We start from the raw sequence: 57,671 nt of genomic DNA, 5'->3' as shown, positions 1-57,671 counted from the left end.
TTACGTTACATTGATAATGAAAATTCTTTGCGTCAGGAAATTGCAAAATATTATATTCAAAATATAAAAAACGAATTAATTATCCTGCCTAAAAATGATTTATTAAATGAACATGTATGGCATCTTTTTGTTATTCGAACTACACAACGTGAAAAACTGCAAAAATTTCTACTTGAGAAAGGAATACAAACGTTAATCCATTATCCAATCCCATTACATAAACAACAATGTTATTCCAAAATATTTGATAACCTAACATTACCAATCACAGAATTAATTCATGAAGAAGTTTTGAGCTTGCCAATAAGCCCGGTAATAAGTAAAGAAGACATTGTTTATATCTGTGAAACTCTAAATGATTTCAATATTTAATGTCTGAAAAAAATTCTTATAAGGAAATTATTAAAGCTACATCTATTTTTGGTGGAACTCAGTTTATTGGTATACTAGTTAGCATTGTGCGTTCAAAATTAGTAGCTATCTTTTTAGGTCCTGCAGGAATGGGTATTGTCGGGTTATTAACTTCTACCACTGATTTAATAGGTAGTTTAACAAATTTCGGTTTAAGGACAAGTGCTGTTAAAAATATTGCAGCGTCATATAGTTTAGGAAATGAACAGCAAATTGCGGTTGAGGTTACTATTTTGAAGCGGTTAGTTTGGATTACTGGACTACTTGGAATGATAATTACTTTCTTGCTAGCACCATGGTTAAGCCAAATAACGTTTGGGAATAGTGAATATACCAACGGTTTCAGATGGATCTGTGTAATTTTACTATTTAATCAATTAACTGCAGGCCAAGATGCTGTTTTGCAAGGTATGCGTAAATTGAAGTACTTATCATTATCATCAATTTATGGGTCTGTTTTAGGTTTATTTCTTGTTGTACCGATTTATTATTTTTTTGGAGTTAAAGGAGTTGTACCTGTAATTATTATATCATCTCTTGTGTTAATGTTGTTAACATGGTATTTTGTTGATAAGATTAAAATAGCTAAAGTGTCAATAAGCAAGGAGAAAACATGGCAGAGTGGAAAAATCATGCTAAAAATGGGTTTTTTACTAAGTTTAAGCGCTTTGCTGACCACAGGAGGATCTTATTTGTTGCGAATATACATAAGTAATACAGGAACTGTAGTTGATGTAGGTCTTTATAATGCGGGTTTTGCTATTATAGGAACTTATGTTGGTATGATTTTCTCGGCAATGGGAACTGATTATTATCCAAGACTTTCAGGGGTAAGTCATGATAAAATTGAAACCAATAAATTAATTAATCAACAAGGAGAAATAGGTTTATTACTTTTAGGTCCGGTTCTCGCAATTTTTATGACTTTTAGCGGATGGGCAGTACTATTATTGTATTCAACTAAGTTTTTGCCTGTTACTTCAATGATTGCTTGGGCTTCTTTAGGTATGTATTTTAAAGCATCTTCATGGTCAATCTCTTATATTTTCTTAGCTAAATCTGATTCAAAGCTTTTTTTTTTAAATGAATTGAGCGTTATAGGATATGGTTTATTTTTTAATATTTTGGGGTATTATCTTTATGGTTTAGAAGGGCTAGGTATTTCCTTTTTGCTAATGTACTTTTTTTACTTTATTCAGGTTTTTTTTGTGTGCAAAAAAAAGTATGATTTTATACTACAGACAAAATTTCTTAAAATTTTAGTTCAACAATTTATAATAGGGCTATGTTGTTTTCTTATCAATCGTTATGTGACTGCACCTTATTCATATTTTTTCGGAACATTAGGTTGTCTGTTTTCAATTGGATTTTCCTTAATAGAGTTAGATAAATTGTTTAATTTAAAGTCTCTAATTCGTAAATCATAGTTTATGAAAGAAAAGAAGATAAAAGTTTTTCATGGACTAGTTAATTATGGAACTCAAGCTGGTTTTTTTTCTCGTGAATTAAGGAATCAAGGAATTGAGTCATTGTCTATTGTTTATCCAGATAGCTTCAAAAGACAAGCTGATTTGCAATTATTATTTGGTGGAAATTTTATTACAAAAGTGGTAAGACATTCTTTAAATTATATTAAACGAATAAAATGTTTTTTCTACTTTAATACATTTCATTTTTATTATGGGACAAGTTTATTCCCTTATCAATTAGATTTACCATTGTATAAGCTGTTTGGTAAAAAAGTAATAATGGAATATTTAGGAACCGATTGCCAATTATATGAGTATTCCATTAAAAAGTATAAATGGACAAATAGTTTTGGACGCTTTCCTTTAAAACAAGATGGATTAAACAATGATAAAATAATTACAAAAAGATTAAAAAGGGAGTCTGGATATATTGATAAAAAATTTGTATGCGCCCCACTATATTCTGAATTTGTCAATAAATCAACAGTTTTACCACTAGCAATTGATATTTCTGATTTTAACTTTAGTCCTCTTGAGAAGAAAGATAAGTTAAGAATTATGCATGCTCCGACACATAGAGGTTTTAAGGGCTCTGATTATATCCTAGAAGCTTTAAATAAATTGATTGAAGAAGGATATCCTTTAGAAATTGACTTGGTTGAAGGTGTAACTCATTTGGAGTTAAAAAATAGATATTTAAAATGCGATATATTTATTGATCAGATTTTAGCAGGTTGGTATGGTACTGCAAGTATTGAAGCAATGGCAATTGGAAGACCTGTTATCTGTTTTATAAGAGATAGTTATTTTAAAGAGGTTGATTATGGTTTTAATATGCCAATAATATCGGCTGATCCTGACTCTATTTATGATGTTTTAAAAAATACAATTAGTTTTTCATATGAGAAATTACAGGAGATTGGAGTTTCTTCTCGTTTGTTTGTAGAGGAAATACATGATGTGAAAAAGGTAACCGAAAAATTAATAAAAGAGTATAGAGTTTTGTGGAATCATCATCTATAGTTTTAATTTTTGTTTAAACATTTTAAATAAAAATATAATAATTTAAGTCTTAACATTATTTATTAATAAAAATTGAAGGTAATATTGCTTTAGTTTCAAGAATTTTATTTTTAGTTTAATTAATCAAACCTTGAAGAACATACTTATAATCTGCAAGGATATTTATCCCATTCAGAGTCCCAGATCTTTTCGTGCAAGCGAACTTGTAAAAGAATTTGTCAAACGAGGATTTAAAGTTAAAGTTGTCTGCAGTCTTAGTAAAGATAATTTCGAATTGTTTAAAAAAGAATTTTCTAATGTCGAAAGTGTTAATGTAGGAACTGTACACAACTTTTTAGATTGGCGAATTTTTAATCATCTTTCTTTAGTAAAACGTATTTTAAACAAATACTTATATCATTTATTACAATATCCTAATATCGAACTTCTTTTTAAAGTAAAAAAGATTCTTAAGAGTAATACTAATAAAATTGATTTAATGATTTCAATTGCTTATCCTTTTCCAATTCATTGGGGAGTGGCTATTGCAAAGAAGTCAAAGATTGAAAATTTTCCTGATAGATGGATTGCTGATTGTGGAGATCCTTTTATGGGAAATCCAATTATTAATCCTCCTTTTTATTTTAAGTTTTTAGAAAATTTGTTCTGCAGAATGGCAGATAAAATCACTATCCCTGTCGAAATTGGAAGAAAAGCTTATTATAAAGAATTTCATGAAAAAATTGAAATTATTCCACAAGGATTTGATTTTTCTACCTTAGAAAAAGAACTTTATAATAAAAATAATATTCCTACTTTTCTTTATGCAGGAATTTTTTATAAAGGCTCTAGAGATCCAAGACCATTTTTGGATTATTTGACTCAAATTAAATCAAATTTTAGATTTATCATATATACATCTGAAGACAGTTTAATAAAAGATTATAAAGAAATCCTAGGTGAAAAATTGATTATCAATTCATCAATACCAAGAATCGAGCTTCTTAAGAAAATGAGTCTTGTAGATTTCTTACTAAATATTGAGAATGAATCTGAAAATCAAACACCAAGTAAATTAATTGATTATTCTTTGTCAGGGCGTCCTATTTTATCTGTAAGTATGAAAAATATTGATAAAAAGAAGTTTAACGATTTCTTGAATGGAATTTATCATGATGAATTTAAAGTTCATGACTTAGAAAGATATAATATTGTTAATGTGGTCAATAAATTTCTCGAAATTTAATAATGTCTGAAAGTTTTACAGTATATTCTAAAAAATCGCTAAAGGAGTTTGGCATATCATTAGTTTTATATCTGATATTGCCATTTTCGTCTTTAGTTATATCTTTTGTTTTGTATCGAAAGAAATGGGCAAAATACTTGTTCGTCCTGTTTGGTCTATATTTTGGATTTACATTCATAATACCTAGTTCAAAAGTTAATTTACCGTCAGATTCCGAGTTTTATGCAATGGAACTGCAAAACTATCATATTAATCCAATTTCCTTTAAAGAGTTGGTAAATGGGTTTTATAGTGTAGATACGTTGCAGAGTGATATATACCAGCCATTAGTTACTTGGTGTGTTTCAGCTTTTACAGATGATCCACATGTTTTATTTGCTGTTTTTGGTTTAGTATTTAGCTTTTTTTTAGGTAAAATTATTTGGTTAATGATCGATATAAGTGCTGTGAAATTAGCTGGATTTGCTTCTTATCTTTTATTAACATTTGTTTTGTTAAATCCGTTATGGAACATTAATGGTGTCAGGATGTGGACCGGGCTTAACGTTTTTTTATTAGGAGTCATTATGTTCTATTTTAAAAACAAACCTAAAGGATTTATATTGATTTTGTGCTCCTGTTTAGTTCATGTTTCATTTACTATACCAATTGTTTTCTTTATCATTTATCAATTTGTTTCTAAAATTAATATTAATTACTTTTTTGTATTATTTATTGTTAGTTTTTTATTTAAGGGACTACCACCTTCATTGCTAAATACTGTAACTGATTTTTTTCCGGAATTTGTAAAATATAAACTTGATTTTTATACAGATCCCAATACTGTAGCATTGGTTGCTGAGGAAAATAAGGACACCAGTCTTTTTATTTTAGCTTCGCAGTTTTCTCAATCTTTTGTTCCTTTCTTAATTATTTGCTATATGTTTTTTTCCTACAAAAAAGAGATTATTAGAAATGAAAGTTTTTTGCTATTTTATAAATTTTTGTTGTTTAATGTGTTATGGATAAATATGTCTGCGATAATACCTTCATTTGGTAGATTTTTAACAATATTTTTAATATTATCAATGTTTTTTTTCTTTATAAATTTAAATCAACTAATGAAGTTGCCTTATTTTAATACTTTAAAATTAATTTTATTGCCGTTTCTTAGTATTATTATCGTTCAAAAGTTAAGAGAATTTATTGATTTCCAAAGTGTTTTTATTTTTGTTGGAAATTTTATTACGAGTTCATTTGTTTCTGAACCAACGCCTCTGGTAAACGTTCTGCTAAAATGAAAATAGTATTAATTTTGACATCCATTGAAGTTGGAACGATAGAAAAAGTTTCATACAACCTGTATAAGGCACTCTCTAATATAAATGAAGTTGAATTGCATGTCGTAAATTTGAAATCATCTGAAAAAGATTTCTATAGATTTGAGAATTTATATAATATAAAAGAATGTAGATCGGGTAATTTTGCTGTTCGTCAAATTTACAATCTAAAAAAAGTCTACAAGTTATACAAAATAAAATCTCTTATAAAACCAGATATATCTATTACAACGCAAGAAGCAGGAACAACTATAAACCTTTTAAGTTTTGGCTCAGAGAAAAAAATAGGTATTTTTCATGCGCCATATTATCAATCTAAATCTGAAGGGAAAATTAGTTTTTATTTTCAGTTTTTGTCATATAAATTTCTATATTCTAAACTGAATGCTTTTTTTTGTGTAAGTAAGGAAATTAAAAACTCGATTTCAAATAAATTTTCTATTAATGATGCAAAACTAAGGGTAGTTTATAATGTTCATGATTTTGAAGAAATTAGAGTAAAATCGGAGGAACAATTACCCGATGAAGAAGAGTTTTTATTTGATGGAAAATCAATTATTTATGTGGGACGATTCGATGCAAATAAAGCTCCCAACAGATTAATAGAATCATTTTATGAATTAAAAAAATGTAGAAAGATTGATGACGATGTAAAATTAATTTTTATTGGTAGTGGCGAAGAAAATTTCGAGAACTATCTTAAAAATTTAGTTTTAAAATTAGATTTGTATGAAAATGTTTTTTTTCTAGGGTTTAAGTCAAATCCTTATAAATATATCAAAAAAAGTACAATTTTAGTATCTAGTTCTTTTTCTGAAGGTCTTCCAGGTGTTGTAATTGAATCTATTTTTTTAAAAACTCCTGTTGTAACTACAAATTCGTCGTTAGGTCTTTGGGAAATATTAGATTGCGATAATAATTACGATTTTTTGCTCAATGATATTTACGTTGCAAATAATGGAATTATAACTAGCAACCTGATGGAATCTGATAGTGAGAATAAAAATATCATGGCTCTAAATAAAGCTATTGATATTTTAATTAATGATGAGAAATTTTATAACCAAATAAAAAACAATGATTTCGATTTTATGAAATTACTTGATGAAAAAAAAATTGTTAAAAATTTTTTCCAAATTTAAAATATGCCAGTACTTTTACAAATTGCAATAGAAGCTAATAAAGGTTCGGTGGGAAGAATTGCAGAACAAATCGGTGAAACTGTCATTGAAAATGGTTGGACAAGTTATGTCACTTATGCTAGAGAAAGCAATCCTAGTACATCTGACGTAATTAAAATAGGATCTAAATTTGATGTTTATTGGCATGGTTTAGAAACAAGAATTTTTGATAACCATTGTTTTAGTTCTAGGACAGCGACAAAAAAATTAGTAAAATTAATAAAGGAGATCAAACCTGATATCATTCATTTACATCATCTTCATGGCTATTTTATTAATATTGAAATTCTGTTTAAATTTCTTAGAGACAGTAACATTCCTGTTGTTTGGACATTTCATGATTGTTGGGCTTTTACAGGGCACTGTGCCTATTTCGATTTTGTGGGCTGTAACAAATGGAAAACGGGGTGTTATAAATGCGAACAAAAACATGAATATCCTAAGAGTTTAATTTTTGATCGCTCTAAAAAAAACTATATTGATAAAAATCGGATATTTAATTCGATAGATAATATGGTAATTGTTCCTGTTTCAAATTGGTTGTCTGATAATGTAAAAGAATCATTTTTAAAAAAATTTCGTTGTCAAGTAATCCAAAATGGAATTGACCTGGAAACATTTTATGTAAAAAAAGCAAGAAATTTTATTGATGATAAATATAATTTAAAGAATAAATTTATCATTTTAGGTGTTGCTAGCACTTGGGATAGAAGAAAAGGTTTAGAGGAATTTGTTAAATTAAACGGGCTATTAGATCTAAATTTATTTGTAATAGTTTTAGTAGGATTGACTAAAGAACAATTAGCTGAAATGCCTCAAAGTATTGTAGGTATTCAAAGAACAGAAAATGTAGCACAACTTGCAGATCTTTATTCTGCGGCAGATGTATTTGTAAATCCTACTTTTGAGGATACCTTTCCAACAACCAATTTAGAATCTTTAGCATGTGGAACTCCTGTAATTACATACAAAACTGGTGGAAGTGTGGAATCTGTAACGGATAACACTGGAATAGTTGTGGAAAAAGGCGACGTTAGAGCAATTTTAAACGCTATAGAATATATAAAGGATAAAGGGAAAATTTTTTATGAGAATAACTGCAGACAAAGTGCAATATCTAATTTTGACAAAAATGTGAAGTTTAAAGAATATTTTAATCTTTATAACGAAATACTAAATAAATAATTTATTATGAAAAACGAAAGACCGTATCAAATATGTGCAAAAACAATTATGGATACTTCAGATCCAAACATAATTTTTGATGAAAATGGAGTTTCGGATTATTACCATAATTTTCAAAATGTTATTCTTCCTAACTGGCATACAGATAAAAAAGGCCATGAAGAATTAATGATAATGGCTGAGAAGATAAAGAAAGAAGGAAAGGGTAAGGATTTCGATTGTATTATTGGTCTAAGTGGGGGACTAGATAGTTCTTATGTTGCTTATGTTGCAAAAGAAATTATGGGATTAAGACCCTTGTTGTTTCATGTAGATGCTGGTTGGAATACTGATAAAGCTGTTGGAAATATCGAAAAACTTTGTAATGGTTTAGGCTTGGATTTGTACACTGATGTTATTAATTGGGAAGAAATGAAAGACTTGCAAGTAGCTTTTTTAAAATCTCAAATAGCCGATCAGGACTTACCGCAAGATTATGCCTTCTTTTCTGGCTTATATCGATTTGCAAAAAAGAATAAAATCAAATATGTTTTAACGGGAGGAAATTTTTCAACAGAATGTTGTAGAGAACCTGAAGAATGGGGTGGTTTTCCTGGTATAGATACTATGTTGGTAAAAGATATTCACTCAAAGTTTGGTAAACGTCCTTTAAAGACCTTTCCTTTGGTTGATATTTTGAGTTATAAAATTTATTATCGCTACGTATTAGGTATGCAGGTTTTTAAACCCCTTAACTTAATTCCCTATGTTAAAAAAGATGTAGAGAATTTATTAGTGGAAAAATTTGGATGGGAGCCTTTTCAGCACAAACACCATGAATCTAGATTTACAAGATTTTATGAAGATTATTGGCTTCCTAGAAAATTTGGTTTTCAAAAAAGACGTGCTCATTTTTCTAGTTTGATTCTTACAGGTCAAATGACTAGAGAAGAAGCTATGGATAGAGTTTCTAGACCTGAATTAACTGATGAATTTTTGAAAAAAGAATTTGATTACGTTGCTGAAAAACTTGATTTAACTTCAAATGAGTTACAAGAAATTTTTGAAGGAACTAATAAAACCTTTCATGATTATAAAAATAAGATAAAGTTAATTAGGCTAGGGGCAAAAGCGATGTCTGTTTTAGGTTTAGAAAAACGTTTATTTAGATGATAACAATTGTTGATTATGGAGTGGGAAATATTAATGCTTTTGTAAATGTTTATAAAAGAGTAAATGTTCCTACAAAAATTGCTAGAAATGCTAGTGATCTTGATGATGCAAAAAAAATTATTTTACCAGGTGTAGGTCATTTTGATCATGCTATGTCAGAATTAATTAAATCTGGAATGCGTGAAAAATTAGATGAACTGGTAACAGTAAAAAAAATACCAGTTATTGGTATTTGTGTTGGCATGCAAATGATGGGTAATTCAAGTGATGAGGGAAAATTAATGGGATTGGGATGGATTGATGCATCAGTTAAAAAATTTGATGAAACAAAAATTAAGCAAGTTACAAGATTGCCTCATATGGGGTGGAATGATGTAGAGCCAACAATGCCAAATTTACTATTCAAAGACTTAGAGAAGGATGCTTTGTTTTATTTTTTGCACTCCTATTATTTTGATTGTAATAATGCAAATGATATTCTGGCTACGTCTGATTATGGCGGTAAATTTACATGTGCTGCAAACCATGAAAATGTTTACGGAATTCAGTTTCATCCTGAGAAGAGCCATCATTATGGCGAAACTTTATTACATAATTTCGCAAAACTCTAAAGATGTTAAGACCAAGAGTAATTCCAAGTTTATTAGTTCACGATAATGGATTGGTAAAAACAGTAAATTTTAAGAATCCTAAATATGTAGGAGATCCTATTAATGCAGTTAAAATTTTTAATGAAAAAGAAGTAGATGAATTAGCTGTATTTGATATTGATGCTACTGTACTAGGAAAAGAACCTAATTACAGTTTGATAGAAAGACTGGCTAGTCAATCAATGATGCCATTATGTTACGGAGGAGGGGTAAAAACAGTTGAACAAGCTCAACGAATATTTAGCCTTGGGATAGAAAAAATAGCACTTAGTTCTGCAGTTTTGCATAATCCAAAATTGATAACAGAAATATCTGATCGAGTTGGAGCGCAGAGTGTTATTGTAGTTCTTGATGTTAAAAAGAAACTTTTGGGAGGTTATGAGGTATATACTCACAACGGAAAAAAAGCAACAGGGATTAATCCGTTTAAATTTGTTGAAGAAGCGCAAAAATTAGGAGCTGGAGAAATTATAATTAACTCCATTGATAAAGATGGTCAAATGAAAGGATATGATATGGATCTAATAGAGAAAATTAGAGAAAAAATAACTTTACCGATGACAGTGCTGGGAGGAGCAGGCTCACTACAAGATATTGAGAAAGTTATTGATAAGCATGGTGTTATAGGTGTTGCTGCAGGTAGTTTGTTTGTATTTAAAGGACCTTATAAAGCAGTTTTGATTAATTATCCTACTCAAATTGAAAAAAATAAGATTTTCAAAATAAATAAATAATGAAAATACAAAATAAAACTCTTCTTATAACTGGAGGAACGGGTTCTTTTGGACATGCAGTATTAAATCGTTTTCTTCATACAAATCACTTTAGTGAAATTCGAATTTTTTCTAGAGATGAGAAAAAACAAGATGATATGCGTAATCAATTAAATAATGATAAACTTAAATTTTACATTGGCGATGTAAGAGATTACAATAGTTTAGAAAGAGCCATGCGTGGCGTCGATTATGTATTTCATGCTGCTGCTTTGAAGCAAGTCCCTTCATGTGAGTTTTTTCCGTTAGAAGCAACTAAAACAAATGTTTTTGGTACACAGAATGTTATTGATGCAGCAGGAATCAATAAGGTGAAAAAAGTAATTTGTTTAAGCACAGATAAGGCCGCATATCCTATTAATGCAATGGGAATTTCTAAAGCCTTGATGGAAAAAGTGGCGGTTGCTGCATCAAGAAATTTATCCGAAACTACCGTTTGTCTTACAAGATATGGTAATGTTATGGCTTCCAGAGGATCAGTAATACCATTGTTTTTAAAACAAATTAAAGATAATAAGCCAATTACAATTACAGATCCAAATATGACTCGTTTTTTAATGTCATTGGATGAAGCAGTTGAATTAGTTTTATTTGCTTTTGAGAATGGAAATCCGGGAGATTTGTTTGTCAATAAAGCCCCTGCAGGAACTATTGGCGATTTAGCTCAAGCACTTAAGGAGCTATGTAATGCAGATAATGAAGTAAAAATTATAGGTACTCGTCATGGCGAAAAATTATATGAAACCTTGTGCACCCGCGAAGAAATGGTTAAAGCTGAAGATATGGGAGATTTTTATCGTATACCAGCAGATAACCGTGATCTGAATTATGCACAATATTTTTCAGAAGGAGAAGAAGATGTTTCTTTAATTGAAGATTATCATTCGCATAATACAGAACAGCAAGGAGTCGAAGGAATGAAAAAACTTTTATCAACACTGCCACTCATTCGGAAAGAAGTTTTTGGAGAGGACGTTGCTCAAATGCCTGGTTAAATAAGATATGGAACCAAAATTAATTACTGGAAATTGTCATTCTGATCAGCGTGGAACCTTATTGTATAATAATGATTTTGATGCTTCTTTAGTTAAAAGAATTTATATAATTGAAAATAAGGATATTCAAATTATTAGAGGTTGGCAAGGACATCAAATAGAACAAAGATGGTTTTCTGCTATTTTGGGCTCATTTAAAGTTCAACTTATTCAAATTGATAATTGGGAAAATCCGACTAAAGAACTACAAGTTTATACATTTATTATTCATGCTGAAATGCTCAATGTACTTCATGTACCAAAAGGTTATATAAGTAGTATTCAATCTTTAGAAAGTGACTCTAAATTATTAGTAATGGCAGATTATCTGCTAGGAGAAATTAAAGATGAATATCGATTTGATATTGATTATTTCAAAACTTAAAATCAAATAATGTTAAAAATAGGAATTACTGGACAGGCAGGTTTTGTTGGAACGCATTTGTATAATACATTAGCTTTATTTCCTGATGAATTTGATAGAATCGATTTTCAGAAAGAATACTTTGAAGATGAAATTAAATTAAATGATTTTGTATCTCAATGCGATGTAATAGTTCATTTGGCAGCAATGAATCGACATAATGATCCTCAGGTTATTTATGATACAAATTTAGGTTTGGTTCAAAAATTAATTCAATCACTTAGAATAACAAACAGTAGAGCTCATGTTCTTTTTTCTTCATCAACACAAGAAGAGCGTGATAATCATTACGGTAAATCTAAGAAAAAGGGAAGAGAGTTAATGATTGAATGGGAAAATAGCTCAAAAGGAAAGTTTACAGGGATGATTATTCCAAACGTCTTCGGACCTTTTGGCCATCCAAATTACAATTCGGTTGTTGCTACATTTTGTCATAAATTATCTCATAATGAAGTCCCAACAATTGATGTGGATGGAGATTTAAAACTGATTTATGTTGGAGAGTTAGTTGATGCTTTACTTTCTGAAATAAGAACTGGAAAGGGAAGTTATGAAGTATTAGTTAAGCATACTTCAGAATCTAAAGTTTCACAAATTCTGAAACTTTTAGAAATGTACAAATCAGAATATCAAGATAAAGGAAACATTCCAAATATCAATAGTACGTTTGAACTGAATTTATTCAATACGTTTCGCTGTTATATGGATATTAAAAATCATTTCCCAGTAAAATTTACTAAACATACTGATTCGAGAGGGTCATTTGTAGAAATTATTCGTTTGGGAATAGGCGGACAAGTTTCATTCTCAACAACAGTTCCAGGTGTAACACGAGGTAATCACTTTCATACTAGGAAAATAGAAAGATTTGCTGTTATAAAAGGACAAGCTTTAATTCAACTGCGTCGAATAGGAACAAATGAAGTTTTGGATTTTTATCTTGATGGTAATGAGCCTTCTTATGTTGATATGCCTATTTGGTATACTCATAACATAAAAAATATTGGTGAAGAGGTGTTGTATACAAATTTTTGGATAAATGAGTTTTATGATCCCAATGATCCTGATACTTATTTTATTGAAGTCTAAGTTTAAATAATTTTAAAATAATAATTTTTTTAAGTATAAAATATGCATAAAATATATCGTGTGGATATAGATGGAGTTAGAGGGGTAGCTGTAATTTCGGTTATTTTATTTCATTTAGGCTTTCTGCCAAACGGGTATTTAGGAGTTGATGTTTTCTTCGTAATTAGTGGTTACTTGATAACTGGTATTGTTTACAATGAGGTTAAGGAAAACACCTTTTCAATTTTAAAATTTTATGAAAGAAGAATTAGACGTATTATTCCATTAGTCCTATTTACTACTTTAGTTGCTTTTATACTGGGGATTTGTTTTATGTTACCTGATGATTTGGAAAATTTGGCTCAATCAATTTTTGCGTCCAATTTTTCTGCAAATAATATACTAATGTATATTACTTCAAGTGATTATTGGGCTGTTAAAAATGATTATAAGCCATTAATGCATACATGGAGTTTAGGAATTGAAGAACAGTTTTATTTACTTTATCCTATTTTATTTTTTGTTTTTAAAAATAATAAGAGAAAGTTTATCCTTCCTGTATTGATATTTTTAACACTTATTTCATTAATACTTTTTTTCATTACTAATGATTACTCTTCAAAGTTTTATTTACTTCAATACAGATTTTTTGAGCTTTCTTTTGGGGGTATCTGTGCAATCTATTTTGAAAATGGTAAAGCGAAAATGAATAGATTTTTAACTGGTAGTAAATTTCTTTTATATATATTATTATTTGCTGTAGTGTTTATATTATTATCTAAAAACACTGATAATAATGATGTTAAAGTAATAATGATTACAATTTTTTCAGCTGGAATTCTTGTTTTAGGAGAGCAACACTTTCAAAGAGATAATTTTTACAAAAATATCTTATGCAACAAATTTTTATTAGGAGTTGGAAAAATAAGCTTTAGTCTATATATGTGGCATCAGATTATTTTTGCTTTCGCTCGTTATACTTTTATTGAAGAAATTAGTGTTTTATGGGCAGTAGTCTTAACTTCTTTAGTAATTGTTTTGTCAATTTTGACCTATTATTTGATTGAACAGACATTTCGAGATAGAAAAAAAATTGGAACCAAAAAACTGCTATTTTTTGTTGGAATCTTTTTTGCCTTTACTAGTATTTCAGCATTTTATGTGTATGCAATAGGTGGCGTAATCAAAGATGTTCCTGAATTAAATCTAAAAAAATCTGATGACATTAATAAATTTAACTTCTTTGATAGTAATAATAACATTCATATACAATATAATGAGGATATTAGGAATTTAGATAAGCCATTTGTCACAAATAATAAAATTAAAGTTCTTGTTATAGGTAACAGTTTTGCACGAGATTTTACCAATATTCTTTTAGAATCTTCTTTTAAAAATAAGGTCGAAATAAGTTATTATGACTATAATAGAAAGAAGCCTAATAGAGAAATGATCAATAGATTTCAGGAAGCAGATTTTATATTTATAGCAAATGATTTTCTTTTTACTAAGTATTTATTTCAAGAATTAAAACTAGACTATAAAATTGATTCCAATAAAATATGGATTGTGGGAATAAAAGATTTTGGAAATAGTAATGGTATATTTTATAATAAAAGAAATAAAATCGAAGATTGTAAAAAATATAGGACTTATATGAAAAAAAATATCTTGGAGTATAATGACACAATGAAAAAAGAATGGGGCAATAGATATATTGATTTAATAAAACCTGTTTCTGATACTCAAAATAGAGTTTTAGTTTTTACTCCTGATTGTAAGTTCATAAGCCAAGATACTTATCATTTAACTAAGTTTGGAGTGTCATTTTATTCAGTTCTATTAGAAAAAAGACTTACAACTATTTTGCAATTAAGATAGTTGTATATAATTATTAATTAGTGTTATAAAAATGAAAAAATTAAAAGTGATGACCGTGGTTGGAACAAGACCAGAAATTATACGCCTTTCTAGAGTTATGTCGGCTTTGGATAGCTCAGATGCGATAGAACATATAATTGTACATACTGGACAAAACTATGATTACGAATTAAATCAAATATTTTTTGATGATTTAGGTATTCGAAAACCAAATTTTTTCTTAGATGCAGCTGGCGCTACTGCCACAGAGACAGTAGGTCAGATTTTAATAAAAATTGATCCCCTTTTAGAGACAGAAAAACCGGATGCTTTTTTAGTTTTAGGCGATACGAATAGTTGTTTATGTGCGATTCCTGCAAAAAAGCGACATATTCCTATTTTTCATATGGAAGCTGGAAATCGTTGTTTCGATCAACGTGTTCCTGAAGAAACTAATCGAAAAATTGTAGACCATGTTTCGGATGTTAACTTAACTTATAGTGATATAGCACGTGAATATTTACTTAGGGAAGGTTTGCCTGCAGATAGAATCATTAAAACTGGGTCGCCTATGTTTGAGGTTTTAAATCATTATTTACCTTCTATTGAATCGTCTAATGTATTGCAAAGATTAGAGTTAGAAGAAGGAAAGTTTTTTGTTGTTTCTTCACATAGAGAAGAGAATATCAATAGCGAGAAAAATTTTCAGGGTTTGATGAATAGTTTAAATCTTATCGCTGAAAAATATAATTATCCTATTATTGTGAGTACGCATCCTCGAACTAGAAATATGATTGAGAAAAAGAATATTCAGATGCATAAAAATGTTCAATTTTTAAAACCACTAGGTTTTAATGATTATAACGCTTTGCAGATGAAATCTTTTGCTGTTTTGTCAGATTCGGGCACAATTTCTGAAGAATCCTCAGTACTGAATTTTAGAGCTCTCAATATTAGAGATGCTCATGAAAGGCCTGAAGCTATGGAGGAAACTTCTGTTATGATGGTAGGTTTGAATCCGGAGCGAATTTTGCAAGGATTAGTACAACTTCAATATCAAAAAACGGGGAAAGAAAGAAATTTTAGACCTGTAGCTGACTATTCAATGCCGAATGTTTCTGAAAAAATGGTTCGTATTATTTTAAGTTATACGGATTATGTGAAACGTGTAGTTTGGAGTGAAATAAATTAAATATGAGAATTTTATTCGTTTCTCAATATTTTTATCCCGAAACTTTTAAAGGAAATGATATTGTATTTGATTTTGTTAAAAGAGGACATGATGTTACGGTATTAACGGCAAAACCAAATTATCCTCAGGGCAATTTTTATAAGGATTATACTTTTTTTAATAAAAGAAAAGAAATAATTAATGGGGTAACCATTATTAGGACGCCAATATACCCGAGAAAAAATGGAAAAGGTATTCATTTGATTTTGAATTATTTGTCGTTTATCTTTTTCTCATATTTTGCATGTATTTTTAGAGTAAAGGGTGAATTCGATATTATTTTTGTTCAGCAGTTATCTCCAGTGACAATGGCTTTGCCAGGTTTATGGTTGAAAAAACGAAAAAAGGCTCCTCTTTATTTATGGGTTTTGGATCTATGGCCAGAAAGTATTTTAGCTGCAAGTACTTTTAAAAATACTCGAATTATACATCTGATTGAAAAGCTAGTTAAATATATTTATGCTAATTCAGATGTAATTTTAATTAGTTCAAAATATTTTGAGAAGTCAATTGTTGAAAAAATAAAAGATAAAAATAAAAAAATTATATATTTTCCAAATTGGGCTGAAGATATTTTTATTAATAATATTGAGAAAGACATTTTGATCCCAGATCTTTCGGAAGGTTTTAATATTATGTTTGCTGGTAACGTAGGGGAGGCGCAAGATTTCGAAACAATTTTAAAAGCAGCTAAATTGACACAACATAAAAATATAAATTGGATTATTGTTGGGGATGGGAGAAAAAAAGAATGGGTGACTAATGAAATCACAAAAGAGAAAATAACCAATGTTCAATTATTGGGGAGATATGATTTAGATACAATGCCATCCTTCTTTAAAAAAGCAGACGCCATGTTAGTGTCATTAAAGGACGAACCTGTTTTTTCATTAACGGTGCCGGCAAAAGTTCAAGCCTATATGTCTTCTGGAAAAATTATCCTAGGAACTTTAAATGGAGAAGGTAATAAATTGATCAATGAAAGCAAATGTGGATTTGCAGTTCTTGCCGGGGATTATGTTGGGCTTGCAAATAAGGCAATAGAGTTAAAAGAAATGACATTTGAAGAAAAAAAAGAAATGGAGAATAATTCGAAAATGTATTATGAAAGTAGTTTTTCAAAAGAGATGCTTTTTGATAAATTGGAAGGTCTTTTTTTGAATGATTTATCATAATTTTCTTCTTATGTTCAAAACGAGCTCACTATCATCTTAACGAATAAATCATAAAGAATAGAATGGAATATGTAATACTAGGGTTAATAATATCGATTTTAATGTTAATTTATTTTAAATTAGCAAATCATTATAATATTATTGATAAACCCAATCAAAGAAGTTCACACTCTGAAATTACATTGAGAGGTGGGGGGATCATTTTTTGGTTCTCTGCCTTAATTTATTTTGTGCAGCATATACAAAATAATTATTTTTTCTTTATAGGAATTACTTTAGTCAGCTTAGTAAGTTTTTGGGATGATATACAAAGTTTGTCAAATAAAATCAGAATATCTATTCATTTTCTATCAATTAGCCTAATCTTTTATGATTTGGGACTATTTAGTATGGTCCCGATTTTGGGAATTGTAATCGCTTATGTTTTTGTAATTGGATTAATTAATGCCTATAATTTTATGGATGGTATTAATGGTATAACCGGGCTTTATACTTTGGTAGTAATGGGGGCTTTTTTGTATGTTAATACAAAAGTTCAGTTATTTACAGATAGTGATCTTATTAAATATGCAATTATTGCTAGTTTAGTGTTTTTATTTTTTAATTATAGAAAAAAAGCTAAATGTTTTGCGGGTGATGTCGGAAGTATAGCAATTGCCTTTTGGGTTATTTATTTGTTAGTAAAACTTATTTTATTGACAAATTCCTTAATTTGGGTGTTATTCTTAGCAGTTTATGGAGTGGATACAGTATGTACTATATTCCATAGATTATATTTAAAACAAAATATTTTCGAGGCACATCGTTTGCATTTTTATCAGATATTGAGCAATGAGTATAAAATTCAACATAGGCTAGTTTCTTTGTTTTATGCTTTAGTACAGACAGGGATTTCTTTTTTAGTTATCATTCTCTATCAAAAAGTTCAAGATGCAGTTATATTCGTCATTGTAATCTTACCTTTGTTGGGAGTTTATTCCTTAAAATTTTATCTGTTAAACAAAAATAATTTAAGATTAAAAGTATGATTCCGAAGATAGTTCAAGGAGGAAATTTTTCCGATTATCGAGGTATAATTTCGTATTTAAATGATTTCAGTTTTCGTGATATTGAAAGGTTTTATATTATAAGCAATTCAAAATTAATGTCATTTTCAATTTTACCTTTAACAGATGTAAAGGAGGATGATGTTCGATATCCTGCAAATTATTGGTTATTAAATGAATAATTCTAAAATTTATTTGTCTTTAGGGATGCAAAGTGGTTTTGAAAAAGAATACATTTCAAAAGCCTTAGATGATAATTGGATAACTTCGGGAGGCCCAAATGTCGACAACTTCGAAAATGAACTTCAAAACTATTTAGGGGAAAACTCATTTGTAACAGCATTAAATTCGGGAACATCAGCGATTCATTTGGCACTCATTTTATTGGGGGTAGAAAAAGGGGACGAGGTCATTTGCCAGACAATGACATTTTCTGCATCTGCAAATCCAATTTTGTACCAAGGAGCAATTCCGGTTTTTATTGATAGTGAGCAAGAAACTTGGAATATTTGCCCTGAAAAGTTAGAAATAGCAATAAAAGATAGAATAAAAAAAGGCAAAAAACCCAAAGCCATTATTGCAGTTCATTTGTATGGAAATCCTTACAAGGTTGATGAAATTCATGCTGTAGCAGATCGATATCAAATTCCGATTATAGAAGATAGTGCCGAAGCTCTAGGTAGCTCTTATAAAGGAAAAAAATGTGGAACTTTTGGTATCTTAGGAGTTTTGTCATTTAATGGAAATAAGATCATTACAACTTCAAGCGGTGGAGCTTTGATTTCAAATTCTAAAGAGTTTAAAGAAAAAGCAATTTTTTATGCTACACAGTCAAAAGATGATACGGTGCATTATCAACATAGCGAAATAGGTTATAATTATAGGATGAGTAATATCTGTGCAGGTGTTGGTCTAGGTCAGATGAAAATTCTAGAGGGAAACGTCATTAAAAGAAGAGAAAATTATAATTTCTATAAAGAGATTTTTAAAGAGATAGCTGCAGTAGAACTTTTTGAAGTTTTAAATGAAGATTATTTTTCAAGTTATTGGTTGAACACTATTTTGATAAATACTGAAAACTCAGATAAAAATACTGAAAATTTAAGGTTAGCATTGGAAGCAAAAAATATTGAAAGTCGTCCACTTTGGAAACCAATGCATTTACAGCCAATTTTTAAAAAATATCCTTATTATGGGACAACTGTAGCTGAGAATTTATTCAAAAAAGGTTTATGTTTACCATCTGGTTCAAATTTAACAATGTACGATAAAAATAGAATAAGAGAAGTAATTACTACTTTTTTTAAATAATAAAACACTGTTAAAAATATAATATGAGAATTGAAAAAACATTTATAAAAGATTTAATCATCGTTGAGCCAACTGTTTTTGGTGATGAACGAGGTTATTTTTTTGAAGCGTATAGTAAAACTAAATTTGAAGATTTAGGAATTAATATTGAATTTGTGCAAGATAATCAATCATTTTCTAAAAGAGGAACATTGAGAGGTTTACATTATCAAAATCCTCCTTTCGCACAGACTAAATTATTAAGTGTTTTGCAAGGTGAAATTATAGATGTAGCTGTTGATTTAAGAAAAGACTCACTTACTTATGGAAAATCGTTTAGTATTTTATTGTCTGCAGAAAATAAAAAACAGTTATTGGTGCCAAAAGGATTTGCTCATGGTTTTTCAGTTATCAGTGAAACAGCATCAGTAATGTATAAATGCGATCATTTCTATAACAAGGCATCAGAAGGGGGAATTAAATTTGATGATCCAACCTTAAATATTGATTGGGGAATGGATTTAAATAATGCAATTGTATCAGAAAAAGATCAAGTTTTGCCCTTTATTGAAAACTGTAACAGTTTGTTCTAAATGAAAAAGATTCTTGTAACAGGAGCAAATGGACAATTAGGATCAGAATTACAGGTTTTATCTGAGAATTATAAAAATTATAAATGGATCTTTGCAGAGAGGAAAAGTGTAACATTAGACAATCTTGAGTTGCTTCAAACACAATTAGAAGAAATACAACCTGATATTATTTTCAATTGTGGAGCCTATACCGCTGTTGATAAGGCAGAAATCGAAAAAGAATTGGCATTTGCAGTTAATCATTTAGCTGTAGAATTAATCGCAAAATATTCAAAACAAAATAATATAAAATTAATTCATATTTCGACAGATTATGTTTTTGACGGTACTTCTTCAGTTGCCTTAAATGAGGAAGCAGAGACAAATCCAATTAATATTTATGGAGAAAGTAAATTAGCAGGTGAGATTGCTTGTTTAAAAGAAAATCCTGACTCAATTATTATAAGGACTTCTTGGGTTTACAGTAAATTTGGAAATAATTTCGTCAAAACGATGCAACGATTAATGCAAGAAAGAGACGCTATTAATGTAGTAAATGATCAGATTGGTTCGCCAACTTATGCGCCAGATTTGGCTCAAGCAATGATTGATATTCTAGGATCACCGAAATGGATTTCAGGAATTTTTAACTATTCAAACGAAGGTGAGATAAGCTGGTATGATTTTGCTTTGAGTATTCAAGAACTGGGAAAATATGATTGCAAAGTGGAAGGAATTCCGTCAAAAGAATATTCAACACCTGCTAAACGACCAGAATTCTCACTATTGGAGAAGAAAAAAATAAAGGAAACTTATAATTTAGATATTTCAAATTACAAAGAAAGTTTAAAAAAATATTTCAACAAATAAGAGATAATTAAGAGGTTTAATTTTTTAGGTTTGTTTTTGGAATAGATCTAAAGTTTTAAATCAAAAATCAAAATTTATGAAGGGAATCATATTAGCAGGAGGTTCAGGTACACGTTTGCATCCTTTAACTTTGGCAATGAGTAAGCAAATGATGCCGGTTTATGATAAACCGATGATTTATTACCCATTATCGACATTAATGATGTCGGGGATTAATGAGATATTGATTATTTCAACACCGCATGATTTGCCAAATTTTAAAAAATTGCTTGGTGATGGCTCTAGTTTAGGTTGTAAATTTAGCTATGCTGAACAGGCAATACCTAATGGATTAGCACAAGCTTTTGTTATAGGTGAAGAGTTTATCGGTAATGATGATGTAGCTTTAATACTAGGTGACAACATATTTTTTGGATCAAATATGCAGGAGCTTCTAAAATCAAATACCAAACCTAATGGAGGGGTTGTTTTTGCTTATCATGTTTCAGATCCAGAACGATATGGGGTAGTTGAATTTGATGAAAATTTTAAAGCAATTTCTATTGAAGAAAAACCACTAAAACCAAAATCAAATTACGCTGTTCCTGGATTATACTTTTATGATAATTCTGTCGTTGAAATTGCGAAAAATATTAAACCAAGTGCTCGCGGTGAATATGAGATAACTGACGTTAATAAAGTGTATTTAGAAAGAGAAGTTTTAAAAGTCGGTATTTTAAGCAGAGGAACGGCATGGCTAGATACGGGAACTTTTAATAGTTTGATGCAAGCCGGTCAATTTGTTCAAGTTTTGGAAGAAAGACAAGGACTCAAAGTTGGATGTATTGAAGAAATTGCATGGAGACAAGGTTTTATTGATGATCAACAATTAAAAGAACTTGCTTTGCCTTTGGTTAAATCAGGGTACGGAACTTATCTAATGGAATTTTTAAAACAAAAAGGAGTTAAATTTTAATTTGCCTACATAAATACATTTTTAAACGTTTAATTTGTATTTTTGTAGCACCTACAAAATTGCAGAACCAAAAATAATAGCATTGAATACAGATAAACAGGCCAAAATAGCTGACGTATTACACAACTCGTTATCTCCTAGAAATCTAAGGGCACATATTAATAACCTTAGTTACTTACCTAGGTGGATTATTGTTGCGATAGATGTTATGGTTTTGATATTTTCTTTTAGTTTTACGTACATGTTGTTTGAAGGAACGGCACTAGGCTATATCATTACGTCGCACGATTTTTACTTTGTTTCTAGTCTGATACTTGTAAATGTGTTTTTCTTTTGGCTGTTCAGAACCTATTCAGGAATTATAAGACATTCATCTTATATTGATGCTATAAAGTTGCTTTTTTCACAAATGTCAGTTTTGGTGTTTTTTTTATTTTTCAATTTGGTTTTTGAATTATATACAGGACATAAAGCTTTTTTAAACACAGCACTTTTTATCAATTTGGTTTTATCTTTTTGTGGACTGTTTTTATATCGTGTAATTGTAAAGCAAACTTTTGAATTGTATTTTTCAGAAAAAGCAAACACAAAACTGATTAGAACGGTAATTTACGGAACGGATGCAAATGCTATTTCTGTTGCGAATGCATTAAAATTTGAAACGCCCTCAAGATTTAAAATAGTGGGATTTGTTGATAAAAACAATCAAAATGCATCCAAACGAATGTTGGATTTGCCAATTTTGATTTTAAGAAAAAAATTACCGGCTTTGATGCGCTCGGTAGCTGCAGAAGGTGTTATTATAGCAGATAAAAGTTTATCTAAAGACGAGCAATTAATTATTGTTGATCAATGCTTAGAATTCAATTATAGAGTTTATACTGTTCCGTTGATTTCTGACTGGGAAAATCAAAAAGAGATTTCTCAAAAAGTTAAAAATATTCAAATCGAAGATTTATTAGAAAGAAAACCTATTGTTTTAGATAGTAAATCGATTTCTAAACAATTAAAAGATAAAACAATCTTAATTACAGGTGCGGCTGGCTCTATTGGAAGTGAGATCGTTAGACAAGTTCTTGGATTCAATCCGAAAGTGGTCATAATTTTAGATCATGCAGAAACTCCATTGCACAATTTATGCTTGGAGACATTTGCTTCAAAAGGTGATACTAAAATAGTAGCTGTAATTGCTGATGTAAAAAGCAAAAAAGCACTTGAAAAAGTCTTTAAAAATTATAATCCACATGTTGTTTTTCACGCTGCAGCTTATAAACATGTGCCTTTAATGGAGGAAAATCCTTCACAGGCTATTTTGACAAATATTAAAGGAACGAAAAATTTAGCAGATTTGGCATGTAAATACCATGCAAAGAAATTTGTTATGGTTTCAACAGATAAGGCTGTTAATCCTAGCAATGTCATGGGAGCAAGCAAACGAATTGCGGAGAAATATGTTCAATCACTGTTTTTGAAAAACCAAAGGGAAGGAATTGACAACAGTACAAAATTCATTACAACACGTTTTGGAAATGTATTGGGTTCAAATGGGTCTGTAGTTCCGTTGTTTACAAAGCAAATTGCTGAAGGAGGTCCCGTTACAATTACACATCAAGACATTATCAGATATTTCATGACTATTCCCGAAGCCTGCCAACTAGTTCTAGAAGCTGGGGCAATGGGTAATGGAGGCGAGATCTATATTTTTGATATGGGCAAACCAGTTCGTATTATTGATTTGGCCAAAAAGATGATCAAATTGGCAGGTTTTATTCCTGATAAAGAGATTAAAATTAAGATTGTTGGTTTGCGTCCAGGAGAAAAGCTTTATGAAGAATTATTAAATGATACTTCTAAGACGTTACCGACATATCATAATAAAATTATGATTGCTCAAGAAATTCAGGATGAATATGAAGGTTTGCATGCTGATATAGATGAACTAATTGGTATTGCAGATTTCTATGACAATGATGACATTGTAGCAAAAATGAAAAAAATTGTTCCGGAATTCAAAAGCATGAATTCTACTTTTGAAGTTTTAGACAAATAATCTTCATATAAAATATTCGAATTTTAATTCAGATGATAATAAAAGGTGTTTTTTGATAAAACGCCTTTTTTGCTTTTCAGACCTTTTTCAAATGGGTAAAAATCTTGTTAATTGAAGTGTGTTCTTGTGAAAAAAGAAAATGAAATATATTGTGTTTTTTAATTTAAAATAAGATAATATTGCGTTTGAATTGCAATTGATTAAAAATGAGCCCCAACAATACTACCAATGACTGGCTGTTTGAAATAACGCCGAAAAATAAATTCTTTTCACTTAACCTGAAAGAGGTTTGGCAATATCGAGATTTGTTGTTTCTTTTTGTAAAACGAGATGTTATAACAGTATATAAACAAACCGTATTGGGGCCACTTTGGTACTTAATTCAACCATTATTTACTTCAGTGACGTTTACAATAATTTTTAATAATGTCGCTGGAATTAATACTGGAAAAGTCCCTCCGTTTTTGTTTAATCTGGCTGGAATAACGGTCTGGAATTATTTTACTTCTTGCTTAAACGGAACTTCTGATACGTTTAAAGCTAATGCTGGTATATTTGGTAAAGTGTATTTTCCAAGGTTGATAACGCCTCTTTCAGTAGTAATTTCTAATTTAATTAAATTCGGAATACAGTTTTTAATTTTTATCGCTTTTTATCTTTATTATTATTCTCAAGGAGCTGATGTAGCATTAAATGGCTTAGTGATCTTTTTTCCTTTATTGATTGTAATTATGGGGATTTTAGGATTAGGTTTAGGAATGATTATTTCATCAATGGTTACTAAGTATAGAGATTTTAGTTATTTGGTTGGATTTGGAATACAATTGTTAATGTATTTATCAGCAGTTATGTATCCAATTAACCTAATTAAAGCAAAACTACCGGATTATGGCTGGATTGTAGAATATAATCCTTTAGCATATATAATTGAAACTTCTCGTTATATGCTTTTAAATGTAGGTGAAATTTCGATATTGGGATTAACTTATACTTTTGGAGTTACAGTGGCAGTTTTTTTTGGAGGTCTTTTAGTTTTTAATAAAACAGAAAAAAGTTTTATTGATACCGTTTAAAATAAGATGTAAGATTAGATTATCATTTAATGCAGAATTCACAATTGGAAAAAGATATTATTTTAAAGGCCGAAAATATTTCTAAGCAATATCGTCTAGGACAAGTAGGTACGGGTACACTAAGCCATGATATTAATAGATGGTGGCATGAAATACGTGGTAAAGAAGATCCGTATTTGAAAATTGGTGATACAAATGACCGTTCCACAAAAGGAGAGTCTGAATATGTTTGGGCTTTAAAGGACATTAATTTTGAAGTGGAGCGTGGCGAAGTTTTAGGAATTATAGGTAAGAATGGGGCTGGTAAATCTACACTTCTAAAAATACTTTCTAAGGTGACAGCTCCAACAACTGGAAGCATAAAATCACGCGGACGCATTGCTTCACTTCTTGAAGTAGGAACGGGTTTTCATGGCGAGATGACAGGTCGTGAAAATATTTTTTTAAATGGCGCAATTCTCGGAATGACCAAGAAAGAAATCGCTTCAAAGCTTGAGGAAATTATTGAGTTTTCGGGATGTGAACGTTATATAGACACTCCCGTAAAAAGATACAGCTCCGGAATGACAGTTCGTTTGGCATTTGCAGTAGCAGCTTTTTTAGAACCCGAGATTTTGGTTGTTGATGAGGTTTTGGCTGTTGGTGATGCTGAGTTTCAGAAAAAAGCTATTGGTAAAATGCAGGATATTTCCAGAGGGCAAGGACGTACAGTATTGTTTGTTAGTCATAATATGGCGGCGATAAAACAATTATGCACAAAAACTATCATGATGGAAAATGGTATGGTGGTTTTTGAAGGAAATACTAACGATGGAATTGACTTTTATTTGCGTTCAAACGAATATGAGGGTTATAAGGGGACTTATACAAATGATAATATAAAAGAATCAGGCATTGTAAGCCTTGCATTAATAGATAAAAATAATGTAATTAGAACAGAATTTGGTTTTGATGAGCAAATTTTTATTAATGTGAATGTGAAAGTTAATGAACAACATCTTAAATCGCAATTAGCATTTAGAGTTGAAGATAGAAATGAAAGGATAATTTTTACATCAGAGTTAAAACTTTTAGATTATATAAAAAGTGCTGGAGTATACAAATTTGCGGTGAAATTACCGGAAAAATTTTTAGTTCCTAATCAATTTCATCTTACTTTTGGACTACATGTTCCAAATGTTGAACTGATTGATTTTCAGAAAGAATGCTTGTCTTTTGAGATTCTTGAAACAGGATCTGAATTTCATATGTATAGTCAGACTGACTATGGTTGTGTCTTCGTTAATTGCGACTGGAAATTCTTGTAAAATTTTAAGTAAAAAAGATGATAAATTTTTTTTTAAAAGCTATAGCAAAAATTATTAACTCAAAATTAGTTTTAAAAAATCCATATGTTGATTTAAAAACACTTGATCAAAAGTTGAATAACTTGAAAATACTCAAATGTTTAGAGCAAGTAATTATTGGAGAAAAATCTAAATTTTATGAACAAGCTAAAGTCGATAATTTTCAAGGGGATAAGAGCAAAATAAAAATAGGAAAGAACAGTCATATAAGAGGTGAACTTCTTGTATTTGCAAATGGTGGGCAAATTTCAATTGGCAATAATTCCTTCGTTGGTACTGGAAGTAGAATTTGGAGTGCTGAGAAGGTTGAGATCGGTAATTCAGTACTTATTTCGCATAATTGTAATATTATTGATACAAATTCTCACGAACTAGACTATAATGAAAGAAATAATTCATTTGTTAAAATGCTGGAGAAAGGACATCCAATAGAAAAAAATAATATTAAAACTGCTGAAATTATAATAGAGGATTTTGTATGGATTAGTTATAACGTTAGTATTTTAAAAGGCGTTCGAATTGGAAAAGGGGCTATTATAGGAGCAAATAGTTTAGTAACCAAGGATGTTCCTGAATTAACACTAATGGGAGGTAACCCTGCAAGAGAAATAAAGAAAATACAATAAAGTTAATTTTGAAAAATTAAGAGTTTTTTTGAACTATTTTATTTGAATTGAATAAATCACCTTAAAATTAAATATTTGAAAATAATTAAATGAAGTTAGTTAATTTAGGGTGTGGAAACAGCTATCACAAAGATTGGATAAATTTTGATTTCGTATCTAATAACGAATCTGTTGCTTCACACAATTTATTGGAAGGAATTCCTCTTGCAGATAATGAAGTCAATGTAGTTTATCATTCTCATATTCTCGAGCACTTTTCTAAAAAAGATGGTTTTAGTTTTATTAAAGAATGCTATCGTGTTCTAAAAAAAGACGGTATTATAAGGATTGCCGTCCCAGATTTAGAATCTATTGCTAAAGAATATTTAAAAAATCTTGATTTAGCAATTGAAGGTAATGAGATGGCTAAACATAATTACGAATGGATTAAATTAGAATTATTTGATCAAATGGTAAGAAATGAAAGTGGAGGGAGTATGAAAGATTATTTGTATCAGTCAATTATACCAAATGTAACTTATGTTTTTAAGCGTATTGGATCTGAGGGTGAAATAATTAGAGAAGCATTTTTAAAAAACAATGGCCTAACTCAAAATATTTCTGAAGAAACACCTTCAGAAGTAAAAGTTCTTAAGTTAAAAGTGTTTTTAAAAAAACTAAAGAGAAAATTGTGGAAACTGTATCGAAAAATTAAGAAGAATCAAACAAGTTTAGAGCAATCTAAAGAGTATAGAATTGGGAAGTTTAGAACTAGTGGGGAAATACATCAATGGATGTACGATCGATACTCATTGGCTGAGCTTTTAAAAAGTGTAGGTTTTAGTGAAATAAAAGTTTACAGTGCATTCGAGAGCCAAATTCAAAACTGGGATAATTATCAACTTGATGTAATAAATGGCAAGATTCGAAAACCTGATTCATTATTCATGGAAGCAAAAAAGTTATGAAGGTACTTTTAATTAATACTTATGATAAATGGGGTGCAGCAAACTCGTGTTTAAGACTCCATGAAGGATTGTTAAAAAAAGATGTAGACTCTTGTGTTCTTTTGAGGTACAAAGAAAAAAATATTAAATCTACACAAATTATAAAGCAAGAGATAAAAATAATTTCAAAATCCCAAAAGCTTAAAAGTACTTGTAAAAGAATTTTAAAAAAAATTAAACTTTTAAGGCCAAATACGATTTCTCCAAAAGATCAATTTATTAGAAACCGCTCAAAGGGGTTGGAAGCATTTAATTTCCCAGATTCTAAAATTGATATTACGACATCTGAATGGTATAAACAAGCGGAAATAATTAACCTACATTGGGTTGCAGATTTCGTAGACTATTCTTCATTTTTTGAAAAAAATGAGAAACCGATAGTATGGACCTTACACGATATGAATCCTTTTTCAGGAGGAGAACATTATCTGGAAGAATATTTAGGAATTGACGAATCTGGATTTCCAATAAAAAGAAAATTAACAAAGGAAGAGATTACAATTGCTGATAACAACATTTCAATTAAGTTAAAAGCATTATCCAATGTTAAAAATTTAGTAATTGTTTCACCTTCACAATGGTTGGCAAATGAAGCCAGTAAAAGCGTCGTATTTAAAAGTAAACCCATTTTTTGTATTCCTTATGGATTGAATTCTGAAATATTTGCTCCAAGAAATAAAGAATATTCGAGGGAATTATTAAACATACCAAAGGATAAAAAGGTAATATTGTTTGTAGCGGATTCTATAGATAATAATAGAAAGGGATTTGTTTTTTTGAAAAGAGCATTTGAATTATTAAATAACGAAAATTTAGTATTATGTGCTATTGGTGCGAAAACTAAGGAGCTTGAATCAATCAATAATATTCTTGAACTAGGTCGAATTTTCGATGAAAGATTAATGAGTGCTGTTTATTCGGCTGCTGATGTTTTCGTAATACCTTCTTTAATGGATAATTTGCCAAATACTGTTTTAGAATCCTTAATGTGTGGTACTCCTGTTATAGGTTTTCCTATAGGAGGAATTCCTGATATGATACAAGATGGCTTCAATGGTTTTATTACAGAAGAGATTAGTGTTAATTCACTTTTGAAAACAATTAAAAAATTTCTAGACGATCCAAATTATTTTGATAGAATACAAATAAGAGCTAAAGCAGTAGAAAAATACGATCTAAGTGTTCAGGCAGAAAAATATATTGATTTGTATTCTAATATATTAAATGAAAAACTAATTCTTAATGAATTATCCCAAAATAACAATAGTAACTCCGTCTTATAATCAGGGTCAATATCTTGAAGATACAATATTATCTGTATTGGGGCAACGATATCCTAATTTAGAATACCTTATTTATGATGCTGCAAGTACAGATAATTCTGTTGAAATAATTAAAAAATATGAAAAAGAATTAACCTATTGGATTTCTGAAAAAGACAAAGGCCAGGCTGATGCCATTAACAAGGGGTTTACCCGTGCCACTGGAGATATTTTAATGTGGCTCAACAGTGATGATATCCTAATGCCAAATGTTTTGCATTTTATTGCAGAACAATATATTAAAAAAGGAGATGGTATTTATTTTGGGAATTGCATTCATTTTAAAGAAAATACAAATGGCGTTTTATTTGCAAGAGGAAGCGATGAATCGAATTTTTTTAATAATATTCCTTTAGAATTGACCGATACAATCATTCAGCCTGCTTCTTTTTGGAGTAAAAAAGTTTGGATGCATAACGGAATTTTGGCAGATGATTTTCATTTTGGTTTTGACTGGGAATGGTTTTTAAGAGCAAAAAAGAATGATATTCCTTTTTATTTCGTGAATAAGTCTATTGCTATGTATCGTTTTCATGAAGAGCATAAAAGTGGTTCTGGAGGAAGAAAAAGGCAAGAAGAACTGCTAAAAATTTATAAAATTTATAGCTCCAAATATGCCCAATTATTTGAATTAATGATAGATGAAAATGCTAATATGTCTTTTTTAGAAAAAAACTTTTTTCGTTTGTGCAGATTAGCATTGGGTAAGGCTTTTAGTAGAACACATTTTTTAAAAATGATGAAGTATAAAAAGTATAAAAATTATACTATAAAAGAGATTGATACAATAAAAGGGAATATGTAATCATTTATTAATGCTAAAAAGATTCACAAAATATATTGCACAATGAATTATCCCAAAATATCAATAGTTACACCTAATTTTAACGGAGAAGCATTTCTTGAGAAAACTATAGAATCAGTTTTGTCCCAAAACTATCCAAATTTAGAATATATTATTATTGATGGTGGCAGTACTGATAATTCTGTTGCAATTATAAAAAAATATGCGAGTCAACTTGCTTATTGGATTAGTGAACCTGACAAAGGTTTATATGATGCAGTTCAAAAAGGATTCGAGAAATCTACGGGTGAAATTATGGCTTGGATCAATTCAGACGATTTGTACCATCCAAAAGCACTTTTTGCCGTCGCCGAAATATTTGGCAAGTATAATGAAGTAAACTGGCTTCAAGGAATTCCTTCCATCTTTGACGAGATGGGTAGAACAGTAGTTGTTAGTGAGATTAAAAAATGGTCAAAATTGGATTATTATTTAGGTAATTTTAAATGGATTCAACAAGAATCCGTTTTTTGGAGACGTTCTTTGTGGATAAAAGCAGGAAGCCACATAAATATAGAAATGAAATATGCAGGAGATTTAGAATTATGGCTTCGTTTTTTTAGACATGAAAAATTATATGTTACTAGTGCCTTATTAGGAGGTTTTAGGCAACGATCCGAAAAGCAACTTTCATTAGATTTTTTAGACCTTTATTTAGAAGAAGCTAATTTTAAAATTAATGAAGAAGTAAAATGTAATATTTCACAAGAAGAAAGAAATTTAATTAAACAGATAAAAAAGCATTCAATTTTGATGCAAAAAATAGATCTTCCTCTAATAAGAAGAATCATCAATAAATTGTTCTACTCTAAATTAATTAAAAAGAAAAACGTATTTTATAATTATCCCTCTGAAATATATTTTGACAGGATAAAACAAGAATTTAAAATCTAGAGAATAATGTCAAAAATATCCATCATAACCATCAACTACAACAATCTTGACGGATTGAAAAGAACCGTAGAAAGTGTAATAAACCAGACTTGGCAGGAGTTTGAATATATAATAATTGACGGAGGTTCAATAGATGGTAGTGCAAAATATATAGAAAGCCTAAGTGATAAAATTGATTATTGGGTCAGTGAACCAGACAAAGGCATTTACAATGCAATGAACAAAGGAATTGCAAAGGCTACCGGTGATTATTTGATATTTTTAAATAGTGGAGATCATTTTAATGATTCTCGTGCTTTGGAAAGAAATCATGAGTTCTTGAAAGATGATGACATAATTTATTTTGACATTAATTATGTAGGAAATGATTTTAATTTTGTGAAGACTTGCCCTGATAAATTGACTTTTTCTTTTTTCTTCAATGCTACTCTGCCGCACCAATCTGTATTTATACGCAAGTCATTATTTGAAAAAATAGGCTACTATGACGAAAAAATGAAAATTGCTGCAGATTGGAAGTTTTTTATGCTATCTATATTAAAAGAAGGCGCTACATATAAACGAATCAATTCAGTTTTGTCAACATATTATTTAGATGGAATTAGTTCTAGAATTGACTTTTCAGCAGAATGGAGAGAAGCGCTCGTTGAAAATTTTGGCGGATTTGTTGCCGACTGTGAAGAACTTTTAAGTTACAGAGAGGTTTTGAAAACAAACAGATACAAAATGTTAGGTGAACTTGAAAAAACAAAAATGGGAAGGAAGTTAACTTCTATATTTTTTAGGACATATATTGTTTTGTTTTCAAATAAAAAGCTAAAAGAAATTTTGATCCGAAACTCTTAGCAACAGTAAGAAAGTTAAATTATGGAATTAAGTTTAGTATCAATAATTATCCCGGCTTTTAACCGAGCTCATTTAATTTCAGAAACTCTAGACAGTGTTTTGGCTCAAACTTATATTAGATGGGAATGTATTATTGTTGATGATGGGAGCACGGATCATACCGCAGATATTGTGGAGAAATATGTGAGAAAAGACAATCGTTTTCAGTATCATATTCGTCCTGAAACTCATAAATCGGGTGGTAATGGAGCACGTAATTATGGTTTTGGTCTAAGTAATGGAGATTTTGTAATCTGGCTGGATAGTGACGATTTATTAAAAGAATCATGTTTACAAGAAAGAGTATTGTTTTTAAAAAACAATAGTGAATTAGATTTTGCTGTTTTTTCTATGGGATTTTATTGTAATGGATTTAAGACAATAGATGAAAATCGTGAAGTGGTCAATAAATGCAATAAAGAAACCTTAGAGCAATTTTTATATGGTAAAAAGTTGCCTTGGCAAGTCTCAAGACCTCTTTATAGAAAAGAAGTAATTGAAGGAATTCTTTTTAATGAAGATTTACAAGTATTTCAAGATGATGAATACAATATAAAGATATTAAACAAGAATCCAAACTATAAATCCATAGATATTACAGATTGTTATTATAGGATTGATGAGGATCCTGATAAATTGACAAGTAAAGAATCATTTTTTAAAATTTTCCCTAGTTTGTTTGAGTATTATAAGTCTGTATTTTCTATTTTAGAAAAGGACAAATTAGAAGATTTTGAGCTTGGAATGGTTGATAAATTTTACCATTTGGTTAGGTTTTATCATAAATCCTCAAAAAATAATAAAACCATCTTAAAAACTTTACAATTATTCCATAAACAATTTAGGCTTAATTACAAAACAAGGTTTAAGTTTTGGTCTATAGTTTACTTAAATAGTCTATGGTATAATAAGAGAGGACATTATCGATTAATCAAACAAATTGACAAATTATAAATTAATTAAAGGTTTATTTCCATCATACAAAATTGAATAATTTTAATTTTTTAAGATTTACTTTTGTTTAAGTTGTAAATAGTTAAAAATAAATGAATTAGAATAAATGTTTTAAAATGTGTCGTTACACTTTACAAGAAAATCATATATTAAGAATTACATTTTATGAGGGTATTAATAACTACACCTTTTTTTTCTAATTTAGGCGGAAGTGAATTAGAGACAATTCATACTGCCAATGCTATTGCTGCTTTAGAAAATGTAAAGCAAATTGACATATTTGTTTATTCAATTTTTGATTTGTCTTTTTGTGAAGATATTGAAATAAATTCAAAAATAAAGTTTATTAGTTATCCCGCTTTTTTTAAAAATAAAATTTTACAGAAGTTAAACCGATTAATAAAAAATAGTTGTGATTTTGATTTTTCACCAATAGAATATTTATACTGGAAGTTTACGTTTGTTGAGAAGTACAACAATGTTTATATCATAACAAAATCAACTTTAAATTATTATATCCCAATAATAAAATTATATCCTTTGAAACAAAAGATAGTTGTAAAATTTACTACTATCTTTTTTGAAGATATGCCAACGATTAATCTTCGGTATTTATCTTTGGTTAAAGAAAACCTGGTTACATCAGAATCTCAGAAAAATTTTTTTCAAGAACATTTAGGTTTAAAAAATACCATAGTTCAAGAAGTTATAATATTTAAAGAGGATTATGGTTTAAGTAAAGTAAGAAAATATCATAAAACAAGTTTATACGATTTTGGAATTTTAAGTAGATTTTCTTCCGAAAAAAAAATTGAGGATGCAATAAACTTGATTGAAAAATTGAAAACAAAAGGTTATAATAAGACGTTGTTAATCAGAGGTATTGGGGATCAAAGTTATTATGAGAATCTTTTAAAAATAGTTAAGGACAAAAAATTGATTGATAGTATTGTTCTTGAATTCGAATCTGTTCCCTATGATGCTATTTTTGATTTTTTTGACAGAATTAATTGTTTTTTAATAACATCCAAATATGAAGGAGGACCTAATATTGGCTTAGAGGTGATGGCTTATGGATTGCCTATTTTATCTTATAAAGTTGGAGCAATGCCAGATAGGCTAATTGATTTTCCTGAATTTATAGCTGAAGGAGAGCTTGAATTAGTTGATAAAGCCATTGGTTTAATTAATTGGAGAGAAGATATATTTGTAGAGAAGTGCCAAGAAATTAAATCTCGTTACATGAATAATTATTCAAACAAAACAAAAAAGGAGTACTTAAGAAATTTCCTGTCCACTTGAAATTAAGTAATGTTTTTTAATTAAGATTAATGAAGATACTTTTTGTTTCTATGCCTTCTGTTCACGTAACCCGTTGGATAGAAAATTTGAAAGACTCAGGTCATGAATTATATTGGTTCGATATTTTAGGTAGAGGAAAACTTGAAACCACATGCTCTGTCTCTCAATTTACTGGATGGAAAGAGAGGAAAATCCCCCATATAAAAGGGGAATATTTTTTGAGTAAAAAATTTCCTAGATTTTATGAAATGGTATTGCCCTTTTTGGAAGTTTCTGAAAACGAATATTTAGAAACGATTATTTTAGAGATTCAACCAGATATTATCCATAGTTTTGAAATGCAAAGTTGTAGTTATTCGATTCTCAAAACAATGAAAAAATATCCAGCCATTAAATGGCTATATTCTTGTTGGGGCACTGATTTATATTATTACCGACAATTTTCGCTTCATTTGAAAAAAATAAATGGAGTTTTAAAAAGAGTTAATTTTTTGCATACAGATTGTCAACGGGATTTTGAATTAGCGCAACAATTGGGTTTTTTAGGAAAACATATGGGGGTTATTCCCGGTGGGACAGGTTATAAATTGAAAGAATTGGAAGGTTATAAAAAGTCCATTGCAGAACGAAAAATAATTTTAGTAAAAGGTTATGAAAATCAGTTTGGAAGAGGTTTGAATATTATCAAGGCTTTGCATTATATTCAAAACCAAATTCAAAATTTTGAAATTATAGTTTTTGGTGCACATCCGAAGGCAATGGATTATATAAAATCAAATCAACTTAATTTTAAAGTTTTCGACAGACACGGACTTTCTCATCAAGAATTGATGGAGTTGATGGGCAAATCATTGTTATATATTGGAAATAGTATTTCGGATGGAATGCCAAATACGCTTTTAGAAGCAATTGTAATGGGAGCTTTTCCAATTCAATCAAACCCGGGTGGTGTTACTGAAGAAGTAATTACAAACGCTGAAAATGGTTTTTTAATCCAGAATCCAGAGTCAATATTAGAAATAAAAGAAAAGATTCTTAATGCTTTATCAAATATAAATTTGTTAGAAATTGCTTTTGCGAAAAACAAAGAGATTGCATTAGATAAATTGGACTATTTCGAAAATAAATTAAAAGTACTAGAAATGTACAAAAGTATTTTAAAATGCGAATAGGCTATAATCCATATAAAGACCAGAAAATTAATGATTCTGAATATTTTCATCAAATCATTATTCCTGTCTTTATTCCAAATCAGGAGGGATATTTCAAAGATAGTTTTGCCATATTAAAATTATGCATAGAATCACTAATAGATACTATACATGATAAGACTTTTGTTACGATTGTGAACAATGGGAGTGATAAAGTAATTTCGAATTATTTGGATTCGCTTTTTGCAGAAAAAAAAATTCATGAAGTCATTCATACAGAGAATATTGGGAAACTCAATGCAGTTTTAAAAGGATTAGCCGGAAATAATATCGAATTGGTTACCATCTCAGATTCTGATGTTTTGTTTTTACCGAATTGGCAAAATGAAACAACAGAAGTATTTGCAAAAGTGCCAAAGGCCGGTGTGGTAGGGATTGTTCCACAATTTAAAATGTATGAAAATCATTGTGGTAATGTAGTCTTTGACAATCTATTAAGTTCTAAACTTCAATTTATTCCTGTAAAGAATAAAGAAGCTTTAATCCGTTTTTATGATAGTATTGGTTGGGACCGAGATTATAATCAAAATTATTTAGAATACGCTTTGGGGCTTAAAATTGATTCAGATTTAAGTGTTCTAATAGGTTCCGGTCATTTTGTAGCGACATATAAAAAAGACATTTTTAGCAATATTGTAACACATATAGGGTATAAAATGGGGGCTTCAAGTGAAGCATATTTGGATAAACTTCCTTTGAAAAAAGAGTATTGGCGTTTGACAACTTATGATAATTATGCCTATCATATGGGAAATGTTTTTGAAAGTTGGATGGAAGATTCAAAAAATAACAGAGTGCAATCTAATAATTTAAAAAAGAATTTCCACATCAATAAAAGGCAAAATAAGCTATTATATTTTATTAAAAACCGTCTCTTTGTTAAAATGTTTTCAGTTAAATGGACAATAAAATTGTTTTTAAAATATAAAAAATTGCCTGTAGGCATGATTGAAAATTATTAATAAAATGTTGAAGAAATTTTCAATTCTTATAACGACCAAAAATCGTAAAGATGATTTAGCTTTTACGTTGATTAAAATTCAACATTTGCTGACTAGAAATGATGTAGAATGTGTTGTTTTTGATGATGGCTCAACTGATGAAACCAGTACATTCATCAAAGAAAATTACCCAGATATTATTTTGTTTCAGAATGAATTTTCGAAAGGGTTGATTCATTGCCGCAACCAAATGCTCAACAAAACCAGCGCTAGTTATGCAATTTCATTAGATGATGATGCTCATTTTTTATCCGAAAAGGTACTTGAAAATATAGAAGATTATTTTATTTCAAATCCAAAATGCGGTGTTATTGCATGCAGAATTTTTTGGGGTTTAGAGTTGCCACAAAATACATTTTCTAAGGAAAAAAGTGAACGCACAAGAGGTTTTGTTGGCTGTGGTCATGTTTGGAACATGAAAGCATGGCGCGACATTCCGAATTATCCTGAATGGTTTGTTTTTTATGGCGAAGAAGATTTTGCGTCCTATCAGTTATTCAAAAAAAAATGGGAGGTGCATTACTTGCCAGAAATTTTGGTAAATCATCGTGTTGAAGTGAAATCTCGAAGAAAAGATAAAGATTACAGTGTAAGACTCCGACGATCGTTGCGATCTGGATGGTATTTGTATTTTTTGTTTTTGCCAATTTCAATAATTCCAAAACGATTTGCTTATTCAGTTTGGATGCAGCTTAAATTAAAAGTTTTTAAAGGCGATTTCAAAGCATTAAAAGCATTAGTTTTAGCACTCTTTGATTTGGTTTTTTCAATTCCGAAAATTATAAAAAACGCAAACAGATTCTCTTTGAAAGAATATCAAGAATATCAAGAATTAGAAGAAACAAAAATTTATTGGAAACCTGTTATTAAAAACGAATCTTGAAAAATACATATTTATATAGACGTTCTCGGTATTTTTATTCAAGTTTACAAATAAGAATCAGGGTATTCTATAATACATACATTTATGCAAAATTTAGTAAAACGGTAAAAACGCAGTTAAAAGATTTTAAAACGATACCAATAATAATCGTAAATTTTAACCAATTAAAAAATTTACAATTGTTGATTAATTATTTGCTTAATAATGATTATAAAAATCTTCACATAATTGATAATAATTCAAATTACGAGCCACTTTTAACTTATTATAACAGCATTAAAAATGATGTAAATGTAATATTTAATAAAAAAAATGATGGTCACATGGTTTTTTGGGAAAAAGACTTTTTTAAAAAATTTTCCAAAGGATATTATGTAGTAACTGATCCTGATGTAATTCCGATCGCTACTTGTCCTCCTGATTTTTTGAAGTTTTTTTTGGATTTATTGATAAAATCTAAGACAAGATATAAAGTTGGCTTTAGTTTGGCAATAGATGATATTCCCGATTTTAATCCGGTAAAAAATAACATTTTAAAATGGGAATCAAAATTTTGGAAAACTAAAACGAAAGAAGGGCATTTTTTAGCGAGTATTGATACAACTTTTGCACTATATAGACCACAATTAAAAAGCAAAAAGTTTTTTTATTTAGGACTAAGAACAAATTATCCATATGTGGCAAAACATTTGGGCTGGTATATAAACCCACACAATTTATCACATGAGGAGGAATATTATAATAAAACTGCAAGCAATTCCAGTTCATGGAAATTGGATGAAAATGGTAATATAGCTAATGGATTTTACTAGTTAAAATTTCTCATAATTTAAGGTTTAATTTTTTTTAATCAAATAATTTCAAAAATCAGAATATTGAAAACTATTGCAATTATTCCGGCGAGAGGAGGATCTAAAAGGCTCCCTCAAAAAAACATCAAATTGCTTGGAGACATTCCGTTGCTCGCACATAGTATTTTATATGCAAAGACAAATGCTGGAATAATAGACGAAGTTTATGTTTCTACAAATGATGAACAGATAAAGAAAATTGCTTTAGAATTTGGTGCAAAAGTGATTGATAGACCTGAAAATATTTCTGGTGATTTAGAACCGACATTTTCGGCATTGAAAAATGTCTTAGAACAAATTGATGAGATTGAGAATGTGGTTTTGCTGCAGCCCACAAATCCTCTTCGTTCTCAAAACTTATTGAAAGAAGCTTTTAAAGTTTATCAAACCAAAAAAGTAGATAGTTTGTTTACAGTTTCGAGAAATCATCAAAAATTAGGGAAAATAATAGATCAGAAATTCATTCCTTACAATTACAAAATTGGTCAGCGAAGCCAAGATTTAGAGCCACTTTTTTTTGAAAATGGGTTGCTTTATATCACCAAATCTAAATTGATTTTGGATGATAAAATTATCTCTGAAAATGCTTTTCCATTTGAGATTAATCATATTTTTGCCAGCGTTGATATCGATACGCAGGACGATTTTGATTATGCCGAATATTTATATCAAAAACACTTAAAATCCTAATTCATAACCTACTTTATGAACCCATTTATAGAAATAGCAGGAAGAAAAATTGGCCCAGATTTTCTGCCTTTGGTTATTGCCGAAATCGGAATTAACCATGAAGGCTCATTGCAGGTAGCCAAAGAAATGGTTGATGCCGCAAAAAGAGCCGGAGTTGAGATTGTAAAACATCAGACACATATTGTAGAAGATGAAATGAGTGGCGCAGCTAAAAAAGTAATTCCGGGAAATGCTGATGTATCGATTTACGAAATTATGGAACGCTGTTCTTTAAACGAGGCAGACGAATTAGAACTTAAAAATTATGTAGAAAGCAACGGAATGATTTTTATTTCAACGCCTTTCTCGCGCGCCGCTGCAGACAGATTAAAGAAATTCGATATTCCGGCGTATAAAATTGGTTCTGGCGAATGCAATAATTATCCGTTATTAGAGCATATTGCTAGTTTTGGGAAACCAGTTATTTTAAGCACAGGAATGAATACTATTGAAAGTGTTCAAAAAGCTGTCGCTATTTTTGATAAACATAATATTCCGGTTGCACTTTTGCATACCACAAACTTATATCCAACTCCCATACATTTAGTTCGTCTTGGAGCAATGATGGAAATGCACGAAGCTTTCCCAGATAAAGTTTTCGGATTAAGTGATCATACGCTAAATAATAATGCGTGTTTAGGAGCTGTAGCATTAGGAGCGAGTATTTTGGAAAGACATTTTACAGATCATATGCAACGTACAGGTCCAGATATTGTTTGCAGCATGGATGAAAAAGCGTGTCAGGAATTGATTATTGCAAGTGCTGAAATCGCTCAAATGCGTGGCGGAACTAAAAAACCAGCTTTAGAAGAACAAGTTACTATTGATTTTGCGTTTGCAACGGTTTGTGCTATCGCTTCAATTAAAAAAGGCGAAAAATTATCAAAAGCGAATATTTGGGTAAAACGTCCCGGCACAGGCAAAATCCTAGCAGAACATTTTAATGATTTGATCGGAAAAACGGCTTTGAGGGATATTGAAAATGATGAACAGCTAGATTTTTCGGATTTTGAATAATTCAAAAAAAATACTTTTCCTTACTGGAACCAGAGCTGATTTTGGCAAGGTAAAATCATTAATTCAGATACTTGAAAAACAGCAGGAATTTGAAGTTTATGTTTTTGTTACCGGAATGCATTTGCAGGAAGTTTACGGCTACACCTTAATCGAAATCGAACGTTGTAACTTTAAAAACGTTTTTACCTTCGAGAATCATACGCACGAAACCACGATGGATTTGACTTTGGCCAAAACCATCGAAGGTTTGTCTAATTATTGCAAAGAAATCAATCCTGATATGATTGTTGTACATGGTGACCGTGTAGAGACACTCGCAGGTGCAATCGTAGGATCTTTAAATAATATTTTGGTGGCTCATATTGAGGGCGGTGAAGTTTCGGGAACTGTTGATGAATTAATACGTCATAGTGTGAGCAAACTGAGTCATATTCATTTTGTTTCAAATAAACAGGCTGCAAAAAGACTTATCCAAATGGGCGAAATAAAGGAATCAGTTTTTGAAATTGGCTCACCTGACATTGATATTATGTTTTCGGATCAATTGCCGGATTTAGCAACAGCAAAATCGTATTATAAAATTGATTTTGAAAAGTATGCAATTGTCATGTTTCATCCCGTGACGACTGAATTCAGGGAAATGGAGAATTATGCCGAAAGTTTTGTGGCTTCTCTGTTAAATGATAAACACAATTATGTTGTCATTTTTCCAAATAATGATTTAGGAAGCCAATTTATTCTAAAGGCTTACGATAAACTAAAAGAAAATTCCAGATTCAGAATTTTTCCATCACTGCGTTTTGAATATTTTTTGACATTATTAAAAAACAGCCAGTTTATTATTGGCAACAGTAGCGCTGGAATTCGTGAAGCGCCATATTATGGAATTCCAATAATTAATATTGGAACCAGACAACAAAATAGAGCAATTCATGCTGATATAATCAATACTGATTACTCTGAAAAAGGAATTTCAGAAGCACTTTCTATTATTGATTCGCATAAAGTACAAGTAGTAAATGACGATTTCGGACAAGGAAACAGCAATCAGCTATTCTTGGAATGTCTTCAAAAAACAGCTATTTGGAACCTTAATCATCAAAAACAATTTAGGGATAATTAATGATTACATTTTCAAATCTTGGTAAAAAAGGAAATTTAGGAAATCAATTGTTCCAGATTGCTTCAACTATTGGAATAGCAGAAAAGAATAATCAAGTTTTTTGTTTTCCAAAATGGCAATACTCAGAGTATTTTAAATTTAAGTTCAATACTGTATACATTAGTAACGACTGGGTTATTGTAAAAGAAAACAAGTTTAGTTGCTATGAATGGGAATTGCCTGATGGGAATTATGATTTATCGGGGTGGCTACAAACCGAAAAATACTTTTTGGGATCTAATATTAAAGAAGTATTTCAATTCAATAACCAATTTGAAAATGATTTAGTTGAAAAGCATCAATTTCTATTTTCAAAAAAAACTATTTTAGTCACTGTCAGAAGGGGAGATTTTGTAAACAATCCTAATTATTTTCAATTATCGTATCAATTTTATTTGACCGCATTGATTCACCATTTTGAGAATTTAGAAGATTATAACATTGTTTTTACAAGTGATAATATAAAGTATTGTAAAAAGCATTTTTCATTTCTTCCGAATGTTTATTTTCTAGAAAATTTGAATCCGATAGAGCAACTTTGCTTAGGCTCAAAAATGGATAATTATGTAATAAGCAATTCTACTTTTTCATGGTGGTTGGCGTGGCTTGGCGAAAAAAAGGAATCAAAAATAATCAGGCCGGTTCAAATTTTTGACAATGAATATTCAAAAAAATATGATGAATCTGATTATTTTCCTGACAGATGGATTGTACATGATGCTACTAAATATAAATTGTCAAATAAATATTGGAAATTAAAAGTTTACGGTTTTCTATATAGTTCGGTTCAAAGGACAAAATACAATTATAAAAAAAATAAAAAGTCATTTAAAAACCGAATAAAAAAACTTATAAATTATAATGCTTACCGTTAGCAATTACCATTACATCAGAAACAGTTTTACGGCCAAATATCAAAGTATATTTGGTGTTACTCCTCATGAATTTAAAAAACAGTTACAGTTGTTAAAAAACCAGGGAATGTTTATCAGACCTGTTGATTTATTAAATGATGCAGATGAAGTTCTGTCTCCAAAAGAGAATAATCTATTAGTTACTTTCGATGATGGCTTAAAAGAGCAGTTTGACTTCGCCTTGCCTATTTTGGATGAGTTAAATATACAAGCGCTCTTTTTTGTTAATTCGATAAATTTTGAAAACAAAAAAGTTAGTACGGTTCATAAAACTCATCTTTTGAGATCGATTATTTCAAGCTCTGAATTACGTATGAAACTTTCTGAAATTGACAATTTTGATTTTTTAGAAGATGAAATGCAAAGAGCTAGAGCAATTTATATTTACGACGATGAAGATAATGCAACATTAAAGTATATTTTAAATTTTAAATTAAATTATAAAGAACAGGAGTTTATTATCGAAGATTTGTTTAAAAAGTATTTTAACGAATTGGAAGTTTTGGAGACATTGTATCTTTCTGAACAAAATTTAAAATATCTTGCAGCAAAAGAATGTTTAGGGAGCCATACACACAGCCATTATCCTTTGGGACTATTAAATTCAGACGATATTAAATTTGAACTTGCAAATTCAAAGTCTTACTTAGAAAATCTTACTGATTCTAAAATCGATATTTTATCATACCCATATGGAACTTCAGAAGCTTGCACAAAACAAGTTGCTGATATTGCAAAGGATGAAGGCTATAAAATTGGCTTTACAACCACAAGAGGAATTAATACTTTAGCCGAAAATCATTTACTATTAAATAGATTTGATTGTAATGATTTAATTGGTGGAAAAAATTATAAATAAAATATGACTACAAGAGAAGCAACTATTGAAGACTGGGAAATTTTGCAACCTTTTTTCAAGATAATTTATAGAGAAAATCATCCATTACATAACAAAGAGTTTTGGGAATGGCAGTTTGGAGATAAAAAATTCGGGCGCTCATTTATTTGTATAAATGAGTTAGGAACAGTTGTGGGTCATGTTGGAGCAAATTTTGGCGGCGGATTAGCTTGGATAATTAATGTTTATCTAAATGAAGAATGCAGAGGAAAAGGTATTTTAGGGCGGTTATATGAATTAGCTCGTAATTATTTTCCATTAGCAGCTACAGCTGCAAATGCTGCAGGTCTAGGTTTATATAAAAACATGCGCTGGATTAGATATTATGACCTAGTTCGTTATGTAAAAATAAATCCAAATTTTCAAGAAAGTACTTTTGATGAAATTTGCAAAGAAATTGATGTCGATGTGGACCAATTCATGAAAAAAGATACTCATTATTTTTGTCAGCCTTCCTTGAAAGGTATCCTATTAAATGACGGATCGAGGGCGGTCAGCCAAGAAAATGTCGGTGGCTTGAGAGTGGTAGATATACAGAATATTGAAGAGTTAGAAAAACAAGCATGGGAGTTAGGGTATTTGTGGATGGATTATATTTCTTCATGGAATGATTTGAAAACAAAGGATTTGGAAAAAAGTGGCTGGGTTTTAGACTATAAAAGCATAATTCCGTGGCGACTGAATCCTATTGAAGAAAACTATTTTTGTGACATAACTTTTCTTTCAGAAAAGCCTTTAGATAATGAATTTGTTGTACATAGATCTTACTCAGATCATGGGAGAATTGGAAGTTTAAAATAAAATTGATGAAAAATTTAGGAGTTGTTATAACAGACGGAGTTGGATTTCGCAATTTTATTCTTAGTGATTTTATTAAAGAATCTCAAGCTAATTTTGATAAGGTGATTATCTTTTCATGTTTGCCAAAAGCGGTTTATGAGGAATTCAATTTAAATTGCGAAATTATTGAATTGTCTGTTTTTCAAGAGACTTTTTACACGTGGTTTTTTAGAAAAGCAAAGGAAGTCACGCATTTGCAAGTGAACATTAAAAATAATTTTGGAATACAAGATAATTTAAACAGTACAAGATCTAAAGCTAATAATCCGAGAGGATTTGCGACGAGATTTCTTCATAAGTTCTCGCATTTGATCCATTCAGAAAGATTGGTTCTATTATATGATTTTCTTCAACAACAAACATTTAAATCTAATATAATAACTAAGGAATATATTGGGCTTTTAAAAGAGTATCATATTTCGTCATTATTTTTTACGCATCAACGTCCACCTTTTATAGCTCCACTTATTTATGCCGCAAAAAGCTTGAAAATAAAAACATCTGCTTTTATTTTTAGTTGGGATAACCTGGCTTCGAAAGGTCGAATGGCTGGGAGTTTTGATTTCTATTTTGTTTGGAGCAACTTAATGAAACAGGAATTATTATCTTTTTATAAATCAATACTAGAAAACCAAATTGCGGTAGTTGGAACGCCTCAATTTGAACCATATTCGATAAATAAATATGGATGGGAAAAAAACTATTTTGATGAAAAATTTAAAATAGATTCAAGTAAAAAAACGATTCTTTTTACTTGTAACGATTCAAGCAGTAAAAATGACCCAATTTATTTAGAAATATTAGCAAATTTTATTAGAGATAAAAAACTTTCAAAAGAAGTGAACTTGATCGTAAGAACTTCTCCGGCTGAAGAACCAAGCCGATTTGAAAAATTAGCAGTAAAATATCCATTCATTATCTGGAATTATCCTGACTGGACAATTGCCCGCACAAACCATCAAGAAGCTTGGACACAAAGAGTTCCATCAGTTATAGATCTGAATGATTTAAAATCATTGCTTCAATATTGTGATTTGTGCATTAATGTATTGTCTACAATAACTTTGGATGCTTTTATTTTTGATAAGCCCGTAATTAACCCAGTTTTCGGAAATAAGGAAAATGGTTGGTTTGACGATCAGAAGTTTTTGGATTATAGACACTTATCTATTCTAGTAGATTCGGATTCAACAGAGATTGCTAAAAATGAAGAGGAATATCTTATTGCTATAAATAGAATTCTGAATAGCAAAGATGACAAAAAATTGCAAAGAGCGAATTTTCTTAAACTCCAAATAGGTGGTGAATTAAAAAACACAAGCAAAAGAATTGCGTCAACATTAGCATCATTCAATGATTAAAAAAATAGCCATAATCTGCAACTATGAATTACTTCCAGAACGTGTTGGCGGGATGGATTATTTTTTTTGGGATTTTGACAAAAAATGCAAAGAAAATGAAATTGAAATCGATTGGTTTTTTCCCAACAATTCAAATCATGGGAAATATTCAGAATTAACAATTTACAGTTCAGATGGGCTAACTGCAGAAAACTGTTTTTTGAAATTTCTTGAAGAGAAAAAAACATATTATTCTTTTATAATTACTCATTTTGTTGAATTATGCACGCCATTTTTTAAAAAAGCAAAGCAATTTTCAGATGTAGAAATTATTGCGATCGATCATAATCCGCGACCTTTAAATGGATATTCATTGAAGAAAAAAATCAATAAAAAATTAAAAGGACTGCTTTTTTCAAAATATATAAATCTTTTCATTGGTGTTTCTGATTATACAGTAAATGAAATTTTAAAAGATTTTGGTTCGCATTTGAAATCTAAAACTAGAACCATTTATAATGGAGTAGTTATCGATAAAATTTTAATTCGAACGGAAAGAAATGTTTCTAAACCGACTTTTTTGGTTGCGTCACATCTTAGAGAATCAAAGGGAATTCAGGATTTGATTGAAGCTGTTTCACTTCTTCCAAATAAAATTAAAGAAGAAATAAAAATTGATATTTACGGAGACGGACCTTATAAAGTACATTTGGAAGAAAAAATTGCCAAGTATTCCCTTAAGAAGTGTTTTGTTTTCATAGGAAGCAAATCAAATTTAAACGAAATTTTTTTACAATATGATTATATGCTGCAGCCAACACATATGGAATGTTTTAGTTTGTCTATTCTAGAAAGCCTTGCTGCAAATGTTCCCGTTGTTACGACAAATGTTGGAGGCAATCCAGAAGTAATTACAAATAATCAAAATGGTTATATTTTTGAAGCTAAAAACACAAAAGCGCTTTCCTCACTTCTTGAAGATCTTTATTTGGGAAATAAAAAGATATCAATAAATACGAGAGAATTAATTGCCAATTCCTTTTCTTTGCCGAAAATGGTAAATGACCATTTTGCACTGCTTGACAAATAGATAAGTTTACAATTTTATAAATACATAAATGTTTTTTAATTCATTAGCATTTGCTATTTTTTTGCCAATCGTTTTTTTTCTGTATTGGTTTGTTTTCAATAAAACGAAAAGCAGCCAAAATGCTTTATTAATTGTTGCCAGCTATTATTTTTATTCCTGCTGGGATTGGCGATTTTTATTTCTTTTGGTTTTCTCTACTTTCTTAGATTATTACACTGGGATTCAGATTGAAAAGGGAAAATCTGAAAAAAGCCGAAAATTTTGGTTTTGGCTGAGTATAATTGTTAATCTTGGGTTTCTAGGAATTTTTAAATATTATAATTTTTTCGCTGTTTCATTTGCAGAATTATTGTCTTCTGCGGGATTCAAAGCGAGCCCAATTTTGCTAAATGTTATTCTTCCGGTCGGAATTTCATTCTATACTTTTCATGGACTATCATACGTAATTGATATTTATTTTAAAAGAATCAAAGCCGAATACAACTTTATAGATTATTCGTTATTTGTGAGTTATTTTCCGCTTTTAGTTGCTGGGCCAATCGAAAGAGCGACTCATTTACTGCCAGAAGTTAAAGTAAAGAGAGAATTCGATTTTGAAAAAGCCAAAGAAGGTGTTTGCCAGATCATTTGGGGATTAGTAAAAAAAGTAGTAATTGCTGATACCTGTGCAATTTATGCCAATGCCATTTTTGATCATTATTCAGCAATGAATTCGTTTTCATTAATTCTCGGCGCAGTTTATTTTGCTTTCCAGATTTATGGTGATTTTTCAGGTTACTCAGATATTGCTTTAGGAGTTTCAAAATTGTTTGGTTTAGATTTATTGAGAAACTTCAATTATCCTTATTTTTCACGAGATATTGCCGAATTCTGGCGTCGTTGGCATATTTCTCTTTCATCATGGTTTCGTGATTATTTGTATATTCCGTTGGGAGGAAGCAAAGGCGGAATTTGGATGAAAATCAGAAATACGTTCATCATATTTGTTGTCAGCGGATTTTGGCATGGAGCCAATTGGACATATATTGTTTGGGGATTCATTAATGCAGTTTATTTTCTGCCGTTGCTTTTATCAAACAGCAACCGAAACAATATGGATGCCATTAAACTGAACTTTAATTTTGATTCTGTTAAGGTTGTATTTAGTATTTTATATACCTTTTTGTTGACGTGCATTGCATGGGTGTTTTTTAGAGCCAGAACAATCACAGATGCTGTTTTGTATTTAAAAAGAATTATTACCAATAAAGATTTTAGCTTTCAGTATTTGGATAATGAACGTTACAGCTATGAATTGCTTGTACTTATTAGTTTATTTGTTTTAGTTGAATGGAATAATCGTACTAAAACTGAACCACTTTCAGGAAAAAGAAATGTGTTAAAAATAGCTCTGGCTATAGCAGCAATTTTGGCATTTGGTACTTTTTCAGATTATAAAGAATTTATTTATTTTCAATTTTAATGAAACGTTTTTTAATTTATATAGGCAAAATTTTTCTTGTATTTCTCCTAATACTAATAATTCTCGATGGTTTTTACACAACAGTTTTTCTTCATTCTAAAAACAGAGGAAAAATTGAAACCGTTTTTAATTCAAAATCACAGCAATATGATGTTGTAATTTTGGGATCTTCTCGTGCAAATAATCATTTTGTGTCGCAAATGTTTGAAGATAAAGGCTTAAAAACATTCAATTACGGAATCAGTGGCGGACATTTATTTGAAGCTTCTTTAATGCTGAAATTAATGGTTGAGAGAAAATATAAAATCAAAAATTTAATTCTTGAAGCCGATTTAAACCTTGCAAGTGAGCAGCAATCTGAAGGAATTTCTGCTTTGTTTTTACCTTATATCCATAATTCAGAGATCGTAAAAAAACATTTTGCTTCTGAAGAAAATTTTAATGAACTCTATTATATTCCCTTTTACAGATACGTGAAATTTGATACTAAAATTGGTTTTAGAGAAATGTTTTTTACTGCAATTCATAAAAAATCAAACGCCCTCGATAATTTAGGATTTTATCCCTTAAAGAAACATAAAAATGGCAATATGAAAAATGATATTGTCAATTTAAATCCATTGCCGCATAATAAATATTACGAAGAAATTAAAAATATATGTAAGGCTAACAATATAAACTTCATCGCGGTCATGACGCCAATGTGCGAAAATGTTGTGGGGATGAATTATTTTGAAAAGGTCCACAAAGCATATCCTGAAATTCATAATTATGAAAATGTGGTTGTTGAGAATAAATATTTTTCGTCTTGCGGACACATGACAAGTACAGGAGCAGAATTGTTTACAGCCCGAATTTTAAAAGATTTTTTTACTAAGTAAAGATGAAAATAGCTTTTTTGACACCTGAATATCCACATCCCAAAACTGGGAGCTCTGGCGGTATTGGTACCAGTATCAAAAACTTATCAATTGGACTTTTGGCTCAAGGAATTTCAGTTCGTGTCTTAGTTTATGGGCAAAAAGAGGATAATTTTTTTGATGATAATGGGATTCTTATTCAGCAAATAAAAAACATTAAAATTAAAGGATTATCATGGTGGTTTACCAAAAAAAAGATTGAAAGAATTATAAATAAGCTTTATTCAAATAGAGAAATTGATTTGGTTGAAGCGCCAGACTGGACAGGAATTACGTCATTTATTGCTCCGGCTAAATGTCCAGTAATTATTCGATTACATGGTTCTGATGCTTATTTTTGTCATTTAGATAACCGCCCTGTGAAATGGAAAAATAAATTTCACGAAAAAAGAGCTTTGGAAAAAGCAGATGCATTACTATCAGTAAGTCAGTTTACAGCAGATAAAACAAATTTTGTTTTTGGTTTAAATAAGAAGTTTGAAATTATTCCAAATCCTATTGACAGCAATTTGTTTCAGCCAAACAACAATATTGAAGCAAGTGAGAAAAGCATATTGTATTTTGGAAGTTTAATTCGTAAAAAAGGACTTTTAGAATTACCTCTTATTTTTAATAAAGTAATAGAAAAGAACCCAACTACTAAACTTGTTTTAATAGGCAAAGATGTTCCAGATATTATCTCAGGAAATTCATCTACATGGCAAATGATGCAAAATCTTTTTTCTGAACAGGCAATAAAAAATGTTGAATATTCTGGCAGTATTCCGTACGAAGCAATAAAACAAAAAATAGAGCAGTCGACGGTATGCGTGTTTCCATCTTTTGCCGAGGCTTTTCCGGTTTCATGGCTTGAAGCAATGGCCATGGAAAAACCAATTGTAGCTTCTAATATAGGTTGGGCAAATGAAGTGATTGATGATTCAGAAAATGGTTTTTTGGTAAATCCTAAAGATCATGAATTGTATGCCAAAAGAATAAATGAAATTTTAGAAAGTGAAAATGTATGCGAGATGTTAGGGAAATCTGCAAGGAAAAAAGTAGAGAAATATTTTGATATACAGGGTTTAGCTAAACAAAATATAGAGTTTTACAAAAAAATAATAAATCCAGAATAGTCTAATGAAATTTAATGAATTTAAAACTAGTACTGGAGAAGTAATTCTTTACAGCGGAGCACCCGATTTTGAAAAATTGGAGCTTTTGTCTTTTGGACCTGGAGATATCTGGCATAGCTCTTTTGAGCAAGGGTATAAAAATGCTTTTCCCGAAATTATATATCAGGCTCCAACATCCATATTTGTAAACGATTTTGATAATCTTGACCAATGCGTGAGTTGGCGAATAAATTCGAATGCATTTGCAATTAGAAAATCAGTTTGGGAAACTTTAGGTGGTTTTGACAACGACTATGAAAATTACCAAATGCAAGCTTTACATTTTGGATACAATTCTCTGCGAAATTGGGGAGCTGTTCCACTGTATGTGAAAGGACTTTTCAATTCTAATATTAAAGAGGAAATTAATATTACAGCAAAAGACAGATATGCATTTTTTAGAAAAAACTTTAAGATCGATCACGCAGTTTTCATGCTTTATCGAAAAGGTTTTTGGAAATGGAATGAATTAAATGCTTTCTTTTACGCTAAGAAAAATTTTAAAAAAGACATTCAAAAAGAAGGCATAAAACCGCGACCACTGCAAGAAATAGAAGGCAAACCATCGGTTAGTTATATCATTCCTACAATGATGCGCCAGGAATTTACCTTGCAGCTTCTAGATGATTTAGCAAACCAAACGTATAAAGTTTCGCAAGTTGTTGTTGTCGATGCGACGCCAGAAGATTCTAGAAATGAATTATTGTACACTCAAAAAGAATATCCATTTGAGTTGATCGTAAAATGGCAACAAACCAAAGGAAGTTGTCGGGCTCGAAATGAAGCAATTGAGTTGTGCACAGGTGAATACATTGCTTTTGGTGATGATGATATTCGAATTCAGCCAAATTTTATTGAAAATCATATTAAAATACTTCAAACGTATAAGGCAGGTGCTTCTGATGGTCTGGATGTTAAAGCTGATAACCAAAACCAAAGTCTTGATGATTTAGATTTGAAACTCAAAAAAATAGATGAACAAAGATGGAAAGTTGGTGTTTCTCAAACATTCAATAATGCGAATACTTGTGTAGAAGCTGCGTATGTTCATAAATTAGTTGGAAACGATGTTAATTTTGATGGAGGTTATGGCGAGGATAGTGATTTTGGATTATCTCTAGCAAAAATTGGAGTTGTAATTGTTTCAAACCCGTTTTCTGTAAATCTGCATTTAAAGCCATCGGCAGGCGGTTATAGATTTTGGGGAAATCAAGCGAAAATTTTAGGAAAAAAAAGAAAAAAACAACCATGGGAATTGGATACGCCTGTAAAACATATTAGGCCTGTTCCAAGTCCTACAATTATGTACGGAATTGTAAAACAGTTTTCAGAGAATCAACTAAAAGAATATAAATACAAATATTTTGCATTGTATCTTTTTAAAGGATCTAAAATCGGAATTCTGTATCGCTTTTTGAAAATTCCGTATAGAAATCTGCAATTTAAAAAATCAGTCTTTTATGCCAAGAAATTGAATAATTTAGGCATAAGATATAAATAAGAAACATGATTTTTTCTCTAGTTATTTGTACTTATATGCGTCCTGAATCGATTTTGACTCTGTTGGAATCCGTTCAAAAGCAAACTTTATATCCAAATGAGATTTTAATTATTGACGGATCTGCAGATGATAAAACGAAAAGTCTTTTAGAACAAAATCCGTTTCAAAATTTAAAATATTTTTTGGTTTCAAAAGAAAATCGGGGTTTGACAAAACAGCGCAATTTTGGAGTAGCACAGATAGATCCAACTTCTGAAATTGTTTGTTTTTTAGATGACGACACGGTTTTAGAACCTAATTATTTTGAAGAGATTATTAAAACATTTATGACTCAAAATGATGTTGTTGGTGTAGGCGGAATCGCGATAAATGAATATAATTGGAAACTTCAAAGTCCGAATGTATTGTACAATAAAAAAAGATATTACTTGTTTGAAGGTTATTTTTATAAAGAAGGAATACGAAACGTAACAAGAAATTATTTGGGTCTAGGATCTAATTTGGGTTCCGGTAAAATGCCTAGTTATTCTCATGGTCGTACTTCGGGGTTTCCTTTGACGGGAAAAACCTATGAAGTCGATTTGTTGATAGGGATGTCTATGGCTTTTAGAAAAAACGTTTTAGAAAAAATCAGTTTTTCTAAATTTTTTGAAGGTTATGGTTTGTATGAGGATGCCGATTTTAGTTTGCGGGCGCTTCAGTTTGGGAAAAATGTAATTAACACAAAAGCAAAACTTTCTCATTTTCATGCGCCCTCGGGAAGGCCGAATTTTTATAAATATGGAAAAATGGTGATACGAAACGGCTGGTTTGTCTGGCGCGTAAAAAATCCAAATCCTGTTTTTAAAGATCACTTTAAATGGAATGCAATTAATTTTTTGCTGACTTTAATTCGTTTCACTAACGCAGTTACAGAAAAAGATAAAAAAGCAGCTTTTGATGAAGCATTGGGACGAACAATTGGCTGGTGGAGTTTGTTGTTTAATAAACCTAGGGAATAATGATTTTTGTACTGAAAAAAAAGATTCAAAAAAAACTTAAAGAATTTAGGTTAAATTATTCTTACGTTAGATTTTATGCTGATGATAAACCAGTAATATATCTCGATCTGAAACATCAGACTAAAGTTCGTACCTATTTAAATCTTTTTTTCAGAATTAGGGCTGTTTATGACAACCCAATTGTTGTAAAATTTTCTGTTTTGCGAATGATGTTTTTGGCAAAATGGTTTAAAGATCTTGACTATATTTATTTCGAAAAACCTTTTTCGCGATTAAACAAAGCAAAAATTTTCAGTCATAATAAAAAGGCCGATTTTAAAGTAAATTACAATTACAGGAAAGTATATTCAACAAATGAGTATCAGGAAAATGCTTTGCCTTACATCATGCATCCCGCAAATTATCTGTTGCCTCAACCTGAGATCTTGCCTAAAAATATTGGGATAATCTTAAGTGGTAATTTTGAAGAGAAGATTTATAATACAAGAGTTATTCCAGATAATTTTGGTTTATTGAATAGGTGGGAAATTTATACTGAAATCCTAAAGCATAAAAAAGGGCTTTCTATTTCGGGAACTGAATTAGTTCAGGATTTATATTCAGGTTGCTTTAAAGATAAGTTTATAGTAATGAAATGGCAATCTGGTGCTATTCCAACAGAAAAATGGAGACATTATTTATCCTCTGCCGATTTTATTTTTTGTGCGCCCGGAATGACAATGCCTATGTGCCATAATGTATTAGAAGCGATGTCTGTTGGGGTAATTCCTATACTAAATTATCAAAACTGGCTTAATCCATCGTTAGAAGATGGTATCAATTGTTTAGTTTTTAGGGATGAAAAAGATATTGAATCTGTAATAGACAAAGCCCTTGCATTTTCTGATCTACAAAAAAATGAAATGGCTAAAAATGTAATCGAGTATTATAAAATTTATTATAAAAGTTTCGTTTTTTGTGAAAATGAATCTAAAGACCTAATTGTGTTAAATGAAAATATTAATGATATTAAATAAGAAAATTAATTATTTAAAAAATGTACTTCATAATTATAAAGTAAATGTTTTAACCAAAGACTATGCCTATTGGTATTTTTTAAAATATTTATACATTAATTTTTTATTGTATTTTTTTAACAAGGAAGTTGAATTTACATTTCTTGATAATATAAAGGTTAAAGCAAAAAAAGGCGATGGAATTGTAGGAAATTTCCATTCTATATTGCAAGAGCCAAACGAGTCCCTTTTTTTGTTACATTATTTATCTTCAGAAGATCATTTTCTAGATGTTGGAGCAAATGTTGGTCACTACAGTTTAATAGCCGCCTCTAAAACAGGAGCAAATGTTATCGCAATTGAACCTGTACCTCAAACTTTCAAAAGACTTCAGCAAAATATCAAATTAAATAACCTTCAAGACAAAGTAATATTACATAATATAGGTTTGTCGGATAGTGATGGGGTTTTATTTTTTACAGAGGGTCTAAATACTACCAACAGGGTCAGCTCAAGTCAGAGTGGAATAGAAGTGGGAGTAAAGAGTCTTGATAATTTGTTTTGTAATAATGAATTGAATTTGATTAAAATTGATGTTGAAGGTTATGAATGGTTTGTTCTAAAAGGAGGGATCAAAACACTAAATAAAAAGGAAACTAATGTTATTATTATAGAATTGAATGATTCATCAGAAAACTTTAATATTGATGAGTCAAAAGTAATTGATATGTTGACAAATGCAGGTTTTAATGCATATCGATATGATATTTTTGAAAGAGAATTGATTCCATTGAAGGATAAAAATCATAAACAATTTAATACGATTTTTATAAAAGACATTGATTTAGCAAGGGAGCGAATTAATAGGGGAGTAAAAGTAAAATTGTCTCAATATAGTATTTAAAAAAGAATGAAATTCGCCATAATAACTCACGTGAATCATAACCACTACGAAAACCAGTATTATGGTTACGCTCCCTATGTTCGCGAAATGAATATTTGGCTCAAATATGTCGATGAGATAATTATTGTAGCGCCTATAAATAAACAAAAACCAACATTGATTGATATTGCATATCAACATCAAAATATTGATTTTTTAAAAGTCCCAGATTTTAGTTTTACAAGTTTTAAAAATAATCTAGAAGCTCTTTTAAAACTTCCTATGATTTTTTGGAAGATTTTTTGGGCAATGAAAAAGGCAGATCATATTCATCTTCGTTGTCCAGGAAATATGGGTTTAGTTGGATGTTTGGTTCAGATCTTATTTCCAAAGAAAATTAAAACAGCAAAATATGCTGGAAATTGGGATCCAAAAAGCAATCAGCCTTGGACATACAAATTGCAACAGTCTATTTTGAGAAACACATTTCTTACTAGAAATATGCAGGTTTTAGTATATGGCGAATGGGAGAACGAAACTAAGAATGTAAAGTCCTTTTTTACAGCAAGTTATTCTGAGTCTGAAATAAAAACTGTTGAAAAAAGAAACCGAGATTCCGTTATAGAATTCATTTTTGTTGGAAGTTTGACTGCAGGCAAAAATCCAATGTATGCAATAAATTTGATTGAAACTTTAGTAAAAAAGGGACATAATGTAGTTTTGAATATTTATGGTGAAGGTGTCGAAAGAAAGCCTTTAACGGATTACATAGTAAATAATCAGTTGGATAAGTTTGTTTTTTTGCATGGAAATCAAAATTCTGAAACAGTCAAAAAAGCTTATCAAAAAAGTCATTTTGCAATATTGCCATCAAAAAGCGAAGGCTGGCCAAAAGCCATTGCCGAAGGTATGTTTTGGGGCTGTGTTCCTATTGCTACTAAAGTTTCTTGTGTTCCTTTTATGCTAGATTTTGGGAATAGAGGAATTCTAATTGATATGAATTTGCAGAATGATAGTAATCAGCTTGAAGAAATATTGGCAGATCAAAACTTGTTTTTTTCGAAAAGCAAATTAGCTGCGGAGTGGTCTCAAAATTTTACCACAGATAAGTTTGACTTCGAAATTAAAAATATGTTGGCAAAATGAGAATTCTTCAAATTATAGATTCTTTAGAACCGGGAGGGTCAGAACGAATGGCCGTGAATTATGCCAATTCATTAGCTGAAAAAATCGGATTTTCTGGTTTAATCGCTACGCGAAATGAAGGATTGCTTTTAGATCAACTTGATAAAAAAGTTTCCTATCTTTTTCTGAACAAAAAGAAAAGAATCGATTTAAAGGCTATTTTAAAATTAAGGAAATATATTAAAAACAATAAAATTGATGTGATTCATGCGCACAGTTCATCATTTTTTATTGCTGTTTTAGTAAAATTGACTTTCCTGCGTGTTAAAATTATCTGGCATGATCATTATGGAATTTCGCAAGATTTAGGTTCGAGAAAGAATCTTATGCTAAAATTTGGTTCCTTTTTTTTCGCGGGCAGTATTGCAGTAAATTCGGCGCTGAAAACTTGGGCTGAAAATTATTTGTGGTGCTCTAACGTTACTTATTTTTCCAATTTTATTGGGAATAGTTCCAACGCTGATGATGGAATTCAATTAATGGGCGAAGAGGGAAAAAGAATCATTTGTGTGGCAAATTTGCGACCACAAAAAAATCATAATCTATTAATAGATGCTGCTGTCATAATTAAAAATAAGTTTCCAGATTGGAGCTTCCATCTCTTTGGAAAAGATTTCAAAGACGCTTACTCTTTGTTGCTAAGCAATAAAGTGAAAAATCTTAAACTGCAAAAAACAATTTACTTTTATGGGGCAGTGGACAATGTAAAAGTCGCATTAAAACAATCCGATATTGCTGTTTTACCTTCATTATCTGAGGGGCTTCCTTTGGCTCTTCTTGAATATGGTTTATATAAATTACCGGTTGTAGTTACTAGCGTTGGTGAGATCCCAATGATAATTACTTCAGAAGAGGGCAGTATAGTTGAATCTAACAATTTAAAAGAATTCTCTGAAGCGTTGGAAAAGCTTATTTTAAATAAAGAATTAAGAGAGGAAAAAGGCTTAAAGCTTTATAATAAAATCAAAATGAATTACACCGAAGAGATTATCGTTGACGAGTATCTTTTATGGCTGTCTTTTATTAATTTTGCTCGCTAATACCTTAAAGATAAATGAAAATAAAATTATCATACACCTTTCTTATCTTGATTCATGCGATATTGGCTCTGATAGTTTTTGTTTTACCTTTTTTGGCTAAAATTTACGCACTGTTAATTCCTATTGTTGGATTTTTTATCGTTTATCAAACTAAGAATAAGAACAATGAAGTTCTTTTGGTTTCGGCTTATTTAATTGGGATTGAGGTTTTTCTCAGGATGACGAATGGAAATCTAAACAATGAATATGTGAAATTTTGTACCATCTTCTTTATGTTTTATGGTATGATTTATAGCAGTTTTTCTAAGAATGCATTTATTTATTGGTTTTTTCTGTTTTTGTTGATACCAGGAATTTTAGTCACAGCTAGCTCAGAATATTTCGACATAGATGTTAGGAAAGTTTTGGTTTTTAACTTATCGGGACCTGTTTGCTTGGCTATTTGCGCAATTTATATGTTTGAAAGGAAAATATCTTCCGACAATTTGCAAAGTGTTATGGTGGCTTTAGGATTACCAATAGTCACAACTACCGTTTATTTATTTTTATATAACCCGAGTGTTCATGATGTAGTTACTGGAACGCAGTCTAATTTTGAAACCTCGGGTGGATTTGGTCCAAACCAAGTTTCAACTATTCTAGGTTTAGGGATGTTTGTGTTTTTTACACAGCTAATATTGTACTCGAAATCAAGAGCTATGTTGCTTATAAATGGTTTTTTGGTGATTTTCATTACTTATAGAGCCATCGTTACTTTTTCGAGAGGCGGTGTTATTACAGGCGCTTTCATGATAGTGTCTTTCTTAATGTTAATGTATTTTTATGCAGGTGCAAGGAACAAAGCAAAGCTTGGTTTTGTTATGATTATTACTTTTTTGATGTCATTAGGAATTTGGACGTATAGTTCTTTACAGACATCTGGGCTTATCAATAAGCGTTACGCCAATCAAGATGCTATGGGAAGAACTAAAAAAGATAGACTCGGTGGGCGTGAAGAAATTATTGATGCTGAGTTCAAACTTTTCCTTGATTCTCCTGTTTTTGGGGTTGGAGCTGGATTAGGGAAAAAAGTCAGAAATGAAAATTTTGGAATGCAGATCGCTTCCCATAATGAAATTACAAGAATGCTTGCCGAACATGGTTTGTTTGGTATTTTTGGGCTCTTAATTTTATTTATAACGCCATTTATTCTTTATTTCAATAACCGGCAGAATCTTTATTTTTTATCGTTCTTTGGTTTTTGGCTCCTAACTATAAATCATGCCGCAATGCGTATTGCGGCGCCTGCATTTGTCTATGCTTTGTCATTGCTTTCCGTGCGAATTACTACACCGGAAAAAGCTGAAAATTAAGGTGTTTATTATAATTTTTTTATAATACATTTGTGTCTAAGAAAAAG

At 30.1% G+C, this 57,671-nt stretch carries 55 protein-coding genes (1 of these 55 only partly in view); all 55 read left to right on the top strand.

Features of this window, described 5'->3' with window-relative positions:
• On the top strand, positions 1 to 372 hold the end of the coding sequence (locus FND99_RS10950) for a DegT/DnrJ/EryC1/StrS family aminotransferase (protein ID WP_144338032.1). Its footprint begins 735 nt before the window's first position; only the last 372 of its 1,107 coding nucleotides appear in the window; its start codon lies off the left edge, out of view; it ends in the stop codon at positions 370 to 372.
• A complete protein-coding gene (locus tag FND99_RS10945) occupies positions 372 to 1,838 on the top strand; it encodes an oligosaccharide flippase family protein (RefSeq protein ID WP_144338031.1) in 1,467 nt (488 codons plus the stop codon). Before FND99_RS10950 ends, FND99_RS10945 begins: the two co-directional genes overlap by 1 nt.
• Before the next feature lie 3 nt (positions 1,839 to 1,841).
• Entirely contained in the window at positions 1,842 to 2,903 is a 1,062-nt protein-coding gene (locus FND99_RS10940; RefSeq protein ID WP_144338030.1) for a glycosyltransferase family protein, read from the top strand.
• 130 nt (positions 2,904 to 3,033) lie between these two features.
• The gene (locus tag FND99_RS10935; protein WP_144338029.1) at positions 3,034 to 4,128 is read left to right on the top strand and encodes a glycosyltransferase family protein; all 1,095 of its coding nucleotides are present in this window, start codon (positions 3,034 to 3,036) and stop codon (positions 4,126 to 4,128) included.
• A gap of 2 nt (positions 4,129 to 4,130) precedes the next feature.
• The gene (locus FND99_RS10930; protein ID WP_144338028.1) at positions 4,131 to 5,408 is read left to right on the top strand and encodes an EpsG family protein; all 1,278 of its coding nucleotides are present in this window, start codon (positions 4,131 to 4,133) and stop codon (positions 5,406 to 5,408) included.
• Positions 5,405 to 6,589, top strand: coding sequence for a glycosyltransferase (locus tag FND99_RS10925; RefSeq protein ID WP_144338027.1), 1,185 nt, complete (start codon positions 5,405 to 5,407; stop codon positions 6,587 to 6,589). Before FND99_RS10930 ends, FND99_RS10925 begins: the two co-directional genes overlap by 4 nt.
• A gap of 3 nt (positions 6,590 to 6,592) precedes the next feature.
• A complete protein-coding gene (locus FND99_RS10920; protein WP_144338026.1) occupies positions 6,593 to 7,813 on the top strand; it encodes a glycosyltransferase in 1,221 nt (406 codons plus the stop codon).
• Between the two features lie 6 nt (positions 7,814 to 7,819).
• On the top strand, positions 7,820 to 8,965 hold the full coding sequence (locus FND99_RS10915) for an N-acetyl sugar amidotransferase (RefSeq protein ID WP_144338025.1): 1,146 nt from the start codon (positions 7,820 to 7,822) through the stop codon (positions 8,963 to 8,965).
• Positions 8,962 to 9,576, top strand: coding sequence for an imidazole glycerol phosphate synthase subunit HisH (hisH, locus tag FND99_RS10910; protein ID WP_144338024.1), 615 nt, complete (start codon positions 8,962 to 8,964; stop codon positions 9,574 to 9,576). The genes FND99_RS10915 and hisH overlap by 4 nt, the downstream gene beginning before the upstream one ends.
• A gap of 2 nt (positions 9,577 to 9,578) precedes the next feature.
• Positions 9,579 to 10,349, top strand: coding sequence for an AglZ/HisF2 family acetamidino modification protein (locus tag FND99_RS10905; RefSeq protein ID WP_144338023.1), 771 nt, complete (start codon positions 9,579 to 9,581; stop codon positions 10,347 to 10,349).
• Positions 10,349 to 11,383, top strand: a complete 1,035-nt coding sequence (locus FND99_RS10900; protein ID WP_144338022.1) for a polysaccharide biosynthesis protein — start codon at positions 10,349 to 10,351, stop codon at positions 11,381 to 11,383. Before FND99_RS10905 ends, FND99_RS10900 begins: the two co-directional genes overlap by 1 nt.
• Positions 11,384 to 11,390: 7 nt before the next feature.
• Positions 11,391 to 11,807 (top strand): WxcM-like domain-containing protein, encoded by a 417-nt coding sequence (locus tag FND99_RS10895; protein ID WP_144338021.1) that lies wholly within the window; start codon positions 11,391 to 11,393, stop codon positions 11,805 to 11,807.
• 9 nt (positions 11,808 to 11,816) lie between these two features.
• The gene (locus FND99_RS10890) at positions 11,817 to 12,935 is read left to right on the top strand and encodes a polysaccharide biosynthesis C-terminal domain-containing protein (protein WP_144338020.1); all 1,119 of its coding nucleotides are present in this window, start codon (positions 11,817 to 11,819) and stop codon (positions 12,933 to 12,935) included.
• Positions 12,936 to 12,977: 42 nt separating this feature from the next.
• The gene (locus FND99_RS10885) at positions 12,978 to 14,795 is read left to right on the top strand and encodes an acyltransferase family protein (protein WP_144338019.1); all 1,818 of its coding nucleotides are present in this window, start codon (positions 12,978 to 12,980) and stop codon (positions 14,793 to 14,795) included.
• A 31-nt stretch (positions 14,796 to 14,826) separates the two neighbouring features.
• Positions 14,827 to 15,966 (top strand): non-hydrolyzing UDP-N-acetylglucosamine 2-epimerase, encoded by a 1,140-nt coding sequence (gene wecB, locus FND99_RS10880; protein ID WP_144338018.1) that lies wholly within the window; start codon positions 14,827 to 14,829, stop codon positions 15,964 to 15,966.
• 2 nt (positions 15,967 to 15,968) lie between these two features.
• Positions 15,969 to 17,180, top strand: a complete 1,212-nt coding sequence (locus tag FND99_RS10875; protein WP_144338017.1) for a glycosyltransferase family 4 protein — start codon at positions 15,969 to 15,971, stop codon at positions 17,178 to 17,180.
• A gap of 62 nt (positions 17,181 to 17,242) precedes the next feature.
• Positions 17,243 to 18,208, top strand: a complete 966-nt coding sequence (locus FND99_RS10870) for an MraY family glycosyltransferase (RefSeq protein WP_144338016.1) — start codon at positions 17,243 to 17,245, stop codon at positions 18,206 to 18,208.
• A complete protein-coding gene (locus FND99_RS10865) occupies positions 18,205 to 18,408 on the top strand; it encodes a hypothetical protein (protein WP_144338015.1) in 204 nt (67 codons plus the stop codon). Before FND99_RS10870 ends, FND99_RS10865 begins: the two co-directional genes overlap by 4 nt.
• Positions 18,401 to 19,537: a DegT/DnrJ/EryC1/StrS family aminotransferase gene (locus FND99_RS10860; RefSeq protein WP_144338014.1), complete on the top strand. Its 1,137-nt coding sequence runs from the start codon at positions 18,401 to 18,403 to the stop codon at positions 19,535 to 19,537. Before FND99_RS10865 ends, FND99_RS10860 begins: the two co-directional genes overlap by 8 nt.
• Before the next feature lie 23 nt (positions 19,538 to 19,560).
• Positions 19,561 to 20,109 (top strand): dTDP-4-dehydrorhamnose 3,5-epimerase, encoded by a 549-nt coding sequence (rfbC, locus tag FND99_RS10855; protein WP_144338013.1) that lies wholly within the window; start codon positions 19,561 to 19,563, stop codon positions 20,107 to 20,109.
• Positions 20,110 to 20,958 (top strand): dTDP-4-dehydrorhamnose reductase, encoded by an 849-nt coding sequence (gene rfbD / locus FND99_RS10850; RefSeq protein WP_144338012.1) that lies wholly within the window; start codon positions 20,110 to 20,112, stop codon positions 20,956 to 20,958. It begins immediately after the preceding gene.
• Between the two features lie 76 nt (positions 20,959 to 21,034).
• The gene (gene rfbA / locus FND99_RS10845; protein ID WP_144338011.1) at positions 21,035 to 21,913 is read left to right on the top strand and encodes a glucose-1-phosphate thymidylyltransferase RfbA; all 879 of its coding nucleotides are present in this window, start codon (positions 21,035 to 21,037) and stop codon (positions 21,911 to 21,913) included.
• Positions 21,914 to 21,995: 82 nt separating this feature from the next.
• On the top strand, positions 21,996 to 23,963 hold the full coding sequence (locus tag FND99_RS10840) for a polysaccharide biosynthesis protein (protein WP_144338010.1): 1,968 nt from the start codon (positions 21,996 to 21,998) through the stop codon (positions 23,961 to 23,963).
• 206 nt (positions 23,964 to 24,169) lie between these two features.
• Positions 24,170 to 25,036, top strand: coding sequence for an ABC transporter permease (locus FND99_RS10835; RefSeq protein WP_144338009.1), 867 nt, complete (start codon positions 24,170 to 24,172; stop codon positions 25,034 to 25,036).
• A gap of 29 nt (positions 25,037 to 25,065) precedes the next feature.
• Positions 25,066 to 26,343, top strand: coding sequence for an ABC transporter ATP-binding protein (locus tag FND99_RS10830; protein ID WP_144338008.1), 1,278 nt, complete (start codon positions 25,066 to 25,068; stop codon positions 26,341 to 26,343).
• Between the two features lie 17 nt (positions 26,344 to 26,360).
• Positions 26,361 to 27,008, top strand: coding sequence for an acyltransferase (locus FND99_RS10825; RefSeq protein ID WP_144338007.1), 648 nt, complete (start codon positions 26,361 to 26,363; stop codon positions 27,006 to 27,008).
• A gap of 89 nt (positions 27,009 to 27,097) precedes the next feature.
• Positions 27,098 to 27,955: a class I SAM-dependent methyltransferase gene (locus tag FND99_RS10820; RefSeq protein WP_144338006.1), complete on the top strand. Its 858-nt coding sequence runs from the start codon at positions 27,098 to 27,100 to the stop codon at positions 27,953 to 27,955.
• Positions 27,952 to 29,277: a glycosyltransferase gene (locus tag FND99_RS10815; protein ID WP_144338005.1), complete on the top strand. Its 1,326-nt coding sequence runs from the start codon at positions 27,952 to 27,954 to the stop codon at positions 29,275 to 29,277. Before FND99_RS10820 ends, FND99_RS10815 begins: the two co-directional genes overlap by 4 nt.
• Positions 29,237 to 30,121, top strand: coding sequence for a glycosyltransferase family 2 protein (locus FND99_RS10810; protein WP_144338004.1), 885 nt, complete (start codon positions 29,237 to 29,239; stop codon positions 30,119 to 30,121). Before FND99_RS10815 ends, FND99_RS10810 begins: the two co-directional genes overlap by 41 nt.
• Before the next feature lie 42 nt (positions 30,122 to 30,163).
• Positions 30,164 to 31,054: a glycosyltransferase family 2 protein gene (locus FND99_RS10805; protein WP_144338003.1), complete on the top strand. Its 891-nt coding sequence runs from the start codon at positions 30,164 to 30,166 to the stop codon at positions 31,052 to 31,054.
• Positions 31,055 to 31,060: 6 nt separating this feature from the next.
• Positions 31,061 to 31,900, top strand: a complete 840-nt coding sequence (locus FND99_RS10800) for a glycosyltransferase family 2 protein (RefSeq protein WP_144338002.1) — start codon at positions 31,061 to 31,063, stop codon at positions 31,898 to 31,900.
• Positions 31,901 to 31,921: 21 nt separating this feature from the next.
• Positions 31,922 to 32,893: a glycosyltransferase family 2 protein gene (locus tag FND99_RS10795; protein WP_144338001.1), complete on the top strand. Its 972-nt coding sequence runs from the start codon at positions 31,922 to 31,924 to the stop codon at positions 32,891 to 32,893.
• A 165-nt stretch (positions 32,894 to 33,058) separates the two neighbouring features.
• On the top strand, positions 33,059 to 34,195 hold the full coding sequence (locus FND99_RS10790; protein WP_144338000.1) for a glycosyltransferase family 4 protein: 1,137 nt from the start codon (positions 33,059 to 33,061) through the stop codon (positions 34,193 to 34,195).
• A gap of 29 nt (positions 34,196 to 34,224) precedes the next feature.
• Entirely contained in the window at positions 34,225 to 35,367 is a 1,143-nt protein-coding gene (locus tag FND99_RS10785) for a glycosyltransferase (protein WP_144337999.1), read from the top strand.
• The gene (locus tag FND99_RS10780) at positions 35,358 to 36,368 is read left to right on the top strand and encodes a glycosyltransferase family A protein (protein ID WP_144337998.1); all 1,011 of its coding nucleotides are present in this window, start codon (positions 35,358 to 35,360) and stop codon (positions 36,366 to 36,368) included. The genes FND99_RS10785 and FND99_RS10780 overlap by 10 nt, the downstream gene beginning before the upstream one ends.
• Positions 36,369 to 36,372: 4 nt before the next feature.
• Entirely contained in the window at positions 36,373 to 37,290 is a 918-nt protein-coding gene (locus tag FND99_RS10775) for a glycosyltransferase family 2 protein (protein ID WP_144337997.1), read from the top strand.
• A complete protein-coding gene (locus tag FND99_RS10770) occupies positions 37,287 to 38,102 on the top strand; it encodes a glycosyltransferase family protein (protein WP_144337996.1) in 816 nt (271 codons plus the stop codon). The genes FND99_RS10775 and FND99_RS10770 overlap by 4 nt, the downstream gene beginning before the upstream one ends.
• 63 nt (positions 38,103 to 38,165) lie before the next feature.
• The gene (locus tag FND99_RS10765; RefSeq protein ID WP_144337995.1) at positions 38,166 to 38,831 is read left to right on the top strand and encodes an acylneuraminate cytidylyltransferase family protein; all 666 of its coding nucleotides are present in this window, start codon (positions 38,166 to 38,168) and stop codon (positions 38,829 to 38,831) included.
• 15 nt (positions 38,832 to 38,846) lie between these two features.
• Positions 38,847 to 39,887, top strand: coding sequence for an N-acetylneuraminate synthase (gene neuB, locus FND99_RS10760; RefSeq protein WP_144337994.1), 1,041 nt, complete (start codon positions 38,847 to 38,849; stop codon positions 39,885 to 39,887).
• Positions 39,880 to 41,010 carry a UDP-N-acetylglucosamine 2-epimerase gene (gene neuC / locus FND99_RS10755; RefSeq protein WP_407925343.1) on the top strand — a complete coding sequence of 377 codons (1,131 nt, stop codon included), beginning with the start codon at positions 39,880 to 39,882 and terminating at the stop codon, positions 41,008 to 41,010. The genes neuB and neuC overlap by 8 nt, the downstream gene beginning before the upstream one ends.
• On the top strand, positions 41,010 to 41,924 hold the full coding sequence (locus tag FND99_RS10750; protein WP_144337992.1) for an alpha-1,2-fucosyltransferase: 915 nt from the start codon (positions 41,010 to 41,012) through the stop codon (positions 41,922 to 41,924). The genes neuC and FND99_RS10750 overlap by 1 nt, the downstream gene beginning before the upstream one ends.
• 106 nt (positions 41,925 to 42,030) lie before the next feature.
• Positions 42,031 to 42,822 (top strand): polysaccharide deacetylase family protein, encoded by a 792-nt coding sequence (locus FND99_RS10745; protein ID WP_162615549.1) that lies wholly within the window; start codon positions 42,031 to 42,033, stop codon positions 42,820 to 42,822.
• Positions 42,823 to 42,825: 3 nt separating this feature from the next.
• Positions 42,826 to 43,662, top strand: a complete 837-nt coding sequence (locus FND99_RS10740; RefSeq protein ID WP_144337990.1) for a GNAT family N-acetyltransferase — start codon at positions 42,826 to 42,828, stop codon at positions 43,660 to 43,662.
• Positions 43,663 to 43,667: 5 nt separating this feature from the next.
• Positions 43,668 to 45,062, top strand: a complete 1,395-nt coding sequence (locus FND99_RS10735) for a glycosyltransferase family protein (RefSeq protein WP_144337989.1) — start codon at positions 43,668 to 43,670, stop codon at positions 45,060 to 45,062.
• On the top strand, positions 45,055 to 46,131 hold the full coding sequence (locus tag FND99_RS10730; RefSeq protein ID WP_246074206.1) for a glycosyltransferase family 4 protein: 1,077 nt from the start codon (positions 45,055 to 45,057) through the stop codon (positions 46,129 to 46,131). Before FND99_RS10735 ends, FND99_RS10730 begins: the two co-directional genes overlap by 8 nt.
• A gap of 28 nt (positions 46,132 to 46,159) precedes the next feature.
• On the top strand, positions 46,160 to 47,593 hold the full coding sequence (locus FND99_RS10725; protein ID WP_144337988.1) for an MBOAT family O-acyltransferase: 1,434 nt from the start codon (positions 46,160 to 46,162) through the stop codon (positions 47,591 to 47,593).
• Positions 47,593 to 48,474: a hypothetical protein gene (locus FND99_RS10720; RefSeq protein ID WP_144337987.1), complete on the top strand. Its 882-nt coding sequence runs from the start codon at positions 47,593 to 47,595 to the stop codon at positions 48,472 to 48,474. The genes FND99_RS10725 and FND99_RS10720 overlap by 1 nt, the downstream gene beginning before the upstream one ends.
• Positions 48,475 to 48,476: 2 nt before the next feature.
• Entirely contained in the window at positions 48,477 to 49,628 is a 1,152-nt protein-coding gene (locus FND99_RS10715) for a glycosyltransferase family 4 protein (protein WP_144337986.1), read from the top strand.
• 4 nt (positions 49,629 to 49,632) lie between these two features.
• The gene (locus tag FND99_RS10710) at positions 49,633 to 51,168 is read left to right on the top strand and encodes a glycosyltransferase family 2 protein (protein ID WP_144337985.1); all 1,536 of its coding nucleotides are present in this window, start codon (positions 49,633 to 49,635) and stop codon (positions 51,166 to 51,168) included.
• A 5-nt stretch (positions 51,169 to 51,173) separates the two neighbouring features.
• Positions 51,174 to 52,169 carry a glycosyltransferase family 2 protein gene (locus FND99_RS10705; RefSeq protein WP_144337984.1) on the top strand — a complete coding sequence of 332 codons (996 nt, stop codon included), beginning with the start codon at positions 51,174 to 51,176 and terminating at the stop codon, positions 52,167 to 52,169.
• Entirely contained in the window at positions 52,169 to 53,185 is a 1,017-nt protein-coding gene (locus tag FND99_RS10700; protein WP_144337983.1) for a glycosyltransferase family protein, read from the top strand. The genes FND99_RS10705 and FND99_RS10700 overlap by 1 nt, the downstream gene beginning before the upstream one ends.
• On the top strand, positions 53,160 to 54,068 hold the full coding sequence (locus FND99_RS10695) for an FkbM family methyltransferase (protein WP_144337982.1): 909 nt from the start codon (positions 53,160 to 53,162) through the stop codon (positions 54,066 to 54,068). Before FND99_RS10700 ends, FND99_RS10695 begins: the two co-directional genes overlap by 26 nt.
• A 6-nt stretch (positions 54,069 to 54,074) precedes the next feature.
• Positions 54,075 to 55,193 carry a glycosyltransferase gene (locus FND99_RS10690; RefSeq protein ID WP_144337981.1) on the top strand — a complete coding sequence of 373 codons (1,119 nt, stop codon included), beginning with the start codon at positions 54,075 to 54,077 and terminating at the stop codon, positions 55,191 to 55,193.
• Positions 55,190 to 56,272 carry a glycosyltransferase gene (locus FND99_RS10685; RefSeq protein ID WP_144337980.1) on the top strand — a complete coding sequence of 361 codons (1,083 nt, stop codon included), beginning with the start codon at positions 55,190 to 55,192 and terminating at the stop codon, positions 56,270 to 56,272. Before FND99_RS10690 ends, FND99_RS10685 begins: the two co-directional genes overlap by 4 nt.
• A gap of 14 nt (positions 56,273 to 56,286) precedes the next feature.
• Entirely contained in the window at positions 56,287 to 57,624 is a 1,338-nt protein-coding gene (locus FND99_RS10680; RefSeq protein ID WP_144337979.1) for an O-antigen ligase family protein, read from the top strand.
• Positions 57,625 to 57,671: the final 47 nt, after the last annotated feature.

Source organism: Flavobacterium daemonense (assembly GCF_007341385.1).
GTDB lineage: Bacteria > Bacteroidota > Bacteroidia > Flavobacteriales > Flavobacteriaceae > Flavobacterium > Flavobacterium daemonense.
This window is presented reverse-complemented; position numbering and strand designations above follow the sequence as displayed.

What these genes read in the sequence shown, in the direction of transcription:
- FND99_RS10895 (WP_144338021.1), top strand. Translation starts at nt 11,391, where the DNA reads ATGGAACCAAAATTAATTACTGGAAATTGTCATTCTGATCAGCGTGGA.
- FND99_RS10795 (WP_144338001.1), top strand. Translation starts at nt 31,922, where the DNA reads ATGGAATTAAGTTTAGTATCAATAATTATCCCGGCTTTTAACCGAGCT.
- FND99_RS10700 (WP_144337983.1), top strand. Translation starts at nt 52,169, where the DNA reads ATGATTTTTGTACTGAAAAAAAAGATTCAAAAAAAACTTAAAGAATTT.
- rfbC (WP_144338013.1), top strand. Translation starts at nt 19,561, where the DNA reads ATGAGAATTGAAAAAACATTTATAAAAGATTTAATCATCGTTGAGCCA.
- FND99_RS10730 (WP_246074206.1), top strand. Translation starts at nt 45,055, where the DNA reads ATGATTAAAAAAATAGCCATAATCTGCAACTATGAATTACTTCCAGAA.
- FND99_RS10800 (WP_144338002.1), top strand. Translation starts at nt 31,061, where the DNA reads ATGTCAAAAATATCCATCATAACCATCAACTACAACAATCTTGACGGA.
- FND99_RS10820 (WP_144338006.1), top strand. Translation starts at nt 27,098, where the DNA reads ATGAAGTTAGTTAATTTAGGGTGTGGAAACAGCTATCACAAAGATTGG.
- FND99_RS10810 (WP_144338004.1), top strand. Translation starts at nt 29,237, where the DNA reads ATGAATTATCCCAAAATAACAATAGTAACTCCGTCTTATAATCAGGGT.
- FND99_RS10860 (WP_144338014.1), top strand. Translation starts at nt 18,401, where the DNA reads ATGAATAATTCTAAAATTTATTTGTCTTTAGGGATGCAAAGTGGTTTT.
- FND99_RS10685 (WP_144337980.1), top strand. Translation starts at nt 55,190, where the DNA reads ATGAGAATTCTTCAAATTATAGATTCTTTAGAACCGGGAGGGTCAGAA.
- FND99_RS10775 (WP_144337997.1), top strand. Translation starts at nt 36,373, where the DNA reads ATGTTGAAGAAATTTTCAATTCTTATAACGACCAAAAATCGTAAAGAT.
- FND99_RS10805 (WP_144338003.1), top strand. Translation starts at nt 30,164, where the DNA reads ATGAATTATCCCAAAATATCAATAGTTACACCTAATTTTAACGGAGAA.
- FND99_RS10885 (WP_144338019.1), top strand. Translation starts at nt 12,978, where the DNA reads ATGCATAAAATATATCGTGTGGATATAGATGGAGTTAGAGGGGTAGCT.
- neuB (WP_144337994.1), top strand. Translation starts at nt 38,847, where the DNA reads ATGAACCCATTTATAGAAATAGCAGGAAGAAAAATTGGCCCAGATTTT.
- FND99_RS10865 (WP_144338015.1), top strand. Translation starts at nt 18,205, where the DNA reads ATGATTCCGAAGATAGTTCAAGGAGGAAATTTTTCCGATTATCGAGGT.
- FND99_RS10740 (WP_144337990.1), top strand. Translation starts at nt 42,826, where the DNA reads ATGACTACAAGAGAAGCAACTATTGAAGACTGGGAAATTTTGCAACCT.
- FND99_RS10825 (WP_144338007.1), top strand. Translation starts at nt 26,361, where the DNA reads ATGATAAATTTTTTTTTAAAAGCTATAGCAAAAATTATTAACTCAAAA.
- FND99_RS10915 (WP_144338025.1), top strand. Translation starts at nt 7,820, where the DNA reads ATGAAAAACGAAAGACCGTATCAAATATGTGCAAAAACAATTATGGAT.
- FND99_RS10945 (WP_144338031.1), top strand. Translation starts at nt 372, where the DNA reads ATGTCTGAAAAAAATTCTTATAAGGAAATTATTAAAGCTACATCTATT.
- FND99_RS10875 (WP_144338017.1), top strand. Translation starts at nt 15,969, where the DNA reads ATGAGAATTTTATTCGTTTCTCAATATTTTTATCCCGAAACTTTTAAA.
- FND99_RS10940 (WP_144338030.1), top strand. Translation starts at nt 1,842, where the DNA reads ATGAAAGAAAAGAAGATAAAAGTTTTTCATGGACTAGTTAATTATGGA.
- FND99_RS10735 (WP_144337989.1), top strand. Translation starts at nt 43,668, where the DNA reads ATGAAAAATTTAGGAGTTGTTATAACAGACGGAGTTGGATTTCGCAAT.
- FND99_RS10705 (WP_144337984.1), top strand. Translation starts at nt 51,174, where the DNA reads ATGATTTTTTCTCTAGTTATTTGTACTTATATGCGTCCTGAATCGATT.
- FND99_RS10715 (WP_144337986.1), top strand. Translation starts at nt 48,477, where the DNA reads ATGAAAATAGCTTTTTTGACACCTGAATATCCACATCCCAAAACTGGG.
- FND99_RS10695 (WP_144337982.1), top strand. Translation starts at nt 53,160, where the DNA reads ATGAAAATATTAATGATATTAAATAAGAAAATTAATTATTTAAAAAAT.
- FND99_RS10720 (WP_144337987.1), top strand. Translation starts at nt 47,593, where the DNA reads ATGAAACGTTTTTTAATTTATATAGGCAAAATTTTTCTTGTATTTCTC.
- FND99_RS10830 (WP_144338008.1), top strand. Translation starts at nt 25,066, where the DNA reads ATGCAGAATTCACAATTGGAAAAAGATATTATTTTAAAGGCCGAAAAT.
- FND99_RS10790 (WP_144338000.1), top strand. Translation starts at nt 33,059, where the DNA reads ATGAGGGTATTAATAACTACACCTTTTTTTTCTAATTTAGGCGGAAGT.
- FND99_RS10925 (WP_144338027.1), top strand. Translation starts at nt 5,405, where the DNA reads ATGAAAATAGTATTAATTTTGACATCCATTGAAGTTGGAACGATAGAA.
- FND99_RS10745 (WP_162615549.1), top strand. Translation starts at nt 42,031, where the DNA reads ATGTTTATCAGACCTGTTGATTTATTAAATGATGCAGATGAAGTTCTG.
- FND99_RS10815 (WP_144338005.1), top strand. Translation starts at nt 27,952, where the DNA reads ATGAAGGTACTTTTAATTAATACTTATGATAAATGGGGTGCAGCAAAC.
- rfbA (WP_144338011.1), top strand. Translation starts at nt 21,035, where the DNA reads ATGAAGGGAATCATATTAGCAGGAGGTTCAGGTACACGTTTGCATCCT.
- FND99_RS10725 (WP_144337988.1), top strand. Translation starts at nt 46,160, where the DNA reads ATGTTTTTTAATTCATTAGCATTTGCTATTTTTTTGCCAATCGTTTTT.
- FND99_RS10930 (WP_144338028.1), top strand. Translation starts at nt 4,131, where the DNA reads ATGTCTGAAAGTTTTACAGTATATTCTAAAAAATCGCTAAAGGAGTTT.
- FND99_RS10900 (WP_144338022.1), top strand. Translation starts at nt 10,349, where the DNA reads ATGAAAATACAAAATAAAACTCTTCTTATAACTGGAGGAACGGGTTCT.
- FND99_RS10750 (WP_144337992.1), top strand. Translation starts at nt 41,010, where the DNA reads ATGATTACATTTTCAAATCTTGGTAAAAAAGGAAATTTAGGAAATCAA.
- FND99_RS10835 (WP_144338009.1), top strand. Translation starts at nt 24,170, where the DNA reads ATGAGCCCCAACAATACTACCAATGACTGGCTGTTTGAAATAACGCCG.
- FND99_RS10785 (WP_144337999.1), top strand. Translation starts at nt 34,225, where the DNA reads ATGAAGATACTTTTTGTTTCTATGCCTTCTGTTCACGTAACCCGTTGG.
- wecB (WP_144338018.1), top strand. Translation starts at nt 14,827, where the DNA reads ATGAAAAAATTAAAAGTGATGACCGTGGTTGGAACAAGACCAGAAATT.
- FND99_RS10680 (WP_144337979.1), top strand. Translation starts at nt 56,287, where the DNA reads ATGAAAATAAAATTATCATACACCTTTCTTATCTTGATTCATGCGATA.
- FND99_RS10710 (WP_144337985.1), top strand. Translation starts at nt 49,633, where the DNA reads ATGAAATTTAATGAATTTAAAACTAGTACTGGAGAAGTAATTCTTTAC.
- FND99_RS10890 (WP_144338020.1), top strand. Translation starts at nt 11,817, where the DNA reads ATGTTAAAAATAGGAATTACTGGACAGGCAGGTTTTGTTGGAACGCAT.
- FND99_RS10905 (WP_144338023.1), top strand. Translation starts at nt 9,579, where the DNA reads ATGTTAAGACCAAGAGTAATTCCAAGTTTATTAGTTCACGATAATGGA.
- FND99_RS10780 (WP_144337998.1), top strand. Translation starts at nt 35,358, where the DNA reads ATGCGAATAGGCTATAATCCATATAAAGACCAGAAAATTAATGATTCT.
- FND99_RS10920 (WP_144338026.1), top strand. Translation starts at nt 6,593, where the DNA reads ATGCCAGTACTTTTACAAATTGCAATAGAAGCTAATAAAGGTTCGGTG.
- FND99_RS10870 (WP_144338016.1), top strand. Translation starts at nt 17,243, where the DNA reads ATGGAATATGTAATACTAGGGTTAATAATATCGATTTTAATGTTAATT.
- hisH (WP_144338024.1), top strand. Translation starts at nt 8,962, where the DNA reads ATGATAACAATTGTTGATTATGGAGTGGGAAATATTAATGCTTTTGTA.
- rfbD (WP_144338012.1), top strand. Translation starts at nt 20,110, where the DNA reads ATGAAAAAGATTCTTGTAACAGGAGCAAATGGACAATTAGGATCAGAA.
- FND99_RS10690 (WP_144337981.1), top strand. Translation starts at nt 54,075, where the DNA reads ATGAAATTCGCCATAATAACTCACGTGAATCATAACCACTACGAAAAC.